This window comes from Ensifer sp. R1-3 (assembly GCF_056739175.1).
Window position 1 is genome coordinate 1,524,849 of record NZ_CP096515.1, and the last position, 55,884, is coordinate 1,580,732.

Consider the following 55,884-nt stretch of genomic DNA (forward strand, 5'->3'; position numbering starts at 1 on the left):
AATGAGAGCCGGGATGTCGCGGTGTACATTCCGACCGCTTCTGGCCAGAACAACGTTTCGGAATAGTCCGGCGCCGCAGGGCGCGGCCGATTACCGCGAGCAGCACGCGCCTGTCGGTCGAAGATGCCGTCGGCGAGACAAGCGACAGAGCCAGACGCAGGATCTCGTATAAAGAAAGCTATATCTCATAACATTAGCAATCGCTGTATTATACAACTGGCCAAGGGAGGAAGCGCAGATGGACAAACCTCGGGACGAACTGTCTCTCAGCGAAGGAGACAGACGCGAGTTTCTAAAGACTTGCGGCCGCTTCGCTGCCGTCACACCGCCTGCCGTGACAATGTTGCTTTCAACGAGCCTCACCTCCGACGCCATCGCAGCCTCGGGCAGCGGCTCGAGCGGCGGCAAGGGCGGTGGGGGCGGGAATAGCACAAAGGGCGGCAAAGGCGGAAATAGTACCAAGGGTGGAAAGGGCGGAAACAGCTTAAAAGGGAAAGCCAAACCGGGTACGTGAAATGCGCGCGCCGTGGCACACGAGCCTCTCTTCTTCGGCTCGTCTGTCATCATATGCACAGTGCCAGCAATCAAGTGCTCCCTCGAGGAGGATCGGACTCCTAGCGCAGGATACTGGGTCCAGAAAGGGAGGATGGAACGCAGTCGGCTCGAAGTGAGGCACCCCTGATCCGACAGACGTCGATTTGCTCCAGCGCGTCTTCGATATTGCTCGCGAGCGCCTCGATTAAAACGACGATGCGCTATGCTCACGTCCTCGATGAGGAGGTGGCGGAAACCCTCGAATCGCTCTCCAACTCGAAACGGGCACAAAGGAAGAACAAATGACGTGGAACGTTTTTCGGGACTATTCGCTTCCGAACAGTGAATCCGAGGGCGTTTCGTTCCCATATTTCCGGTAGGGCTAACGAAAGCGCCTATCGTATTGCGTTGAAACCAAAGCGGAAATGGTCGGAGCGGCGGATTCGAACCCGCGACACCTTGACCCCAGGAGAGAGGCCCGGTTTTCTGGGCGCCCTGGTTTACAGGGCTTTGCGGCATGCCCGGAAGGTCAGTTCGGGAACTGTTTCGGGATCCAGTGACTCGGATTTGCATTGCCGCTTTCGGGCTAGGTCATCTCGAAATCGCCGCCTCGCCCTCTCGCTGTCCGATCCCCCTGAATGATCCATCCCGGAGCAGCGGCACAGTGACAAACGACATCCTTTCTTTTGTCGCCATTCCCTCAATAGCTTTACGCGAATGCACTAAAACGTCCACTTCAGGATCTCTGCAATCTTGCCTCAAAAGGACAAAAATGGTAGTTTCATCGTTTACCTTATTTAATAGCGATTTCTGACTAGATTTATTCAAGTTAACACTAACCCGACGGGAGTATACCCGATGGCAGTCGGTGGGGTCCCCCCCTTATCCCGGAATAAACAACATCATCATTGGTACAAAATTCATCGACTATATCTTTGGTGATCCTTACACAACCGGATCTCCATACGGCCAGCAAACCGGCGGAGCTCTGTCATCCGGACGTGGCGGCAACGACCGCCTTGAAGGACTTGGCGGCGACGATAAGATTTATGGCGATGCCTACTTTATGGATACGGTCGGCATCGGCGGCAACGATCGGCTTGGCGGCGGTTCGGGTGATGATCTTCTCGTCGGTGATGCCGACCAACTGTCAGGCGCGGCGCGTGGCGGTGACGATTTGATCGAGGGCGGAGAAGGCAACGACGAGATATACGGTGATGGCCGTTTCATGCTTGGGCAGTCCCGGGGTGGCAACGACGTCATTTATGGCGGCGGCGGCGCCGATTACGTTGCCGGTGACGCTTTCGTCCTCGTCGATAGCGGTATCGGAGGGAATGACATTATTTACGGCGGCGCTGGAGATGACTTCTCGCTTGTTGGCGACGCACGCGGTCTGTTTAACGATGCACAGGGTGGTCATGATCGCGTCTATGGCGGTGTCGGCAATGACATGGTAGCCGGAGACGCTGACACAATGCGGGACAATGCGCGAGGCGGAGATGATTTCATTGTTGGCGGCGCTGGCGATGATGAGCTCTTCGGGGACGCCGAGACCTACACTAACTATACCGGAGTTGGCGGTCAGGACCGGTTTTTCTTTGCTCTGGGAAGCGGCCGAGACCGGATTGGCGATTTCGAGCTCGGAAAAGACCTGATCCAGATCGCTTATGCTTACGGATTTAAGACATTCAGTCAGCTTCAGTCGCGCATTAGCGACGACGAATTTGGCAATGCCGTTATTCACCTAAACGGCTCGACGGACCATATTACCGTGCTTGGCGTGGCCAGCCATCAATTGAGCTCGGCCGACTTTTTGTTCTCGGACGAAGCCGTCAGGGGTTCGTCCGGAAATAATGTCATGAATCCGACGACATCTGTCGCGGCGTACCGAACGACAGCCTCTAACGACGTGGTTTTCGGACTGGACGGCAATGACACCATTGACGGTGGCAGCGGCGCCGACAAAATGGATGGCGGCAACGGCAACGACACTTTCTTCGTGGATAGCTATACCGATGACGGCCTGGCATCGAACGACGATCAGGTCATCGAAGTTGCAGGCGGCGGAAAGGACTTGGTAAACGCCTCCGTCAGTTACCGGCTGGCGGACAATGTCGAAAACCTCACCCTGATCGGGAGCGCCGCGATTAACGGCACCGGCAACGACCTGGGCAATGCTATCGTCGGGAATGCCGCGGCGAATACCCTTATCGGCGGATTGGGGAATGACGAGCTCTACGCCAAGGAAGGTGATGATACTCTTTTTGGGGGCAACGGCGGCGATACGCTCGACGCCGGTGCTGGTGACGACATCCTGGATGGAGGTGCCGGATCCGATCTGCTTAAGGGCAGAGAGGGCGCCGATACGCTCATTGGCGGCTCCGGCGGGGACACACTGTTCGGCGGCACTGGTGCCGACCGCTTCGTCTTCAACACGCGCGATGCATCGACGAGTGTTTCAAGCCTAGACATGATCGGTGACTTCCGCTCCGGCGAGGACGCGGTCGACCTTCACTTCACCGCTCCGCTCCCCCCAGCCGCTTACGCGGAGGTGGCAACCCCAAATGCCGACTATGCTTCAGCGCTATCGGTCGCCGAGTCACTGATTGGAGGTGGCCGCGTAGCTGTGTACGTGGCCGGCGCGGCCGACGGTTGGTTGTTCTGGGATTCGGTTGGCGACGGCGTGATCGATCAAGCGGTGGTCCTGAAGGGAGCCAACTCGCTGGCCGCCTTCGGGGCCTATGATATCATTTAGGGCGCCGCCATATTCGACGGGGCTACCGAAAGCGCCAATCGTATCGCGTTGAAACCAAAGCGGAAATGGTCGGAGCGGCGGGATTCGAACCCACGACCCCTTGACCCCCAGTCATGCAAAAATGGCTTTCAGTCAAGTGCGCTAGCTTTCAAAGCCCTTGTTTTTCAGATATTTACAGGCTAGTACGGTTTCAATGGATTTCATTGGGTCTGACCCAAATTCGAAATTCCTGACCCAAAACTGACCCAAACTCAATCTGACCCAACGGGGAACGAAATGCCGACCGCGCACCTGGACGATAAATTCGCCCGCTCCATCGAACGCCCGCCAAGGGGTTTCATCGAATATTTTGACGACAAGATTCCCGGCTTCATGGCGAAGGTTTATGCCGACCGGATCGTTGGCAATCTGCGGTATCAGCCGATAGGCAGCACCAGCCGGAAGCGTTTTGCACTCGGTGAACATCCCATCATCACTATGAGCGCGATGCGCCTAGAAGCGGAGAAGGCGCGCGGCATCGCGCTTTCCGGCGGCGATCCGGCTGGCGACCGTGAGGCAATCCGGGAGACGCGCAAAGAGGCCGAAGCGGCAGCACCCAAACTCACCTTCAAGGAATTGATCGAACTTTATGAGAAGGCGGCACCGGCACTTAAGGACTCGTGGGAACAGGACATCGGGCACATCCGTCGCAATGGACTAGAGCGATGGGGCAGTCGCGCCGCCGAGTCGGTGACTCTGACCGACACCGCCAAGCTGATGATCGAGAAATCGGCCATTGCCAAGGTCTCGGCGAACCGTATGCGAGCGGCCTTCACCCGGATGCACAAATGGGCGATTGAACAGGGTCTATTGCAAACAAATCCTTGGGAAGGCACCAAGAAGGTCAAAGAACGGTCGAAGGCGGAAGAGAACGACAAGCGAGCCCTAAGCGATCATGAACTTGTCGTTTTGCTCAAGGCAATCGAGAAGGCGCGACTCGCTCCCGGCATCAAAGCGGCGCTCAAGGTGCTCGCCTATACTGGCCAGCGACCTGACGAAATCGGCGGTCTCGCAATTTCCGAACTTCGACATCTCGACAATGATGCGCTCGCGCACGCGGATATTCCGGCGTCAAGGATGAAGGCGCGCCGCCGCCACGTCTGGCCGATCAGTCGACCGGTAGCGGTGATCATCCGCGAACAGCTCGAACTCAGGGCCAGCGAACCCTTGCCGGTAGGTGAGGAGCCGTCCGGTTTCATCTTCGCCAGCCGCTTCAAGGAACGGAAAAGGATCGCCCGACACTCTCTCAGCCAAGCGATGCGGCGCGTCATCGACGGCCTCAAGGTCGAAGGGCCGGACGCCGAGGCGATCCGCAGCTTGAAGGACAATCCGCCGACGCCGCACGCGTTTCGCCGAACATGGGCGACAGGGTGCGCACGGCTGCGCGTGCCAAAGGAATACCGCAAGGCGGTCATGGCCCACGTCGATGACGACGTGATGTCGCAGCACTATGACGCTCACGATTACTTCTCGGAAAAGAAACTGGCGCTCGACAAGTGGGCGAAGCACGTTGAAGCGCTCTTGAGCGGCAAAGAGGAAACAGGGGCCGTGGTGCCGTTCAAGGTGCGGCCATGAGACCGGCGACTGATTTGCTCTTAGACCTACAAAACTTAGGCGGTGACCCGGAAGTCGTGAGGTTTCCGGGCACGATGGAACTAGCAAATGCCATTCCGGTAACGATACCTCTATCGCTCCTGCATGAACTCACGGCGCTGGTAGCATCAACACTGCAACAGCCAATACGCGGGCGACCGAAGGGAAAGCTCAGCGAAGCGGCAGAACGCGCCGCCGACTTAATCAAAGCTGGCAACAAGCCGGAAATGGTTATCCCCGTGGCGGTCGAAACTATGAAGCTGGACAAGCAGGCAGCGCGAAATCTGCAAATCATGGTTCGCACCATTCTCCGCAATGATCGACAAGAAAGAAATTAGGGCGTTTTTGTTTCGCTTGCTCTGAATTGCACTGACATTCATGCTGTTCCTCAAATCATAGCAAATCCAACGATTTGAGGAACGAACGGCCATGGACTCTGTCCCGTCCGAACGATGCCGCACTGTGTCTCCTGACGACGTTACGCGGAGTCACAAGCTCTCCAAGACGACGCAATGGCGCGAACGCAAGGCGGGGAGAATGCCGCCGCTTGTCGAGATTTCACCCGGCAAAAAGGTCTATCTCCTTTCGCAAATCGAAGAATGGGAAAGGCGGCGACTCGCCGAAGCGGAGGAACGAGCATCTGCGCTGCACGAGCCGCGAAGGCGTGGCCGTCCGTGCAAAAATTCTGAGTGAAGTCCGCCGCGCAAGTTTTGAACAGAGGCGCGGCGGCAAATATCAGCTTGAGACGGCCTGATATATAGCGCGCAGCGCCTCGCTTCGCAAAGGCTACAGCCATGAGCGACAGAGGCATTCGCATTCTCAAATTCAAACCGTTTCCCGGCAACGGCGTCCTAAAAGGTTTTGCCGACGTCTACATTGCCGCCACCCGATTGAAGATTTTCGACTGTCCAGCCTGCGCCAGCGACGGAAAAAGGTGGGTCAATTTAGCTGGCAAACCGATGATCGACCGCGACGGGATCGCCCTTCGCGATGATCGCGGCAAAATCCGCTACGCCATTTCCGCCGCCTTCGACGACCCTTCTATCCAACGCCGGTTTTCCGAAGCCGCAGTGCAGGCGCTCGATGAGTTTGCGCCGGGATGGGACAAATGACGGCGCTCGGCACCGCGCTCGCCTTCGCTGGCAAAGGGCTTTCGGTCTTGCCACTTTAGTGGCCCGCAGAGAAGAACGGCAAGTTCGTTTGCGCCTGTGGCAAGGCTGATTGCCGCTCACCCGGCAAACATCCCATTGCGCAGATAGACCCGCCTAACGGGCCGAAGATCGCCCCAAATGGTGTGCGGTCGGAAACGGATGAAACCGGTACAATCAAAACATGGTGGCGACTTATCCCGCGCGCCAATCTCGGCGTCTCGGCTCACGGTCTCCTCGTCCTCGACATTGATGTTCGCCACGACGGTCTCGAGTCTTTGAACCGTCTCGAATCCGAATACGGCGCGATGCCACCGACATGGACTGTACAGACCGGCTCGGGCGGATTGCATATCTATTTCCGACGTCCAGCCGACCTCGAACTCAATCTGCCGATCATCGCAGAAAACATCCTGCGGAACGGTGGTGAACCACCTTTCGGTCCCGGCATCGACGTTCCGGCCTATGTGCTCGCCCCACCGAGCCTTCATCCATGCGGTCGCCCTTACGAGTGGGACTCGCATCCAGCCGACGTGCCTCTCGCCGGTCCACCGCAGTGGGTGATCGATCGCCTTGCCAAGCAGACGCGGAGCGAGCGCGAGAAGAGGGTGCAAAGTCGCGACTGGGGCAATGTCGTCGGCGGTCTTATCACGGAATACCGCGACGCCGAGGCGGCATCCGTGGCGGGAAAGCTACTCCGGGCGAGATCGCTGCCGCCGGAAATGGCGCGCACGCTCCTGCATGCTTGGAACGTCACGTTTTGCCGACCGCCTCTGTCCGACTTCGAACTCAGGCAGATTTTCAACCGCATCGCCGACAGGGAAGCAAGGCGGCTCGATCAGCAAGGAACTGTGCGATGAAAAGCGACACGGACGCCGATGCCGCCGAACGCCTGCGGCAAGCGCGGGAACGTCAGCGCGAACGCGAACAGACAGGCAGGGGCAACGGCAAAGCCGAGATATCGGACCTGTCCGATATCGGTCTCGCCTTCGACTTCGCAGACGAGGTTTGCGGGCAATTCCGCTATATCGCGCCGTGGAACAAGTGGTTCCAATGGGACGGCAGGCGGTGGGACGAGGAACGCACGCTTGCTGTCTATGATCGCGCCATCCGGTTTGTCGCGGCGAAGAACAACTCGGCGATTGCCAAGCGTGAGAAGGCCAGCGCGATCCATGATCTTTGCCGCGCCGACCGTCGCATTGCAGCTACCGTCGAACAATGGGATGCCGAACCGTTCATTCTCAACACGCCCGGCGGCATCGTCGACCTGAAAACCGGACTTGTCCTTAAGTCTGACCCGCAGCGCTATTGCACGAAGATGACGGCGGTCGCGCCGAAGGCGATGGCAACGCCTCTATGGGATGCGTTCGTGCATCGAATCTTCGACGGCAACGGCCTCGATTCCTACTTTTACCGCATGCTCGGCTATGCGCTGACCGGCGACACTCGCGAGCATGCGCTTTTTTTCGGATACGGGACCGGAGGCAACGGCAAGAGTGTCACCGTCAAAACGGTCTCGGGCATCCTGGGCGACTATGCAAAGACCGCCTCAATAGAGACGTTCACAGCTTCGGCAAACGACCGGCACCCGACCGAGCTTGCTTTCCTGCGCGGCGCGCGCCTCGTCGTTGCGACCGAGACCGAGGAAGGCAGGCGCTGGGACGAGTCGAAGATCAAGCAGTTGACCGGCGGCGACAGGATCGCCGCGCGGTTCATGCGCCAGGATTTCTTCGAATTCGATCCAGCCTTCAAGCTCCTGATCGTCGGCAATCACAAGCCATCGCTGCGGACGGTCGATGAGGCGATCAGGCGGCGGCTGCAACTGATCCCCTTCACCGTCACGATCCCGGACGAAGAAAAGGACAAGGAACTCTGCGACAAGCTGAAGCCGGAGTGGCCGGGCATCCTTTACCGCATGGTGCAAGGCTGTATCGAGTGGCAGACATCCGGCCTCGAACCGCCGCCCGCAGTCATCGATGCGACCGCCGAATATCTCGCCAGCGAGGATGTGATCGCCGACTGGATCGACGAGTGCTGCGAGATCAATCCGCAGTTCGATGCGGCATCTACCGAGCTTTTCAATTCATGGCGCGCGTGGGCCGAAAAGGCTGGCGAGTTCGTCGGCTCGCAGAAGAAGTTTGCTGAGAAGCTGGAAAGCCGCGGCTACATCAAGGTCAAAACGAATTCCATCCGCAAATTCATAGGCTTACGTGTGAAGCAAAGCCAACAATGGAGTGCTTATGCCGACTAGCGTGGCGCATGTGGCGCTTTCTTCCTTTTCTACTGTCCACGCGCGCGCGCACGCATTGACAGTCGAAAACCGGGAACCCGCCACATGCGCCACCTTCCGAAGGATTCAAAGGCTCAACGCCCGCACGCCAGCGGCACAACACGGAGGAAAGGGAAATGCACGTTCGTAACAATAAGGCCATTGACGACGACGAGGGGAACGACCGGAAAAACGACCCGAAGCATGGCGCTATGCCAACGAAGCCGAACCATGCCAACGAAGCCGAGGCCGAGCTTGTCGCCGCCATGGCGGAAATGGACGCGAAAGAGGAGGCCTCCTATCGCGCCAGCAGGTTTGCAACCGAGCAACACCCGTTGGACGGTCCCGGTCTGACGCCGTCCAGATGCCGCCAGCGCCAACTTTATCACCGGCTAATGTCGGACTGGTACGGGCACAAGCTCGGGGAGATTCAGCGATGAATTATAGGCGCCTGACCCAAACGCTCATTGGCAAGGTTCGCGACCTAGAGGAAGAAGTGAGCAGACTTGAAGTCCGCCTTTATTACGACGACGACGACGATGACGAGAATGTTGTCGCGCTGGAGAAGACTCTCAGCCTCGTGCGCGAGGAGATCAACCGAGGCGATACCGAATACGCGGTTGAACTGATTGGTCGGCAGATCGGCTACTGAGAACCAGAGGAGGATGAAACATGGAGAACGAACGTGCTCGGCAGTGGGAAGCTGACCTAGATGCAACCTTCGCCGCTTCACCATCTGACGAACGGCATTACGTCATCAGCGCGTGGCTGCGAGAAATATACCTGACCGGTATGGACTTCGATTTATATGAAGCAATCGACTCCGTGGTCGAGCGCTTTCCGACAGCGGAAGCAGAGGAGATTGTCAGCGGATTCGAACCAATTGTTCGGTCCTGTGTCAGCGAAGCATTGATGCGTCTGCGACCGAACACGGCGGCAGAATAGACTGCCGGGGCCATTGCCGAGGGGGGCGGTCTCGAATCTTCGGACCGACCCTTCGGGACCGGCGGCGCACTCAAACGCTAAAAATCGGGAAATAAAAAACGGGGGGCTTGCCTATACAAAATCCCGGTTTCGGGCCTCTCACAACAGGTGCTGAACCAGTGCGAAGTGTGTCTTACCCCCAGTCACCCTGTGAGTTGCGGTTGTAACTATCTCCTATCTCCACCTTGCTGTTGCGAATCGGCGGCATTCGTCGTCCCTTGCTCGCTGCGCAGTAGAAGTGGGGCCGAGAATGGAAGATTGGACGAAGAAAACCGATGAGGAAGTGTTCGCTAAGCCGCATGAGCAGCCGGGATCACAGGCATCATATTGGAGAGACATTGAAATCCGCAGGCGGCAATTTCTCCTAGAAAAACGGACGTCTGAGAGCCAGATCGCGGCGGCCGACGCTCAGATAAGGGCCGCAGACGCAACAGTGGTGACGGCTTATTGGACGAAGTGGTCGGCGATTGCTGTTGCGATCACCGTCTTGATTACCGGAATCAGCGTCGTATTGCAGGCCGTCGCCGCCGCCGCGCCTTGAGGCTGCCCCTCGCCTTATCCGTCGATTTCCGCTAGGACTCGTCCATGGCACTCGAAACCATCCGCTTCGACATCCAAGACTTCATCAAGACGCCCGAGCAACAGGCGGGCGTTCTCGAAGCTGCGCTTGAGGATGGCGATCCCGATCTAATCGCAACGATCATCGCCGACATTCGCGAGGCGCAGCGCAGGAACGGCATCGGTCCCGACGAGCCGAAGGAAACCGGCAACCGGCGTTGATGTCGCGCTGATCCTTGCGGGCGCGGGAAGGCTGGCCTCTGTCGAATCTATCTTTTGCAAAACCGTTCTCGTGAGCATCGCACGCGCCACGGCGAAATAAATCCGCCGTCGTTTCACCGATGAAACAGCCAGCCGCTACACTGGTCCTTGCCGTGGATGGAAGCGCTGGATATCGGCATCAGCAACGTGGGTTCCCGAACCTCCCGCCTTCCCCGGCCGGAGGATTTTTTATGACTTACACACTCGAACGAGTAGCGCGGCAGGCGAGCGAAGCGAAAGAGCTTGCTGTCCATACCTCACGCGCCTTGCGCGATCTTCGGCGCGGCACGAAGGCGGGCCTATCCGGTCGCGACCGCTTCGTCCGCCACGCGGTTCTCCGGGCATTGGCGACAGGGCGTCACGGCGTCACTGTCGAGGACATCTGGCGCGAACGCTATCGGGAGCGCGCCGCAGCCGGTCCGGCCATGATGACGGTGCCGACCTGGGCGGCCGAACTGGTGCCGTCCGATGTCGGCGCATTCCTCGCCGATGGCGCGCAGCCTCTGGCTCTGTCGCGGCTTGCCGCACTCGGCAGGACGGTTTCGCTCGACGGCGTCGGCTCGCTCAAGGTCCCGTATCGTCCGCCGCTCGCCGACGTTGGCGGGTGGGTCGCCGAGGGTTCGCCGATTCCCGTCGACGATCTTTCCTTCGGCTCCTTCACGCTTTCGCCGAGGAAGGCGGCGGCGGTTTCGATCTTCACCGCCGAGTTGAACAAGCGCGCGACCCCGGACATCGAGACGCTGATTGACGGGGCGCTTCGAAGCGACATCGCGAACATTGTCGACGCCGCGCTCGTCGACGACCAGCCCGGAAGCGCATTGCGTCCGCCCGGTCTGCGCTTCAACGTCGCAGCTGTCACCGCCTCGACGGCGACCGACCCGCTCGTCGCCATGCGCGCCGACCTTGCCAAGTTGGCGGGCGAGATCGTCGCGGGCGGCGGCACGAGTCCGGCCTTCGTCATGAACCCGCAGCAGGCAGTTTCGCTCGGATTCGTGCCTTCATTCACCTATCCAGTCATCGACACACCGACTGTACCGGCGGGCACGGTGATTGCCGTCGATGCACCGAGCTTCATTTCGGGCAACGGTGCCGCCGTCGTCGACGCCTCGAAAGATGCGACCATCCATGAGGAAGACACGACTCCGCAGCCGATTGTCGCGGGCGGCACGGCGGCGAGCCCGACGCGCAGCCTCTGGCAGACCGACAGCCTCGCCTGCCGTGTCATCCTCGAAGTCGCATGGGGCCTTCCCGCCGGTCGTAGCGCTTGGATGGGTGGCGTGAAATGGTAGCCGATCAGGACGACGCACTGGCCGAACGGATCGCCGAACGGCAGCGCCGCATCGACGAGATCGAAACGCGGCGGCACAACGTCGAGGCGGCGGCGCAAAAGCGGGAAGCCGGATTCGAGGCGCGGCTTGCAGCGCTCGAAACGCGCGTCGAACAGAGATTTGCGGCGCTCGAACGGCGGATGAAGGCGCGTTACGCGGAACTCATCGAAGCCGTGGGGCTCGCCTTCGGCGATTTGCGCGGCGAGATCAGCGAGCAATTCGCCGAGGCACGCGAGCGGACGCTCGCCGTCGATGAACGGGCCGAAATGGTCCGGCTCGCACGACAGGTCAAAGCATGCAGCCGCGAGGTCGAGGAACTGCGGCAGGACATCGCCGAACTGAAAAGTCGCGGCAAAGGCAAAGGCAGGACTGTGACATGACGGCTGAGGCGCATCTGAAACGGCTTCGGGTTGCGGCGGACGAATACACGGTCGCCGAAGTGATCGAGGCTACCAAACGCACATTCGACAACCTGCGGAAAGAAATTTCGGCTCTTGAGCGACGGGTAAAGGAACTCGAAGCGCGGAAATAACCGGCAAGATCGCCATCCGAAACCCCGCAACAAACGGGGCGAAAAATGAAACTCTCCAAATCCCCGCTAGACAGCGAGCCACTTAGCGACGCCATCGCGCGCCGCCGGCAGGGCTTTTCCGGCGGCGGCATCTTCGCGCTTGTCGTCGCGCCCGATGGCTCAGGTCTCATTTGCTGTCCGGTTGCCGGTAAAACGACCGGCTGCGAGCGCTTGAGCCGCGACGATATGGTGCAGGCGCTGACTGAGGTTTACGGCCTGGCAGCATTCAAAGGCAATTGAACGACTCCCCGACTAGCTACCGCCATGGGGAGCGGGCCTTCGAGAATGGCATCTTGCTAGTATCCGATCCAATCGAAGTCGGCTTCTGGTTCGACCCCATCGATGTCGACATCTGGGCCGAGTCCGCGCAGTGAGCTTAGGAGCGCATAGACCTCGGAGTTCTGTTCCTTTCTCACCGCGGCCTGTTCCCTCTTAATGGATTTGGAGTTTCTGACGTTTCTTTTGGGATCGTAAAAAACGACATCTCTATCGTGCATTGCCTTAAAAAAGGGCTTTGCAAGAATGCCTTTTGGATCAGCCATCCAGCCTTTCCGGATAGCTTCGTAGGCGTACAACCAGCTCCAATCTGAGAGTACACGATCTTCGGACACTTCGCTTTCCCACTTTTCGACAGGGGGCCTGCTCAGGCAGATTCCCTTGTCGCACATATCGAGGAGCAATAGCCTTACAGCACTTGAGTGGGAATTTTCCGCACACTCCATCACGCGCGAGGCTTTGAAAGGCTTCTTGAGGCCGCGAATTGTATAGAGTAGCCAAATGACTTCATACAGCGCACCGTTGCTGAAGTGCCGTTCTGCGAGCGCGGAAAAACGGGTGACCAGCCGATCCCGCGACAGGCCCCCTGTCTTATGCTCAATGTTAAGAATGATTCGGCAGATGCGATCCATGGATGCCGGCGAAACGGCAGCAGCCTTCAACAGGAAGGACTCTAGAACTTGCACATCATCTTTAAGGTATTCACGGCCCTCCACAATCCCCAGCGCGTAGTTCATGACTGGCTCGCTGGGTGAGGCAAGTTGAAGCCGAAGGCAAAGAGATAAAAATTCCTCCATACGCGACCCATGCAGGCCACCTCTGCGGTGCGACAGAAACGCCGAGATTTCCGACTTCCAGTTCTCAGCCTTCGACCCCAGAATGTGCGTAACGGACGTCTTGCTTCCGTTTATCTCGAGCCCGTAGTCACGATAGCAACTGCTGATGACGGACAGAATGTTCTCGGCTTCTTCCAGCGTGCTTGCACCTACAAGCCAGTCGTCTTGCAAGCGGTCGACGGATTTTGCGGATAATTTGGGAAGTGCGGTGGAATACTGGTAATCAATCCGCGAAGATACGATCTCTGCGAGGATGCGTGAGGTCTCCGGTCCAATAGGCACGCCTATCGTTTGATTTCTATTGCACGCCCGAACAAGAACATCCAGCCGATCGGCGAAGCTTCCTTCGTATACCTTCAAGGACGTTTTTACATTTTCCTTTCCATAGGCTGCCCAAGGGAGCGAGTGCGTGTATATGCTCGGGTAAAAGCGAGAAATGTCCGTCTTAACAAGCCAATCAGCCGTCGCTTCAATGTACCGCTTTTTTGCCCTGTGGAGCGGGAAATTGATTCCTTTTATTGAGCGCTCATACCGATCCGAAATGACGATTTCATCTTCAGAGTATTTGCGAAGTGATAGGATGCGCTGCAGTTGACGCCAGTTTTCCGCAATTTCTCTCGCAAGAAGTGCTTGAGGGATTGGGTGAGTGATATGGATGTTGCGGCGCTCGTACAGCTTCTTTGGCTTTGAGATTATCTCGGGCTCAGCATATGTGAGCCTCTTATACCCGTACTTCCCCCGAAAAGGTTTTCCATTAATTTTCTGGAAATCCTTTGTTTTCTTAATCATAAAACACTCGGCGGCCTCCCAATCAGCCAAGACGGCCTCGGCGTGATCTCCAAAGTCTGCCGTCGTAAACACTGGGGGAAGCTCTTTAGGGAAATAACCTTTGCCGAGAAGGGATCGCAGAATGCTTCGGGCTAGCGGCTTCAACTTGCTTCTCTTTTTAGGTGCATAAGAAACGCTCGCACCATAGTCACGGCTTTAAACAAGGACAATGGCGCCTGAACCCTAATTCACTGATTAGTTGATTATGTGCCGCGTGGATCGCTTAAATTGCGTATCTTAAACGGGCCGACGGGGGACTGGTTCACCGTCCGGCGCGCGGCTGGCATCCGTTGGCGAAGCGTTGTTGAGGAGACGGCTCGTCGACCTCGTCGACCGGGAGGGTTTCCCTGTAGAATCGCTTTAGCGAGTTGATCACTCTGAGGGTCGGATTGCGGGCCTCACCGGCCATGATGCGCGTAATCTGGCTGGCACCGATCCCCGCACCCTCGGCAATCGCTCGGCGCGACAGCCCGGATTGCTCTAAGCGGGCGATCATATTGGCGACTTCGGCGAGGTCATCGGGCATAGGGCGCTCCTTTTTACGCAAAGGGCGCTGGGAAATCGGCAACCCTTACGAAACCGATTTCCAGCGCCCCGGCCTTCGAGGAAGGCGAGACGATGATAGCACACTGACCCAAAACTGACCCAATTTTTGGGTCAAAGCGCAAAAGCCGATAGCCGGCTTAACACCGGCATCATGGAAATCGTTGAGATCATTGGGGAAAAATGGTCGGAGCGGCGGGATTCGAACCCACGACCCCTTGACCCCCAGTCAAGTGCGCTACCGGGCTGCGCTACGCTCCGACCCGCTTGGTTACAAGCCCGCTCTCATTAGTCGGAACACACGCCCGGCGCAAGGGGGAAAATGGAACTCACCTTTCACTGAAGGCCGCCAGCTGTAGCGCAAGCGGCAAGGCAACAGATTTGTGATTTGGATCGATGCCCTGCGCTGGATAAACTGCGCCCTGCAAACCACAGGAGAAGCCCGATGAAGAGCATCCTCGTACTTGCAGCCGCCTTCGCCTTATCGGCGACGGCAGCGTCAGCCGATTGCCTGGGCCATTCCAAGACCACGGCATCGATCGACAAAGTGGACAAGGAGATCACGACGGCGAGCGTGGCAAAGGCCGAGCAGTCGACCGCTGACGATCTCCTCCTGAAACAGAAGAAAGAACAGCAGTCGACGGAAGAAGCGGCCGAATAAGTTGGTCACAACCGAGTTGGGCCTCGGCAGCGCTTTCGAGGCCCCGTTCCCGTGCCTTCCCTGCTACCGAACCTGGTCGAGAAGACGCTTGCATTCGAGGAGGTCGTAGAGCGCTTCCTGCAGCAGCGCCCTGTCTTCCTTGCCGACCGATGTCTTGCCGATGGTAATTTCGGTATCGTCGCCTCCGTTGCCGAAAGAGAAGAAGCGCCGGCTCGCCGGCGCCTTCGGGCGGCCGACGATCTGGTCCTCCTCCGCGACGCCCGCCTTGGGCGGCGCCGGCTCTTCGTTGCTGGAAGCGGCAAGCGCCTCGACGGTCGCAAGGTCACCGCTCGCGATGGCGGCGACGAACTTGTTGCCGTTGGCTTTCAAGAGCTTCTGCACACCCTTGATCGTATAGCCGTGATCGTAGAGGAGGTGGCGGATGCCCTTGAGCAGGTCGACATCCTCGGGGCGATAGTAGCGGCGCCCGCCGCCGCGCTTCATCGGCTTGATCTGCTGGAACCGGGTCTCCCAGAAACGAAGCACGTGCTGGGGGAGATCGAGTTCGTCCGCAACCTCGCTGATGGTGCGGAAAGCATCCGGGCTTTTTTCCATGTGGTCCCATCTCCATAAGGCGCTCGCCGGTCAAAATCGGCGGCGCGACGCACGGATCGTCGTGCGATGATTACACGAATCACGCCTACTTCAATGGCTTATGGATGGGTTTTCAACCACATTTGTGGTCGCCGACGGCAGTTCAGCCAGCCGGGTTGGACGGCTTCAGTTTGGACTTGCGGCTCAGATGCGCCTTCAGGACCCGCTGCTTCAGGACATTCGAAGCCTTGAAGGTCATCACCCGGCGCGGAGAAATCGGCACTTCCTCGCCGGTTTTCGGGTTCCGGCCGATGCGCTCGTTCTTGTCGCGCACCTGGAACGTTGCGAAAGAAGACAGCTTCACGCTCTCGCCACGCACGATTGCGTTGCAGATCTCGTCGATGACGGTCTCTACGAGTTCGGCGGACTCCGTGCGAGACAGACCCACCTTGCGAAAAACCGATTCAGCCAAGTCTGCCCGCGTTACTGTTTTTCCGCTCATCTTCCCCCACCGATGTCTGGCATGCCGATCAGCGATTGAAGACTATTGCCCTTGTCTTTTCCGGTCAAGCGCCTGCCGTAATTCATTATTTTCTTACCAGCGAAGAAGAACGGAGCCCCAGGTGAAGCCCCCGCCCATCGCTTCGAGCATTACGAGATCACCCTTCTTGATGCGGCCGTCAGAGGCGGCGGCATCGAGGGCAAGCGGAATCGATGCCGCGGAGGTGTTGCCATGCAGGTCGACGGTAACCACAACCTTTTCGAGAGGGATGCCCAGCTTCTTGGCCGAGCCGTCAATAATGCGGCGATTGGCCTGGTGCGGAACCAGCCAATCGATGTCGTCCGCGGTCGTTCCGGTTGCCTCGAAAGCCGCCTCGATCACGTCGGTGATCATGCCGACCGCGTGCTTGAAGACTTCGCGCCCTTCCATCCGGAGATGGCCGACGGTGCCGGTCGTCGACGGCCCGCCGTCGACATAGAGCTTGTCGCGGTGGGCGCCGTCGGAGCGCAATTGCGCCGTCAGAACGCCCCGATCAGCTTTGGTCCCGGCCGCCTCCTGCGCCTCCAGAACGATTGCGCCGGCGCCGTCGCCGAACAGCACACACGTCGTCCGGTCGGTCCAGTCGAGAAGCCGCGAGAAGGTCTCTGCGCCGATGACAAGAGCGCGTTTGGAGAGGCCGCCGCGAATATAGGCGTCGGCCGTCGCCACCGCGTAGACGAAGCCGGAACAGACCGCCTGCATGTCGAATGCCGCACCGTGCCGCATGCCGAGGCGGTTCTGGATGTTGACTGCGGTTGCAGGGAAGGTGTTGTCCGGAGTGGAGGTCGCGACGATGATCAGGTCGACGTCGTCCGGCGTCAGCCCGGCTCTCTCGAGCGCCGCCCGCGCCGCCGCCTCGCCGAGAGAGGCGCTCGTCTCGCCCTCGCCTGCGATATAGCGCTGGCGGATGCCGGTCCGCTGCACGATCCATTCGTCGGACGTGTCGACCCTGGATTCGATTTCCTTATTGGTCATCACTCGCTTCGGCAGTGCTGCCCCGAAGCCGCGCACGACAGAACGGATCATCTACTCAAACCTCATCATTCATGCCCGCGGAACGGCTTCGGACGGCTGGGCGCCATGATACCGTGCCAGGTCGGCCTCGATCTTCGCCTTGAGGCCGTTCTTCACCATATCGTATCCGACGTCGATGGCCGCGGCGAAGCCCTCGGCGTCCGCGCCGCCATGGCTCTTGATAACGATGCCGTTGAGGCCGAGGAACACCCCGCCATTGACCTTTCGCGGATCCATCTTCTCGCGGAGCCGGTCGAAGGCTCCCTTGGCGAAGACGTAGCCGACCCTTGCAAGAAGCGTGCGCGACATCGCGGCGCGCAGATATTCGGCGATCTGACGCGCCGTTCCCTCTGCTGCCTTCAGCGCGATATTGCCGGAAAAGCCCTCGGTGACGACGACATCGACGGTGCCGCGGCCGATATCATCGCCTTCGACGAAGCCGTAATATTCGATTCCCTCGACGTCGGCCTCACGGATGAGGCGCCCGGCCTCCTTAACCTCTTCCTGACCCTTGATCTCCTCCACGCCGACGTTCAGAAGGCCGACGGAAGGACGCTCGACCTCGAAGAGTGCCCGGGCCATTGCGCCGCCCATCAGGGCGAAATCCATGAGTTGCTGCGCGTCCGCGCCGATCGTCGCGCCGACGTCGAGGACGATGCTTTCGCCCTTCAGCGTCGGCCAGATGGCGGCGATCGCCGGCCGCTGAATGCCCTGCATCGTCCTCAGACAGAACACCGACATCGCCATCAGCGCGCCGGTGTTCCCCGCCGAGACGACCACATCCGCTTCGTCGGCGTTGATCGCGTCGATCGCCTTCCACATGCTCGATTTGCCGCGTCCGCGCCGAAGCGCCTGGCTCGGCTTTTCGTCCATGCCGACGGCGATCTCGCAATCATGAAACGTGCTGCTCGCCTTGAGCTTCGGGTGCTTGGCGAGCAGTTCTATGCATCGCGCTTCCTGGCCAAAAAGAACGAACTTTATGTCCGGGTGACGTTCGAGCGCTCTCGCTGCGCCCGGGATGACGACTTCAGGACCATAGTCGCCTCCCATCACGTCAAGTGAAATTCTGACCACGCGTGTCTTATCCTTTTTTCCCGCCACGCAACATATTTCGCCCCTCAAGCATCAAGCGGCGGCGATCCATGTTCCTTCTGATAGTGGGGCCGGCATGCAATGTCTCGGCGCAACGGCCCCTTGGCTGGAGTCGGGCCAAAATACTGCTTTTCGTCGGCGTGACAACCGAATTGTAAGCCGGGGCCTAGCCGTTTCAATCCTTTTTCCAGTCCTTCAGCACCGCGAACGGGTTCGGTCGTTCGTCGTCCGCTGCGGAGCTTTCGATGCGCTCGCCGAAAGCGGCGCCCGGCTTGCGCGGATAGGGATCGATGGCGAGCGCGACGTGCTCGCTGACGACCACGCCGGCATCGATCGTATCGCCTGTGAAGGTATCGGGCAGGTCGGGCCCGTCCGGATCGACGATCATCTCGCCGCCATCGGTGTCGGCCTGCCGCGCGAGACGTGATCCCTCCGGCACGAGGATCGCCTCCACCGGCTCCCGGATATCCGACTCGACCGGCTCGAGCGTCACGACGCAGGTCTGCACGATGTGCGCACGAACCTCGCCCTTGATCTTCACACCGTCCTTTTTCCAGCGCGCAATCTGCAGGTCGGCGGCAAGGGAAGAGACGCCGTCCACGCGCCAAAGTTTGGCAAGAGCCCGCAGTTCTGCATCGTTCGCCGACACATGCACGGTGACAGGATTTGCCGAAATATGCCCGACCTTCACCGGGTAGGAGAATGCCGATTTGCTCTCTTGCTTCATGTTCAGGTCCTTCCTCGCGCCGGCGCCGCGGCAGGGCGCGGTCGGCACGCTGCCATTCGATCGACGAACGATCGCGGCGCTTTTACGTTCCGGCCGGGGGGATGCGCAACTGACCCGTCTCGACGGCCTCTTCGGCAGTATCCGAGAGCACGGACTCGACCGCAAGGAGGTAGGAGGCGAGGCCCCGCATGGACGGCGCGTCCTCCACGTCGGCGTGAAAATTGCGCCTCAATGCGGTCGCCAATGCGCCGGCATCCCGTCCTTCGAGGGCCGCCGCGTAGGATTCGAGGCGGCCATAGAACATGCCGGCAAGTTTCTTCATCTTCTTCGGCACGCTCGCATCGCCCACGCCGAGCTCGCGGATGGAATGATCCACATCCTCGAAGAAGGCGTCGACAATCTCCTGCGCGATTTCCTGGCCGGCTCGCGCCGAGCTGCGCGTGCGGCGGAAATAAAGGATCAGAATCGCCGACAACATCTCGAAGCGCCCCATGACGGTGTCGGGCACATCGAGGTCGGTATAGAGAAACGGCTGGCGCGCCGCCGCGGTCAGTGCCGCATATTGGCGCTTCACAATCGCAATATTGCCGCTTTTTTTCTTGAACAGTCCAAAAATCATCACAGAGGCCGGCTGGCTTTCTCGAAATCAGGGGCAAGCGCCCATGATCATGTTGCATGATAGCCGAAGCTGGTTTACCGAAGCGGGCACGAATTGCAATGGCCGATCTGCCAATCGTTACTCCAGGGGAGCAGTCCTTGACGAAGCGGTATTTGACGACAAACCTAAAAGTCCTGGGCCGTGCCGTGCTCGTGGCTTCCCTTTGCACTACCGCCCTTTCCGCCTGCATGTCCGCAAATGTGGGTGAAGTCCTGCATCAGGGCTATGTCGTCGACCAGGAAACGCTGGCACTCGTGCCGGTCGGATCGAGCCGCGAGCAGGTACTGCTCTCGCTCGGCACGCCTTCCACGACCGCGACATTCGACAATGAGGTGTTCTACTACATCTCCCAGACCCGCAAGCGGCCGGTCGCCTTCATGAAGCCGAAGATCATCGATCAGTCCATCCTCGCCGTCTATTTCGACAAGGAAGGCACCGTCAGCCAGCTCGCGCACTACACGATGAAGGACGGGAAGGTATTCGACATGCTGACGCGCACGACGCCGACCGGCGGCAAGGAATCGAGCTTCCTCGGCCAGCTCCTGTCCGGCCCCGGTGCCGGACAGGCCGCCGCGCGCAACCTGTTCAAGGACTTCGGCAAGTAACCGAGCCGCAACGGCGCGAAAAAGGCCCGCGAGACCAGGTCCCGCGGGCCTTCTGCTTTCAAGACGCCTGCGTCAGGCCAGAACGGCGAGCAGGAGAAGGGCCACGATGTTGGTGATCTTGATCGCGGGGTTAACCGCCGGACCGGCCGTATCCTTGTAGGGATCGCCGACGGTGTCACCCGTCACCGAGGCCTTGTGCGCTTCGGATCCCTTCATGTGGCGCGTGCCGTTGCGGTCGACGAAGCCGTCCTCGAAGCTCTTCTTCGCATTGTCCCAGGCACCGCCGCCGGACGTCATCGAGATGGCCACGAAAAGGCCGTTGACGATCACGCCGAGGAGCGAGGCACCGAGCGCCGCGAAGGCGGACGCCTTCGAGCCGGAGATCAGCAGCACGCCGAAATAGACGACGATCGGCGCCAGCACCGGCAGCAGCGACGGGATGATCATTTCGCGGATCGCCGCCTTCGTCAGCATGTCGACGGCCCGGCCATAGTCCGGCCGATCCTTGCCTTCCATGATGCCCGGCTTTTCCTTGAACTGGCGACGAACCTCCTCCACGACGGCGCTCCCGGCACGGCCGACGGCGGTCATCGCGATGCCGCCGAAGAGATAGGGAATGAGACCGCCGAAGATCAGCCCGGCGACGACGTAAGGATTGGACAGGTCGAAGGAGATCGTCCCGACGTCGGCGAAATAGGGATGCTTGTCGCCATTGGCGGCGAAATAGGCGAGGTCGTTGGAATAGGCGGCGAAGAGCACCAGGGCACCAAGCCCCGCTGAACCGATCGCGTAACCCTTCGTCACGGCCTTGGTGGTGTTGCCGACGGCGTCCAATGCATCGGTCGACTTGCGCACCTCGGGCGGCAGATGCGACATCTCGGCGATGCCGCCGGCATTGTCGGTCACGGGACCGAAGGCGTCGAGCGCTACGATCATGCCGGCAAGACCGAGCATGGCGGTCACGGCGATGGCCGTCCCGAAGAGGCCGGCGAACTGATAGGTCGCGATGATGCCGCCGACGATGACGATGGCCGGCAAGGCGGTCGATTCGAGGGACACGGCGAGGCCCTGGATCACGTTGGTGCCGTGGCCGGTAACCGATGCCTGCGCGATCGAGTTCACCGGCCGCTTGTTCGTCCCCGTATAATATTCGGTGATCACGACGATCAGCGCGGTGACGATAAGGCCGATAATACCGCAGAGAAACAGGTTCCAGCCGGTGATGTCCATGCCCGCGACGGTTCCGATCGAACCCCATCCGATCGTCAGCGATGTCGCAGCGCCAAGGCCGAGGATCGAAAGAGCGCCCGTAACGATCAGCCCGCGATAGAGCGCGCCCATGATCGAGGCGTTGGCGCCGAGCTTGACGAAGAAAGTGCCGATGATCGAGGTGATGATGCAGGCCGCGCAGATCGCCAGCGGATAGGTCATGACGGTTGCGAGCACCGGGGCTCCGGCGAAGAAGATCGATGCAAGCACCATCGTCGCCACGACGGAGACCGCATAGGTCTCGAAGAGGTCGGCGGCCATGCCGGCGCAGTCGCCGACATTGTCGCCGACGTTGTCGGCGATTGTCGCCGGGTTGCGCGGGTCGTCCTCGGGGATGCCTGCTTCGACCTTGCCGACGAGGTCGCCGCCGACATCGGCGCCTTTCGTGAAGATGCCGCCGCCGAGACGGGCGAAGATCGAAATCAGCGACGCCCCGAAGCCGAGCGCGACAAGCGCATCGATGACCTCGCGCGCGGCAGGCTCATGCCCGAGGCCTGCGGTGAGTATGAGGTAGTAGACCGAGACGCCCAGGAGGGCGAGGCCGGCCACCAGCATGCCGGTGATTGCACCGGATTTGAATGCGATGTCGAGACCGGAGGCGAGACTGACCGAGGCGGCCTGGGCCGTACGGACGTTGGCCCTGACCGAAACATGCATGCCGATGAAGCCCGCGGCACCCGAGAGCACCGCACCGATAAGGAAGCCGATGGCAGCTGCACCCGACAACAGGAGCCATGCGGCGATGAAGACGACGACACCGACGATGGCGATGGTTGTGTACTGACGCGTGAGGTAGGCCTGCGCCCCCTCTCTGATAAAACCTGCGATTTCTTGCATGCGGGCATTCCCCTGGTCGGCGGCAAGCACCGACTTTGTCGCCCAGATGGCATAGACCACCGAAAGCAACCCGCATGCGATAACGCCCAACAATATGGTCATTTCGCACTTTCCTCCGTTACAACCTGCGGGCTCATCCCTGCCGCAGGCCCCTCTCTCCGCGAATCACGCGCCGCCTCCTCAAGCGACGCGTTTTCGCGGCGCGGCCAGAGTGCTGTTGCCGATGTGGATCGTCAAGCCCCTGAAATTGCCCGCATGCCGGCCTTTTCAGGGTCCGGGAAGCGTTCGGGTAAAACAGGCTTTCAGGCGGTGGCCTGCTTGCCTGCGCGCATGAGCGGGAGAAGGAGAAGAAGGCAAAAACCGGCCACCGGCCAGACAGCCGCGCTCAGCATGTCCCAACCATAGGCGGAAAGCACCTTGCCGGACGCGAAGGAAGAACAAGCGACGGCTGAGAAGAGAACGATATCGTGAAAGCCCTGGACCTTGTCTGCCTCATGCGGCCGGTAACTCTGCGCGACGATCGCCGTGGAGCCGATGAAACCGAAATTCCAGCCGAGGCCGAGCAGTGACAGCGCGCCCCAGAAATTCCAGAGTGCGACACCGAGGTGAGCCACGGCAGCGCAGGCCATCAGCAGGAGGAGACCACAGGCGACGATGCGTTCGGCGCCGAAGCGGCTGATCAGCCAACCCGTGACGAAACTCGGAGCGAACATCGCAAGCACATGCCATTGGATTCCGAGCGTCGCGAGATCGCTCGAAAAACCGCAGCCGACAACCATGGCGACGGGCGCGCCCGTCATCATGAAGGTCATCAGGACATAGCTGGAAATCCCGCAGATCATTCCCGTCATGAAACACTGGCTGCCCGCAATCTCGCGCAGCGGACGCGCGGGTGGCTGCTCGTGATGGGCCGATGCCGTTGTGTGGTCCGGCAGCCGCAGCGGCACGAAGAAGAAGAGCGCGACGATGCAGACCGGTACGAGAGCGACGAAAGCACCCGCAAACCACACGGGCGCGAAGTAATCGTCCGCGAAAATGACGATCTGCGGTCCGAGGATCGCCGAGACGATGCCGCCTCCCAGAATCCAGGAAATCGCCTTGGCCTTGTAGAAGGACGGCGAAGCGTCGGCTGCGGCAAAGCGGAGCTTCTGCGTAAAGCCGTTGGAAGCGCCGAGAACTGCGAGGCCGCAGGCGAAGAACCAGAAACTCTCCCGGAAAAGTGCAGCCGTGGCGAGCACGCCGCCGAGCGCAGCGATCGACGCACCGGCGATGAAGGCGAAGCGTCGGCCAACGAGTCGCGACAACACCGCAACGAGCACGACGCCGAGCGCCATGCCGAGATTGTAGGCGGTGAGCGGCGCCGTCGCGAGCGACTTGTCTTCGCCGAGCAACTGGTGGCCGGCAACGCCGCCGACTGCAAAACTGATCGGTCCGACAACGCCGAGCAGTGCCTGGGCGACGGTAAGCAACTGCACGTTTCGGCGTGCCTCGCGGAGGACCGTTCCCATTTCTGCCGGCTCGGCGGCCATCCGCGCTTACTTTCTCTGGTCGCCGCGAACCTGTTTGGCGATCCGGTCGAGGACGGCGTTGACGAGCTTCGGCTCTTCGTCCTGGAAGAAGGCCTTGGCGATCTCGACATATTCGGTCACGATCACCGGAACCGGCACATCCTTTCGCTCAAGGATCTCGAAGGTGCCGGCGCGCAGGATTGCGCGGACGGTGGAATCGAGCCGGGAAAGCGCCCAATCGTCCTGAAGCGCCGAGCCGATCAACGGATCGAGCTTGCGCTGGTCGCGCACGACGCCCGCAACGATCGAGCGGAACCAGGACGCGTCTGCCCGGAGATAGGTGTCACCGTCCAGTTCCTTGCCGAGGCGATGTTCCTCGTATTCGGCGACAATCTCCAGGACGCCGGTCCCGCCGACATCCATCTGATAAAGCGCCTGAACGGCTGCAAGGCGCGCGGCGCCACGCTGGTTGACCTGTTTCAGCGGCTGATCCGAAGGGGTGTTCGTCACTTCTCTGCGCCCAATCTTTGCTTCAGTTCGATCATGGTCAGGGCGGCGCGCGCGGCGAATCCGCCCTTGTCGCCTTCCGTACGGCGGGCCCGTGCCCAGGCCTGCTCGTCGTTCTCGACCGTCAGAATGCCGTTGCCGAGCGCCAGGCTCTCGCTGACGGCGAGATCCATCAGCGCGCGCGCGGACTCGTTGGCGACGATGTCGAAATGGTAGGTCTCGCCGCGGATCACCATGCCGAGCGCAACGAAGCCGTCATATTCCGCCCCGCCTTCGTCGGCACCATCGAGCGCCATGGCGATCGCCGCGGGAATTTCCAGTGCCCCCGGGACCGTCACAATATCATAAGTGGCGCCGGCCGCATCCAGCGCATGTTTCGCTCCATCGAGCATCGCGTCGGCCATATCGTCATAGAAACGCGCTTCCACAATCAGGATGTGGACGGGCTTGATCTTCGCCATGGATCACCTGTCTTGAAAAATTCGGACCGGACTTGGCCGGTGCAGGCGGCGGTCAAACCATGCCCGGCACGGAATGGCAAGTAAATTCCGTTAACCGAAGGGCATTTGCCGTACCGCAATCTTCGATATTGGTGGAGCCGAACAGCAAACCCGCTTGTAACGGCGTCAACTGTCTCTAATCCTTAAGCGCGCCCAGGCCGATTCCGCGAGGTCGAGCCGGGCATGAGACGCGACCAGGAGGACGACTGCGATGACGGACGCGCAAAGGCCCATCGTCAATCCGAAGAACCTGAAGCTCGACCACTGGCGCCGTGGTTCGTTCTTCGAATCCAGCGACGTCTCTTTCGGGGCGCTTCTCGGTCTCAAGGATATCGGCATCGGCTACGGCGAGGTTCCGCCCGGCAAATCCGGGTGTCCGTTCCATAACCACCATGTCGAAGAAGAGCTGTTCATCATCCTCGAGGGGGAAGGAACGTACCGTTTCGGCAGCGAACGCCATGCGGTCGGACCAGGCGACATACTCGGAGCGCCCGCTGGCGGCCAGGAGACCGCGCATCACCTCATCAATACCGGCACGCTGCCGCTCAAATACCTGTCCATTTCCACCATCGCGGCCACCGAAATCTGCGAATATCCGGACTCCGGCAAGTTCCTGGCAAGGACCCGGCGTCCGGGCGAAGGCCAGGCGTCGTTCGACTTCATCGGCCGCGCGCCCTCGGCGGCCGACTATTGGGACGGTGAACCGGGCTTCTGAACTCTACTCTTCCCTGTCAGAATAAGCGGAGCGACAATGCACAGCGTCCCCACGATCGAAACCGAGCGGCTATTCCTGCGCCCCTACCGGCGCGACGACTTTTCTTCCTATTGCGCACTCTTCGGCGACGAGGAAGTGACCCGCTATACCGGCGGCGTGCCTTACACACGCGAACAATCCTGGACGCGATTCCTGCGCCAGGTCGGCATGTGGCACTACTTCGGCTTCGGCTTTTTCGCGATCCAGGACAAGCAAACCGGCGCCTTTATCGGAGAGGCCGGCTTCCACGAAGCGCATCGCCAGATCACGCCCTCGCTGGAGGGAACGATGGAGACAGGCTGGGCGATTTCTCCAAAAAACCACGGCCGCGGCCTGGCGACGGAAGCCGTGACCGCCGCCCTCGCCTGGGCCGACCGTCAGTTTCCCGCGCTGAGAAAGACCTGCATCATCGAACCGGGCAACCAGGCTTCGATCAATGTCGCCCTCAAACACGGTTTCAAGGAATTCTGGCGCACAACCTATAACGGCCGGCCGATGGTCATGTTCGAAAGGCGGTCGAGGGCATCCGAGGCTTAGAGCTGTATGAGGAAAAGTGTGTGCGGTTTTCCGCTCGCATCCCGCGTCTGAACTTCCTGGAACCGATCACCTTCATGTCTTAAGTCGATCCGACCCAAAACATGGTGATCCAGGCGCCGCGCGGAAAAGCGGAAAGATGAACAATTCTTAATTATTTTCAGCCTTTTACGCCACCGAAACGGCCACATTCCGGTCCACTTTCGTGACCGTTGGCACGGCGCGAGATCCTGGTCGGACGCAACAAGGCGCAGTACCAACCAGTCGAAACGGTCCAGCTTTCTTCGCTGCGGGTGACATCACCCGTAAACGACCCGTGCTGGCCTGCAGGCTGCGCCTCAGAGAAGCAAACGGCCGTGGCAGGTCACGTGACCGATCGTCGCTGGGGCAGCCGCAAAACCAAAGGAGCATGACAATGAACAGCATTGCGAAAATCTCCGTCATCGCCACCCTCTCCGCCGTTACCTTCGCCGGAATCTCCCAAGCGGCGAGCGTCGAAATGAACTGGCCGGACCGGATCGACCAGACCGTGCGCACCTTCAAGGGCGACAATTTCCGCGTTGTCGATGTCGATACGTTGAGCCGCCAGAACCAGACCCGTATGCGGGTAGACAAGGCAACACCGGGGCAGCGTGCCGCATTGCAAGCCGCTGTCGAAGCCAACAGACCGCTGCTCGCTTCGCTTAGGGCACGCAATGTCGAACTGGACAACGTCGCCGCGGCGAAGCAGGCGGCCGATGGCGGACTGACGATCTACCTCCGCTGACCTTTCGGCCGGCTACCCGACAATCTCGTCCGCCCCCACTTTCGGGGGCGGACTTGTTTTGACGGGCGATTTCTTTCAGCCAGACGTTATTCCTGCTTGGGAGCCGGGAATTCCGCCAACCGCGCGGCGTAGCGCGCCATCGTGTCCACCTCGAAATTGACGAGATCGCCGGACTTGCGTTCGCCCCAGGTCGTCACTTCGAGCGAATGTCGGATCAACAATACGTCGAATTCGACGCCATCCACCTTGTTCACGGTGAGCGACGTCCCGTCGAGCGCCACCGAGCCCTTGGGCGCGACGAATTTCGCGAGATGTTCGGGTGCCCTGAGGCGGAAGCGCACGGCTTCCCCCTCCGCTTCGACGGCAAGGATCTCCGCTTTGCCGTCGACATGGCCGGAGACGATGTGACCGCCCAGTTCGTCGCCGATCTTCAGCGAGCGCTCAAGATTGATGCGCGTGCCCTCACGCCAGTCGGCGATCGTCGTCAGCCTCAGCGCTTCCTCCCATGCCTCGACCTCGAACCAGCGTTCGTTGCTGCCGGCTTCCGGAAGTGACGTGACGGTCAGGCAGATGCCGGCATGCGCGACCGAGGCACCCAGATCGATCGTCTGCGGGTCGTAATTCGTGGCGACGCGAAGCCTGATGCCTTCCTCGAGAGGTGTGACCTTCTCGACCGTACCGATGTCGGTGATGATGCCTGTAAACATTCAGCTATCTCTCTCGTAATCCTCGAAAATATCGTCGCCATAGCGCGCCGTGCGGCGAAGCGTGAAGCCCTCCGGCACCGACGTCCTTTGAAATGGGGATGAAATACCACCTTCGCCAATGGCTGCCGGACCGGTGAAAAGCAGGATTCGATCCACCAGATCCGCATCGAGAAAGGAACGCGCCGCTCTGGCCCCACCCTCCACGAGCAGGGAGGAGATGCCCCGGGATGCAAGTGCGGCCAGGAGGTCTGGGATGGTATCGGCGCTCAGCAGCTCGGCCCCCGCAGCTTCGAGGGCTCCTCGACGGGCGTCGTAATCGGTCCCTGCCTCCGCGAGCGGAGAGAGGACTGGTTCTCGGGTCGAACCCGAGGAGAGGGGCAAACTGCTCTGCCCCTCATCCGCCCTTCGGGCACCTGCTCCCTGCTCGTGGGAAGAAGGATAGCCCGCGTCTCCCGTTACGACGATCAGCGGAACGTCGCGCGCAGTGCGGACCAATTTCGACTCGAGCGGCAGATCGAGGCGGCGGTCGAGCACGATCCGGACCGGAGAGCGCTCCTCCAGCCCTGGCATCCGCACCGTAAGTTCCGGATCGTCGGCAATGGCCGTACCGATACCGACGAGGATCGCGTCCGTCTCGGCACGCAACACCTGCACCTGGGCGCGAGAGACGGCACCGGAAATCCTCACCTGCCCCTCGCCTCTCCGTCCGATCATGCCGTCCGCGGAAACCGCAAGTTTCAGAGTCACATGCGGGCGTTTCTTGCGCTGACGCATGAGGTAGGCCTCGAGCACACGCCCGCCCTCTTCATGGAGCGTGCCTATGTCGACGTCAATGCCGGCGCCGCGAAGCATCACCACGCCGCGGCCGGCAACGCGTTCATCGGGATCGAGGATGGAAACGACGACACGGCCGACCCCCGAGGCGATCAGCGCATCTGCGCAGGGCGGGGTCTTGCCATGATGCGAGCAGGGTTCGAGGGCGACATAGGCGGTCGCTCCCCTCGCCTTTTCGCCCGCCTCCGCAAGCGCCTGCGTTTCCGCGTGCGGTCGCCCGCCCGGAGCGGTCACGGCTCGGCCGACGACCGTGCCCTTGTTGACGATGATGCAGCCGACCGAAGGATTGGTGGAAGTCAGGCCGAGATTGCGCCTTGCAAGCCGCAGCGCCGCCGCCATGAAACGTTCGTCTTCACGTGCCGGCTCGCCCATACCGCTTGTTCTCCGGGTTATTCGCCCGGATCGCGGGCAATCTTGGCGCTTATCTCGGCGATCACCTTTTCGAAATCCTCCGCATGGGAGAAATCGCGATAGACCGACGCGTAGCGCACGAAGGCAACGTCGTCGAGGCTCTTCAACGCCTCGAGCACCTGAAGGCCGATTTCCTCCGAGGGAATTTCGGTTTCGCCCGAGCTTTCGAGCCGGCGGACGATGCCCGACACCGCCCGTTCGATCCGGTCGCGATCCACCGGGCGCTTGCGAAGCGCGATCTCGAAGGAGCGCAGCAGCTTATCCCGGTCGAAAGGAACCTTCCGACCGGTCTTCTTGATGATCATCAGCTCACGCAGCTGCACCCGCTCGAAGGTCGTGAAGCGGCCGCCGCAATCCGGGCAGATGCGGCGGCGGCGAATGGCGTTCCCGTCCTCCGCCGGACGGGAATCCTTCACCTGACTGTCTTCGGAACCGCAATAGGGGCAGCGCATGCAGCCGTCCGATCACATATAGCCGTACATCGGGAAGCGGTCGGTGAGCTTGATCACCTTCTCGCGCACGCCAGCCTCGACAGCGGCATTGCCCTCGTCGGAATTGGCGGCCTTGAGACCGTCGAGCACCTCGACGATCAGTTCGCCGACCTCCTTGAACTCCGCCTCCTTGAAGCCGCGCGTCGTACCGGCCGGTGCACCGAGGCGCACGCCGGAGGTGACGAAGGGCTTTTCGGGGTCGAAGGGAATGCCGTTCTTGTTGCAGGTGACGTAGGCACGGCCGAGAGCAGCTTCGGCACGCTTGCCGGTCGCATTCTTCTTGCGCAGGTCGACCAGCATCAGGTGGTTGTCGGTACCGCCCGAGACGATGTCCAGGCCGTTGGCCTTCAAGGTTTCGGCAAGGGTGCGGGCGTTCTTGACGACCTGGGCCGCATAATCCTTGAAGGAGGGCTGCAGCGCCTCGCCAAGCGCGACGGCCTTGGCGGCAATCACGTGCATCAGCGGCCCACCCTGGAGACCGGGGAATACGGCGGAGTTGATCTTCTTGGCGATTTCCTCGTCATTGGTGAGGATCATGCCGCCGCGGGGGCCGCGCAGGGACTTGTGCGTGGTCGTCGTCGCAACGTGGCAGTGCGGGAACGGCGACGGATGCTGGCCACCGGCCACGAGACCGGCGATGTGGGCCATGTCGACCATCAGCCACGCGCCCACCTCGTCGGCGATCTCGCGGAAGCGCTTCCAGTCCCAGATGCGGGAATAGGCCGTTCCGCCGGCGATGATCAGTTTCGGCTTCTGCTCGCGCGCCTTCCTGGCGACTTCGTCCATGTCGAGAAGGTGATCGTCTTCGCGCACGCCGTAGGAAACGACGTTGAACCATTTGCCCGACATGTTCACCGGGGACCCATGGGTCAGGTGGCCGCCGGAATTGAGGTCGAGGCCCATGAAGGTGTCGCCCGGCTGCAGCAGCGCCAGGAAGACCGCCTGGTTCATCTGGGAGCCCGAATTCGGTTGCACGTTCGCGAAGTTGACGCCGAAGAGCTTCTTCGCGCGCTCGATCGCGAGTTCCTCGGCGATATCGACATACTGGCAGCCGCCGTAATAGCGCTTGCCCGGGTAACCCTCGGCGTATTTGTTGGTCATGATCGAGCCCTGCGCCTCGAGCACGGCCCGTGAAACGATGTTCTCGGAGGCGATCAGCTCGATCTCATGGCGCTGGCGGCCCAGCTCCTTCTCGATCGCACCGAAGATTTCCGGATCGCTGTCGGCGAGAGAGCGGGTGAAGAAAGCGTCGTTGGTCTGTGAAAGCATCGGCTCGAGGCTCCTCTGAAGGGTGGCTGTTCTTTAGCTTCCTCGCACGCGGAGAGCAATATCCGCTATGCGGATTGCGTCATTTCCGCCATCCGCCGCGCCGGGTTCGCAGAGCCGCCTCCAATTGAAAAAGCCGCGCGTTCGATGAACGCGCGGCCCCTGATGAGGAATGCGGCATTTTTGCCTATTGCGGCAGGGCGTCTGCGTCGATGGGACCGGCTGACTGCTCGATCCCCGTCGTCGTTTGCAGCGCGAGTTCGGCCGCACCGTCGCGCTGGTAGATGTCGTCGCGGAACTGGACGACCCGGTCTTTTGCCGACCAGGCGGTGATATAGGTGAAGTAGACCGGGACCTCTTCGGCAAGCTTGATCGGCGTGTTGACGCCGGACTTGATCGTCGCCTCGATCTGCTGACGCGCCCAGCCTGGCGTTTCCTTGAGCAGCCAGGTGGAGAGGTCGCGCACGTTCTGAACGCGCACGCAGCCGGACGATTCGAAGCGCATCAGCTTGTTGAACAGGCCCTGCTGCGGTGTGTCGTGCATGTAGACGGCATGCTCGTTGTGGAAGTTGATCTTCGTCGAGGACATCGCGTTGATCTTGCCGGGATCCTGGCGGAACATCAGATTTGGCGCCTTCTCGGCCTGCCAGTCGATCGTTTCCGGCGACACTTCGTTGCCGTTGCCGTCGAGAAGGCGGATCGCGTTGCGCGCGAGATAGGTCGGATCCTTGCGCATCAGCGGCATGATGTCCTTCTGGATGATCGAGCGCGGCGCCGTCCAGTAGGGGTTGAGGATGACCTCGTAAATCTTTGAATTGAGGATCGGCGACTGGCGGTCGATCTTGCCGACGATGGCCGTATGGCGCAGCGCGACGCGGCCGTTCTCCACTGCTTCGATATAGGCCGCAGGAATGTTGACCATGACGTAGCGCCGGCCGAGGTCACCCGACATCGACTGAAGCCGCACCAGGTTTGTCTCGAGCTGGGCGAGCCGGGTCGAGGCGTCGACGTTCATGGCCTTCAGGGAATACTCGCCGATCACGCCGTCCGCCGGAAGGCCATGGCGCGCCTGGAAGCGCTTGACGGCGCCGTCGACATAGGAGTCGAAGGAAGAGGAAATGCCAGCGGACTGCGGCAGATCGCCGGAGATCATCAGCCGCTGACGCAACTGCTGGACGGAAGGATCGGTAACGCCGATTTCGAGCCTTTGGGTGCTCGCAGGCGTGACCATCGGCCAGCCTCCGGCGGATGCGATCTGCTGATAATCGAAGATCGCCTGCTGCAGATGTGCGATCGTTTCGGGGCCGAAAACCGGCGTGTTGGAGAGGACCGCCGTAGCCGTACGCGAAGCCTTTGCGTCGAACTGGTCGTCCCAGGAGCCGCGACGCGGCGAATTGATGATTTCGTTCAGCGCATCCTGAGCGCCGGCAGCACCCGCCCATGCGGCGGCACCGAAGGTTGCGGCCGAGCGCAGAAATGCGCGGCGCGAGAAAGCATCAATTCCGTTCTTTTTCGACATAGTCCCACCGTCTCAATGCGCCAGAAGCGCGCTGCCCGAGCCCTAAAGCGCATAACGCGATGCGCTTTACGTCTTTGCATTCATGCAAGTCGCGTCCCAAAACCGATGTGCGCTTTTGGGCGACATGCATTAGCACGGTCATGGTTAACAAAGGTAAACCCCCGTGCCACCCGGCCCTCAAATCGCTTCACGTTCCCGCGAACAAGAGCCGCCCCGGCAGGCGAGCCGCGCAACCGACCTCCGCCACATGGACGTAACGCGCACCTGCCGCACCCAAGCGTCGCTGTCACAGCAATATGGCCAATTCGTGTCTGCGCGCCGCCGGCGGGGCGCAGCGCTGCAACTACATGGCGCGAAAAGCAGCAAAGGTCGGACACGCAGGGATTGCGCCCGACCCTTGAGACTGAAGGTAAAACCCGCCCGATTAGAGGCGATAGAGGATTTGATCGTTCCAGAAGCGGTCGAGACGCTGCAGGAGCTTGTTCATCTGGGTGAACTCGTCGCTGCCGATCCCGCCGACCTTCTGGATCGAACCGATGTGGCGCTCATAGAGCTTGGCGACGGTTTCGGCGATCTCCTGCCCCTCTTCCGTAAGGCTGATGCGGACCGAACGGCGGTCGACACGGGAGCGCTGGTGGTTGATCAGGCCGAGATCGACGAGTTTCTTGACGTTGTAGGAAACGTTCGAACCCAGATAGTAACCGCGGGAGCGAAGTTCGCCGGCAGTCAGTTCGGAGTTTCCGATATTGAAGAGCAGGAGCGCCTGGACGGCATTGACGTCGCTGCGGCCCTGACGATCGAACTCGTCCTTGATGACGTCGAGCAGGCGGCGATGCAGGCGCTCGACGAGGTGGAGGGATTCCATGTAGAGACCACGGATGGTTTCTTCCTGCGGGTCTCTGGGCGCAACAACCTGCGGCTTCATCTTGGTGTTCATTTTCGTGCCTCACTGTTTCGTTTGGCGGTGTCTCTTTGTCTTCCCGCCTTGAGTGAGACCCTATCGAATACGTATAAAATTCTACTTAAACCGCAGCCTTAACATGAACTTACCGCGGACCGAGCCTGTCTCAGGGTGAATCAACCCTTACCTTCCGCACCTGGCGCAGTCGCTGATAGAGCAGCGCGGCCCGGAAGAGCACGAAGGTGACGGCGACGGATCCGTGGAGCACGATCAGCAACGGACGGTGGCCGAGGATGCCGGGATAGAACTTGTCCATCGCGATCTCCGTCGCGGCGGCAACCACCCAGACGACCGGCCCCCAGGAGACCAGAAGCCAGAGCCCGATGGCAGCGACCGGATAGACGACCGCTAGGGCCGTGGCGGCCGCGCGCCACTCCGGCGACAGAAGATCGAAACGGCCGGCGCCGTTATGGGAAAAGCCGATCAGCATGGCCCAATAGCTCAATGCGAACCAGAAGCAGGACGCGCCGACCAGGCGCAGGAACCAGGCGAAGAGCACCTCGGTCAGCGACGGTTTCGGCACATGAACAGAATCATGAAGCATGGCCGGCAAGATAGGCCGAGCGCCGGCGAACCACCAGCGCGAAGGACGGGAATGCGCCGCGATGCACTCGACGGGCGGAAGAAATGCCGCAGGCGGGTGGCGGGCAATGCGGGTTTTCAACCCCTGAAGGCGCATGATAAACCGCCTTCACGCACGATCAGGAAAGAGGGACGCGGCGCGATGAACGACAGGACAAATCTTGTGGACAGGATCACCGGACACCGCCGCATGCGCCGCAATCGCAAGGCGGATTGGACGCGCCGGCTGGTCCGGGAGAACCGCCTGACGGTGGACGACCTGATCTGGCCGATCTTCGTCGTGCCCGGCAGCGGCATCGTCGAGCCGATCGCTGCGATGCCGGGCGTCAACCGCATGAGCGTTGACAAGGCGGTCGAGGCGGCGAAGGAGGCGGCCGGCCTCGGCATCCCGGCCATCGCCACCTTCCCCAATATCGACATGGCGCTTCGCGACGAGACCGGATCCGACAGCCTCAACGCCGACAATCTGATCAATCAGGCGACGCGGGCGATCAAGAAGGCCGTACCCGACATCGGAATCATCACCGATGTCGCGCTCGACCCGTTCACCAGCCACGGGCACGACGGCATCCTGCGGGGCGGCGAGATCGTCAACGACGAGACGGTGGAGGCGATCGCCAGGGCGGCGGTCATTCAGGCCGACGCCGGCTCCGACATCATCGCGCCCTCCGACATGATGGACGGGCGGATCGGCGCGATCCGCGAGGCGCTCGACGCGGCCGGCCACCAGAATGTCGGTATCATGTCCTATGCGACGAAATTCGCCTCCGCCTTCTATGGCCCTTATCGAGAGGCGATCGGCACCGGCGGCCTGCTCAAGGGCGACAAGAAGACCTATTACATCGATCCGTCGAACGGTACGGAGGCGATCCGCGATGCGGCACTCGATGTGGAGGAAGGCGCGGACATGCTGATGGTGAAGCCCGGCCTGCCCTATCTCGATATCTGCTGGCGGATGAAGGAAGCCTTCGGCCTGCCGGTCTTCGCGTATCAGGTTTCCGGCGAATACGCGCAGATCAAGGCAGCCGCCGCCAATGGCTGGATCGATGGCGAGCGGGTGATGCTGGAGACGCTGCTCGCCTTCAAGCGGGCGGGTTGCGACGGGATCCTCAGCTACTTTGCCGTCGACGTGGCTCGAATTCTCGCGAAACGCTGACGCCGGTGGCAGAACGGCCAGTGCATTGTTTTACCGCATTCGCTCCCCATATCTTGGGTGGATAGCAATTTGAGGCACGCGCATGAGCATGCATAATGAAGAACTGAGGCTTCCGAGCGAGGACTGGCGCGCCTATCAGGGCGTACTGTCACGCAGGATATTCGCCTTCATCATCGATTACCTGATCGTCGCGCTCTTGTGGATACCGGCGGCCGTCGTGGTCTTCTTCCTCGGCATCCTGACGCTCGGCCTCGGCTTTCTCCTCTACCCGGTCCTCTTCGCTTTGGTGGCGATGCTCTATTTCGGACTGACGGTCGGCGGCCGCGAGCAGGCGTCACCCGGTATGAGGATCATGGGCGTTGCGATCGCCCGGACGGATGGTCGGCCAATGGATTTCCTGACGGCAATCGTCCATCTGGCGATATTCTGGATCGCCAATGCGCTGTTGACGCCGCTCATCCTGCTGATCGGCCTCTTCACCGACCGCGGCCGTCTGCTGCACGACCTGCTGATCGGCACCGTGGCCGTTCGGCGCGACATGTACTGACGGGACCGTTACGCCGAACGAGTGTGTTGACGTTTTCCATTCTTCGGCCATGCTATTACGATGAGCAACCGCACGAAGAGTGATCCCCCCGCTCGATGAACACGCAGACCGCACCGTCTCCTCAGTTCTACCTGACCGCACCGGCAGCCTGTCCCTATCTGCCGAACCAGATGGAACGGAAGGTATTCACCCATATGGTGGGAGAGCGGGCGCCGGAGCTCAACGACCTGCTGACGCAGGGCGGCTTCCGCCGCTCGCAGAACATCGCCTACCGCCCCGCCTGCGAGACCTGCCGGGCTTGCATTTCCGTGCGCATACTCACCAACGAATTCGCACCCACGCGATCCATGCGCCGCGTGCTTGCGGCCAATGGCGACATCGTCTCCGCGGAATATCCGGCCGAGCCATCGAGCGAGCAGTACAATCTCTTCCGGCGCTATCTCGACTGTCGCCATCAGAAAGGCGGCATGTCCGACATGTCGGTGCTCGACTATGCGATGATGGTCGAGGATACCCATGTACACACGAAGATCATCGAGTACCGGTTGCGGGTAGAAGGCGACGGCATCAACGACAAGGCGCGAGGCCCCCTGATCGCCACGGCCCTGACGGACCGGATGAGCGACGGCCTCTCCATGGTCTATTCCTTCTTCGATCCGGCTCTCTCCGAGCGATCCCTCGGCACCTACATGATTCTGGATCATATCCGCCGGGCAACGGAACGCGGTCTGCCGCATGTCTATCTCGGCTATTGGGTCAAGGGATCGCGCAAAATGGGGTATAAGACAAAGTTTTTGCCGCAAGAGCACCTTATGGCCCGCGGCTGGGAGCGCTATTCTGGCGAGCACGATTCCACCAAACCCGCCACGGATTGAAAATTGACCCCATCCACTGACGCCGCCCGGCACCGGCGCGGCCTTGCCATCACCGGCCTCGGCGGCCTTGCGCTCTCCTTCGACATTCCGCTGATCCGGTCGGCAGATGGCGAGGTCTGGTCGATCCTTGCCGTGCGCAGCCTCTCGACCTTCCTTGCCGCACTCGCCACATGGGTGGTGATCAACCGCCTGCTCGGCCGCCGCGTCGCCCTGATCCCGGGAAGGGCCGGCCTGATCGCCGGGATCTTTTACGGCATCAACTCCTTCACTTTCCTGCTCGCCGTCTTCAATACGTCGACCGCGAACGTGGTCTTCATCCTGGCGTTCACTTCGATGTTCGCAGCGATCCTCTCCTGGATATTCCTTAGGGAGCGCCCCTCCAACGCCACCTTCCTGACGATGGCGGTCATGCTCGTCGGCGTCGGTGTGATCGTCAGCGACGGGCTCGAAAGCGGGCATATCTTCGGCGACGCGATGGCGGCATCCTCGGCCTTCCTGCTCGCAAGCGCGATCACGATCAGCCGCGCCAGCGGCCGCGACATGTCGCTCGTGCCGCTGACGACAGCGATCTTCCCGGCGATCGCCGCCTTCATGCTTTTGCCGTCCGGCGGCCTCACGATCGCCGAACCCGCCTACATCCTCTTCAACGGACTGGTGATGATCCCGCTTGCCTTCTTCTGTCTGGCGACGGGGCCGCGCTACCTTTCCGCTCCGGAAGTCGGCATGTTCTACCTGCTGGAGACCATTCTGGCGCCGATCTGGGTATGGATCGTCTTTGCCGAAACGCCGACGAGCCGAACGCTCCTCGGCGGCACGATCCTCATTCTCGCTTTGCTCGGCCATTCGTTTTGGCAGATGCGGGTGAAGGCGGCGCGGGCGCGCATCGCCTGCGTGGAAGTTGCGGGATAAGATTGCCCCTCATCCGCCTGCCGGCACCTTCTCCCCGCAAGCGGGGAGAAGGGGACTCGCGGCAATGCTCCGCATTCCTTCACTTACGAGAGAAGTGTTCGAGAGTGCCGCTTGTCCCTTCGCCCCGCGTGCGGGGAGAAGGTGCCGGCAGGCGGATGAGGGGCACTTTGCACCGATGACGCGAAGGCAGCGGCGCGATCCCACTATCGCTGTTCGGGCGACCCGTCATCCCTGGAGGATTCCTGCATCTGCGACTGCATCGCCCAGAGCTCGCGATTGGTGTCGATCCACTCCGCGGCAATCTCGAGCGGCGCGGGATCGGCCTTGACGAGTTCCTTCCCGGCCTTCCACCGCCGGGCAACCAGCCCCGCTGTCTCCAGGACGACCAGATGCCCCGCAAGGACGTCCTGCCCGATGCCGATGGCCGCAGCGATACCCGCCGCGGGCGTTTCGCCGGCAAACAGGACTTCGAATATGCGGCGGCGCATCGGATCGGCCAGCGCCAGCAACGTATCGTCAAGAGCCGAGGTCATCGCGTTCATCTCGCCGCCGCATGGTCGCTCGAATCGGAGCCGATCTAAGGAACATCCAGGAGATCAAGGAATTACAGCGACTTTCAGGATAGCGAGGACACCGGCCCGCGCTATCCACCAACATTGATCCACGAACGCTCCGCGCTTGCAAGCCCGGTGTTACCGATCTAGCCGCTGAACTTGCCGCTCCGTGGGAAGCCCTTCGGGACGACCCTCCCGGCGCCGGCGCGATCACCCATCCACTCGATCAGTTCGTCCCTGGTCTTGGTGAAGACACGGCCGGCGCTGTCTTCCCAGGTAAGCCCTTCGGCGATTGCGAAAGAGCGGATATCGGAAACGCCGCCATCCTTGTAGCGCTGGAGACGCACGCCCTTGCCGCGCGCCATTTCGGGAACCTGGACCAGCGGGAAGACGAGCATCTTGCGGTTCTCGCCGACGACGGCGAGATGATCGCCCTTGACCGGAACGACGAGCTTGGCCTCGTCGGGCATGGTGACGTTCATCACCTGCTTGCCCTTGCGCGTGTTGGCGACGATATCGCTCTCGGTGACGACGAAGCCATTGCCGGCCGTGGACGAGACGATGAGCTTGCGTGCCGGATCGTGCACGAAGGCCGTCAGCACGTCCTGGTCGTTCTCCATATCGACCATGATGCGCAAGGGTTCTCCGTGACCGCGGCCGCCGGGCAGCTTGTCGCCGCCAAGCGTGTAGGCCTTCCCGCCCGTCGTGAAGATGAGGATCTTGTCCGTGGTCTGAGCGGGAAACGAAACCTTCAGGCCATCGCCGTCCTTGAACTGGAGTGAAGACGTATCGGCGATGTGCCCCTTCAACGCCCGGATCCAGCCTTTCTCCGAGATGACGACCGTGATTGGCTCTTTTTCGATCATCGCCTGCTGAATGGCTTCGACATCCGCGTCGGGCGCGTCGGAGAAGGTGCTGCGGCGCTTGCCGAGCTCGGTCGCCTTGGCGAATTTCTTCTTGACCTCGCCGATTTCCCAGGCGACCGCCTGCCACTGCTTGTCATCCGAGGCGAGCAACGCCTCGATTTCCGCCTTCTCCTTCGACAGCGCGTCGAATTCGGTGCGGATCTCGAATTCTTCGAGCTTGCGCAGCGAGCGCAGCCGCATGTTGAGGATCGCTTCGGCCTGGACATCGGTGAGCCCGAAACGCTCGATCATCACCGCCTTCGGCTCATCCTCCTCGCGGATGATGCGGATGACCTCGTCGATGTTGAGATAGGCGATGAGATAGCCGCCGAGAATCTCGAGCCGCCGATCGATTGCGGCGAGCCGGTGGCGCGAGCGCCGCTGCAGGACCTCCCGGCGGTGCGCCAGCCATTCGCTGAGCACCTCGTTGAGCGCCATGACCCGCGGTACGCGGCCCATCGACAGCACGTTCATGTTCAGCGGAATGCGGCTCTCGAGTTCGGTAAGCTTGAAGAGCGATTCCATCAGGATATTGGCGTCGACCGAGCGGCTCTTCGGCACCAGCACGACGCGGACGTCCTCGGCCGATTCGTCTCTGATATCCTCGAGAAGCGGCAGTTTGCGCGCGATGAGCAGTTCGGCGATCTTTTCGATCAGGCGCGACTTCTGGACCTGATAGGGAATTTCGGTGACGACGATCTGGAAGCCGCCGCGTCCCAGATCCTCTACCGCCCAGCGTGCCCGGACGCGAAAACCGCCTCGGCCGGTCCGATAGGACTCGGCCATGCTGGCGCGGCTCTCGACGATCACGCCCCCGGTCGGGAAATCCGGCCCTTCGATGCCGCCGCGCTGCGGATTGGCCGGATCGAACAGCAGATCCTCCACCGTCGCATCCGGATGCTTGATGAGATGGAGCGCCGCGTCGCAGAGTTCATGCGCATTGTGCGGCGGGATGGAGGTCGCCATGCCGACGGCGATACCGGACGCGCCATTGGCGAGCAGATTCGGGAAGGCACCGGGAAGCACGGTCGGCTCCTGGTCCTCCTCGTTGTAGGTCGGTCGGAAATCGACCGCGTCCTGGTCGATCCCCTCCAGGAGGAGGGCTGCGACCTCGGTCATCTTCGCTTCGGTGTAACGGTAGGCGGCAGCGTTATCGCCGTCGATATTGCCGAAGTTGCCCTGGCCGTCGACGACCGGATAGCGCTGGGAGAAGTCCTGCGCGAGGCGCACCAGCGCGTCATAGACCGACTGGTCGCCATGCGGGTGGAACTTACCGATGACGTCGCCGACGATACGGGCGCATTTCTTGAACGAGGAATTGGGCCTGAGGCCCATCTCGCTCATGGCATGAATGATCCGGCGATGGACCGGCTTCAGGCCGTCGCGGACATCCGGCAACGCGCGATGCATGATGGTCGACAGCGCATAGGCGAGATAGCGCTCTTCCAGCGCCGCCTTCAGGTCAACCGGCTGAATGTTGTCATCCCCGCCAGACGGCGGCAAAAGGCTTTGTCCCATATGTCCTTGCTACCTCAACAGGCGCGGAACGGCAAGAATTCCGGGCTATGCCACTGTGGAGAACGTCACCGGCGGGTGATCCCTGCCCCGCCCCCGCGCGAGTTTGCACTTGGCGGCAGAACTGCGCTTGCGTATCGTCCGGGCATGATCGACGCAATCAGAACGATTTCACAAGGAACTCCAATGATACATACGCGCAAAGTCCGCCTGATGCTGGCCAGCGCCGCCCTCCTTACCCTCGCCGGACCGGCCATGGCCCTGGACGGCGCGGACATGATGCAAAAGCTCAATGCAGCGACGTCGCCCAACGGCACTTCGGTGACCTACGACAAGGCGGAGGCCGACGGCGACGTGGTGACGGTCACCGGCATGAAGCTGCAGGTGGTGGCGAAGCCCGGCACGTCCATCGACATAGGCGAAGTGACGTTCGAAGGCGTCGAGGAAAAAGGCGGCGGCTACTATGCCGAGACCGTCTCCTTCCCGGATATCGCTGTCAGCGACAAGGATGCAAGCTTCTCGGTCAAGGACATCTCGATCGGCGGCCTGTCCATTCCGGGCAATGCGAGCGGTACCACGATCGATGACATCCTGCTTTACGAAACGGCCGGCACCGGCCCCATGACCGTAAACGTCAAAGGCAAGGACGTCTTCACCGCCGAGAGCACGGAAACCAATCTGACGCGACAGGAAAACGATGCGGGCTTCGACTTCGACGCGACGCTTGCCGGAATCAAGGCGGATCTGTCGCAGATCGAGGATGCCAAGGCAAAGGAGGCGGTCGAGAAGCTTGGGCTGACGACGCTCGATGGCGGAGTCACGATGAAGGGCAGCTGGGAATTGCAAACCGGCAACCTTGCTCTCGACGAATACGCGCTGGACTTCAAGAATGTCGGCCGGCTGAATATCGCGATGGACCTATCCGGCTATACGCTGCAATTCATGAAGTCGTTGCAGGAGGCAGCCAAAGCGGCTGAGGCAAACCCGAACAGGAAGGAAGCCGACCAGGCGATGGCGCTGGCGATGCTCGGCCTCATGCAGCAGCTTACCTTCAACAGCGCCTCGATCCGCTTCGACGATGCATCGATCACGAAAAAGGCGCTCGACTACGCCGGCAGCCAGCAGGGCGTCACCGGCGAACAGCTGGCGCAATCGCTGAAGGGGCTCGTGCCGATCATGATGGCGCAGCTCAATCTCCCGGAACTGCAGAACCAGGTCTCCAGCGCCGTCAACGCCTTTCTCGACAATCCGAAGAGCCTGACGATCAGCGCTGAGCCGGAAAAACCCGTGCCGTTCCCGATGATCATGGGTGCTGCGATGGGGGCTCCCAACACCGTCCCGTCCGTGCTGGGCGTCAAGGTGACGGCGAACGACTGATTGCGCTTATGGCGCGGCCACATGCTGAACCCCCGGCGGCGTTGTCGCCGGGGGTTTTTTTCATCCGCCCGATCGATGATATGATGCGATGCTTGATGCTCGCACGCGATCGCCTATCTATTTTTGCGTGCCGACAGTTTGCGCATTCCCGACCGACCAAGCGGAAGGAGGACGCCATGGGACTGAAGCATTCGGATATCACCGCCATCCTCGGCCCTGTCGACGAAACGCTGATGGCTGAACTTCTCGCGACGGGCGCGACCGCGAGTGAACTTGCCGAAGCAATAGCATGGGTCAACAACGACGAGGCGCTGATCGGCGAAGGCCGCCATCTTCCGGCCGGCCGCGTTGCGGCGCTGATCGATATCCTGACGCCCGAGGACGACGAGGAGTGAATGCAATCGGCAGCGACGGGGGGAGCACGGCATGGCCGGCTCCCCCGTCAACCCGCGGCGCTGCAGGAGGAGCGTGCCGGCGACGCGAAAGAAGCACGAATACATTCGGGAATTCCGTGTGGAGGGAGGCATAAATGGCTGCCAAGGAAGTCAAATTCACCAGTGATGCCCGCGATCGGATGCTGCGCGGCGTGGACATCATGGCCAACGCGGTCCGCGTGACTTTGGGACCGAAGGGGCGGAACGTCGTCATCGACAAGTCCTTCGGTGCGCCGCGGATCACCAAGGACGGGGTTTCGGTCGCCAAGGAAATCGAGCTCGAGGACAAGTTCGAGAATATGGGCGCGCAGATGCTGCGCGAAGTGGCGTCGCGCACCAGCGACATTGCCGGTGACGGCACCACCACTGCCACCGTACTCGCGCAGGCTATCGTCAGGGAGGGCGCCAAGGCCGTCGCATCGGGAATGAACCCGATGGATCTGAAGCGCGGCATCGATCTTGCCGTCGAGGCGATCGTCAAGGAACTCAGGAACAATGCCCGCAAGGTCTCCAAAAATGCCGAAATCGCCCAGGTGGCGACGATTTCGGCCAATGGCGATGCCGAAATCGGCCGTTACCTGGCCGAAGCGATGGAAAAGGTCGGCAATGAGGGCGTGATCACCGTCGAGGAGGCCAAGACCGCCGAGATCGAACTCGAAGTCGTCGAGGGAATGGAGTTCGATCGGGGATATCTGTCCCCCTATTTCATCACCAATCAGGAAAAGATGAGGGTGGAGCTGGAAGACGCCTACATCCTGCTTCACGAGAAGAAGCTCTCCAACCTGCAGGCGATGATCCCGATTCTTGAATCGGTCATCCAGTCCGGCAAGCCGCTCCTGATCATTGCCGAAGATGTCGAGGGAGAGGCGCTCGCCACCCTCGTCGTCAACAAGCTTCGCGGCGGCCTGAAGATCGCTGCGGTCAAGGCCCCGGGCTTCGGCGACCGTCGCAAGTCCATGCTGGAAGATATCGCGATCCTGACCGGCGGCACCGTCATTTCCGAGGAACTCGGGATCAAACTCGAAAACACCACGATGGATACCCTTGGCCGTGCGAAACGCATCATGGTGGACAAGGAGACGACGACGATCGTCGACGGCGCCGGGTCGAAGGAGGATATCGGCGGCCGCGTCGCACAGATCAAGGCACAGATCGAGGACACGACCTCGGACTATGATCGAGAGAAGTTGCAGGAGCGGCTCGCCAAGCTCGCGGGCGGCGTCGCGGTTATCCGCGTCGGCGGCTCGACCGAGGTCGAAGTCAAGGAGAAGAAGGACCGTGTCGACGATGCGCTGCATGCAACGCGCGCGGCGGTCGAGGAAGGCATTCTGCCCGGCGGCGGCGTGGCGCTGCTGCGGGTCGTGAGCGCGCTCAACGGTCTTGCCACCGCCAATGACGACCAGCGCGTGGGCATCGAGATCGTCCGCCGCGCAATCGAGGCACCCGTGCGTCAGATCGCCGAGAATGCCGGCGCCGAGGGATCGATCATCGTCGGGAAGCTGCGCGAGAAACAGGATTTCGCCTTTGGCTGGAACGCACAGACCGGAGAATTCGGCGATCTCTTCCAAATGGGCGTCATCGATCCCGCGAAGGTCGTGCGCGCCGCGCTTCAGGACGCTGCCTCCATCGCCGGTCTTCTCGTGACGACGGAAGCGATGATCGCCGAGAAACCGAAGAAGGACGGGCAGCCGCAGATGCCGCCTGGCGGCGGAATGGACTTCTGAGAAGCGCGCTCGAGCGACGCACGACCGCGAAGGCCGCCCCTCATCCCGCTGCCGCGACCTTCTCCCCGTACGACGGGGAGAAGGGACAAGTGGCGAGCCCCCCGCGAGTCTCATTCGCCCCGCATAGCGACGCGCGGTTCGCCGCACGCGGCCCTTCATCCCGCTGCGCGACCTTCTCTCCGTTCACGGGAGAAGGGACAAGCGGCGCGCGCCGCGAGTCTCCTTCGCCCCGCTTGCGGGGAGAAGGTGCCGGCAGGCGGATGAGGGGCGGAGTTCCGTTCGACGTGCGGACTTATGCCGGTTCCGTTTCGATACCGCCTTCCGCCAGATCCTTGAAGCCGCCGATGTTGTAGACGGCCGAGTATCCCATATCCTGCAGGGTCTTGCCGGCAAGAGCGGAACGGCCGCCGGAGGCACAATGCAGAAGGATGGTCTTGTCCTTCTGAAAGACTGGATTGTGATATTGGCTTTCCGGGTCTGCCCGAAACTCCAGCATGCCCCGCGAGACGTTTACCGCCCCCTTGATCCTGCCGGTTTGCTGGACTTCTGTCGGATCACGGACGTCCACGATCAACACATCACCGGAGCGCATCTTCTCGGCGGCCTCGGCGGGAGACAATTTCGGGACTGAGCCGTTTGCTTCCGCCAGCAGATCCTTGACGCTCTTGACCATTGTTCCCTCCAACCGATGAGTTGCACGGAAAGGAAACGCCTCGAAACACCCGCTGTCAAGGCGAGCGTCACGTACCGCATTCGGGGACACTCTCCTCCTGCACTTCGAAAACAAGGAACCGGACCAAAGAAAAACCCGGCGAGATCGTCGCCGGGTTCGTTCGGTCTCGAAGAAGATCAATCCTTCTTCTGCGGGATCGGTCGGATCGAGAGCTCCCTGAGTTGCGCAGGCGTCGCCTGAGAAGGCGCGCCCATCAGCAGATCCTGGGCCTGCTGGTTCATGGGGAACAGCGAAATCTCGCGCAGGTTCTTGGCGCCGACCAGCAGCATGACGATGCGATCGATGCCGAAGGCCATGCCGCCATGCGGCGGGGCACCGTACTGGAACGCACGGTAGAGACCGCCGAACCGCTCTTCGACGTCGGCCTGGCTCAGGCCGACATTCTCGAAAGCCTTGACCATCAGTTCCGGCGACTGGTTACGGATCGAGCCCGAGGCGATCTCGAAGCCGTTGCAGACCATGTCGTACTGAAACGCCTTGATCGACAGGAGATCGTCGCTCGAAAGTGCCGTCAGACCGCCCTGCGGCATCGAGAAGGGGTTGTGGGCGAAGTCGACACGCTTTTCCTCCTCGTTCCATTCATAGAACGGGAAGTCCACGATCCAGCAAAGCTCATAGCGGTCCCGGTCGACGAGGTTCAGTTCCTCGCCGGCCCTGGTGCGGGCCTCGCCGGCGAACTTGTAGAACTTCGCCGGCTCGCCAGCCACGAAGAAGCAGGCGTCGCCATCTTCGAGGCCGAGCTGCGTGCGGATCGCATCGGTCCGTTCCTCGCCGATATTCTTGGCCAGCGGACCGGCGCCTTCGAGCTTCTCGCCCTCCTTGCGCCAGAAGATGTAGCCGAGGCCCGGCTGCCCCTGGCTCTGGGCCCAGGCATTCATGCGATCGCAGAATGCGCGGGAGCCGCCGGTCTTGGCGGGAATGGCCCAGATCTCCACCTTCGGGTTGGAGGCGATCATGTTGGCGAAGACCTTGAAGCCGGATCCGGCGAAATGCTCCGTGACTTCCTGCATCTCGATGGGGTTGCGCAGATCCGGCTTGTCGGAACCGTATTTGCGGATCGCCGTGTCGTAGGGGATACGCGGGAACTTGTCGGTCACCGGCTTGCCGCCGGCGAAATCCGAGAAGATTGCCCGGATCATCGGCTCCATGGCGTCCCAGACGTCTTCCTGCTCGACGAAGCTCATCTCGAGGTCGAGCTGGTAGAACTCGCCGGGCAGCCGGTCGGCGCGCGGATCCTCGTCGCGGAAACAGGGCGCGATCTGAAAGTAGCGGTCGAAGCCGGCGACCATCAGAAGCTGCTTGTATTGCTGCGGCGCCTGCGGCAGCGCATAGAAGTTGCCCGGGTGGATGCGGCTCGGCACCAGGAAGTCACGCGCACCTTCCGGCGAGGAGGCCGTCAGGATCGGCGTCGTGTATTCGGTAAAGCCGATGTCGCCCATCCGCCGGCGCATTGCGGCGATGATCTCGGTGCGCCTGACGATGTTCTTGTGCAGCGTCTCGCGGCGGAGATCCAGGAAGCGGTATTTCAGGCGCACGTCTTCCGGATAGTCCGGCTCGCCGAAGACCGGCAGCGGCAGCTCCTTGGCGGCCGAGAGAACCTCGATCTCGCGGGCATAGAGTTCGACCTCGCCGGTGGGCATGTTCTTGTTGACCGTATCGTCGGTGCGCGCCTTGACGGCGCCATCGACGCGAATGACCCATTCGCCGCGCACGGTCTCGGCGGTCTTGAAGGCCGGCGAATCCGGATCGGCGACGACCTGGGTCATGCCGTAATGGTCGCGCAGGTCGATGAAGAGCACGCCGCCGTGATCGCGGACGCGGTGAACCCAGCCGGAAAGGCGAACGGTGGAGCCGACATCCGACTTGCGGAGGGCGGCACAGGTGTGGCTGCGGTAACGGTGCATCGTATAGTCCCGGAATTGCTTAAAGGCCGCGCAGCTCGCAGAACGGCGCAGGGCGGCATGGTCAAAGTCGGGCGGAAAAGCGCATGATGCGCCGGTTTTGTCAAGGCCGCGGCGGCGCCGGCAAGAGCGCTGCCCCGGTCGCACAAGTTGCCCGCTTCGACCACAGCCGCAAGCGGTACGGCGCAAATTTGGACACGAGTGGTCACAAATTGCTACTGTTCCCGCGCGTCAGCCACGGTTAAACAGGGGCAAGGGTCGCGTATCGCGCGAGTCGCGGCCGCAATCGGATGCCTTCTGTTCCATGTCCCAGATTCGCCCGCTCATCCCGCTGCTCGTCACCGCAGGCATTCTGATCGGCGGCAACGGGTTGCAGGGCACGTTCATTTCCTTGAGAGCACTCGAAGAAGGATTCTCGACCTCGCTGATCGGCGTGATCGGCGCCGGCTACAATGTCGGCTTTGCAATCGGCTGCGTCTACGTCACCCGCATTCTGAGGGCGATCGGCCATATCCGCACCTTTTCGGCGATGGCAGCCATCGCTTCCGCCGCTGCGATCGCCATGGTGCTCGTCATCGATCCGTGGTTCTGGTTCCTGATGCGGCTCGTCGCCGGCATCTGCTTCGCGAGCCTCTTCGCCACGGTCGAGAGCTGGTTGAATGCCAGCGTCACCAACGGCAACCGCGCGCGTACCCTTTCGATCTATCGCCTCGTCGATCTCGGCTCGGTGACGGCTGCACAATATGCAATTCCCGGCATCGGGATCGGCGGCTTCGAGCTTTTCGCCATCATCTCGATGGCGCTGACGCTTTCGCTCGTGCCGATCTCCTTTGCCGACCGGTCGAGCCCGGTCGCACCGGAAGCGATACGCTTCGACGTGAAGGCGCTCTGGAACATCTCGCCGCTGGCCACCATCGGCTGCATCGTCGTCGGCCTCACCAATGCCGCGTTCCGCTCGCTCGGCCCTATCTATGCGCAGGAGATCGGCCTTTCGGTGACGGCGATCGCGACCTTCATGAGCGCCGGCATCATCGGCGGCGTCGTGCTTCAATATCCGCTGGGATACTACTCCGACCGGATCGACCGCAGGCTGATCATCCTGATCGCCACCTTCGGCTCCCTTCTCGCGGGGCTCTTCCTCGCCTTCGTCGCCGGGAGCGACGAGTGGTTGAACTTCGCCGGCATCTTCGCCTTCGGCGCATTCGCGATGCCGCTCTTCTCGCTCTGCTCCGCGCATGCCAACGACCATGCGGCCGAAGGCCAGCATGCGCTCGTCTCCGCCGGCATGCTCTTTTTCTGGTCGCTCGGAGCCATCATCGGGCCGCTCCTCGCATCCTTCCTGCTCGAGATCTTCGAACCGCCGGTGCTCTTCATCTACACGGCAGCAATCCTGGCGCTCTTCATGGCCTACACGATCCGGCGCATGACGGCGCGCAAACCCGTTCCAACCGAGGAAAGGTCGATGCGGTTTCGCAGCCTTCTGCGCACGTCGTCCTTCTTCAACAAGCTTGCGGGCGGCCAGACGCGGAAAGAGCCTTGATCCGATAAGGCTGCAGCTAGAGCGGGATGAGGAAAAGTGAGTGCGGTTTTCCGCCCGCATCCCGCGTCTCAACTTCTCGGAATCGATCACGATTTTTTAGGTCGACCCGGCCTAAAACATCGTGATCTACGCGCCGCTGCCGAATTGCTGAAAGTGAAAATCAGGTTTAATAACGGACCGGACCGTCTTTCGGGGGCGAAGCGTGCTTTGCCGCGCCGCTCCCCTCCCTCCGGAAATAGACACGCAAAGATACCGATGCTCAATCGCCGAATGTTTCTCCAGGGTTCAGCCGCGCTTGGCGGCGCCTTCACGCTCGGCGCCGGTCTCGCCGCGAGGGCGGGCGCAGCCCCCGATCCGCAGATCCTGACGGCGCGGTTCGCCGAGGCGCAGATCGCGGCCGGCGGCGTCACCCCCCGGGTCATGACCTATGATCCGGGCGATCCGGCAAGCGCCGCCATGCCGCCCGTTTTGAGGATGCGCAAGGGCGAGCCCTTCGCGGCGAGGCTGGTCAACCGTCTGGACGAGCCGACGACCGTCCACTGGCATGGACTGAGGATCGCCAATGCGATGGACGGCGTGCCGGAAATGACGCAGCCCTATGTCTATCCCGGCGACGGCTTCGACTATCTCTTCACACCGCCGGACGCCGGCACCTTCTGGTACCACCCGCACTGCAATACGCTGATGCAGATGGGGAGCGGCCTGACTGGCGTGATCGTCGTCGAGAACCCGGAGGATCCGAGCTTCGATTCCGAGATCGTTCTCAACCTCAGGGACTGGCGGCTCGGCGCGAGCGGCGAGTTCATCGCCCCTTTCAAACCGCGGGATGCGGCGCGCGGCGGGACCTATGGAACGGTGAGAACCGCGAACTGGCAGCGCGAGCCGGTCTACGACGCTCCCGCCGGCGGGCTCGTCCGCGTGAGAATCGCCGCAACCGACGTTACGCGCATCTACACGATCGGGCTCGAAGGCGCAGAGGCCAGGGTGATCGCCCTCGACGGCAACCCGGTCGAAATCCCCTTCGCGCTCGACCGGCTCGACCTCGGCCCCGGCCAGCGCGTCGATCTTGCCCTCCGCATGCCGCAGAGCGAGGGCCAGCACGCACGGCTTGGCAATTTCCGCGGCTCCAGCCCCTGGACGATCGCAGCCTTCCGGGCAGTCGGCACTTCGCTGAAGCGGGAGCTCGGGGATATCGCACCTCTGCCCCCGAACCCCGTTGCCGAAGCCGACATTTCCACGGCCAAGCGTATTCCGATCGACCTGACCGCTACTGCCGAGCACGAGCCGGCCGCTTCGATCTGCGGCTCGCTCGGTTATACGTTCTGGGCGATCAACAAGGTTCCGTGGCCAGGTGACACGCCCGATCCGGTCGCCCCCATCGAGGAACTCAAATTCGGGAAAAGCTATGTGCTGGAGATCGCCAACCGCACGCCGCATGCCCATCCGATCCATCTGCATGGGCTGAGCTTCCGCATCCTCGCCTCTAACAGGCGGAGCGTGCTGCCGCCGCCGACCGACACGATCCTGCTCTTGCCGGACGAACAGGCGCAGCTCGCACTGGTCGCGGACAATCCCGGCGACTGGGTCTTCCATTGCCATATCATCGAACATCAAAAGACCGGGATGTCGGCTTATTTCCGGGTCGCCTGACAATTTCGATTGTGACAGGTGCCGTGAAACGGTACACGGGAAAACTCAAAGCCGCATTTTTGCCACAGTGATTAAAGCCCGATGATTCAAACGACAGCAGATCTTGAGGCCGCCTGCCGAGAGCTGGCCCGTTCAAGCTATATTACGATCGATACGGAGTTCCTGCGCGAAACCACGTTCTGGCCGGTGCTGTGCCTCATTCAGATGGCAAGCCCGGAAATGGCAGTGATCGTCGATCCGATGGCACCCGGAATCGACCTCGCCCCGTTCTTCGCGCTGATGAGCAACCCGGATGTCGTGAAGGTGTTCCACGCCGCCAGGCAGGACATCGAGATCATCCACCATCTCGGAAATCTCATTCCTCATCCGATCTTCGATACGCAGGTGGCCGCGATGGTTTGCGGCTTCGGTGACAGCGTGTCCTATGACCAGCTCGTCAACCGCATCAAGAACGAGCAGATCGACAAGTCGTCCCGCTTCACCGATTGGAGCCGCAGACCGCTCACCGACAAGCAGCTCGACTATGCGCTGGCGGACGTGACGCATCTGAGGGATATCTACCAGTACCTCACCAAGGAACTGGATCGCGAGGGACGCTCCTCATGGCTTGCGGAGGAAATGGCGATCCTCGAAAGCCGGGAGACCTACGATCTCCACCCGGACAATGCCTGGCAGCGGCTGAAGATGCGGGTGAAGAAACCCATCGAGCTCGCCGTCCTGCAGAAGGTGGCGGCGTGGCGCGAACGCGAGGCGCGCGCCCGCAACGTGCCGCGCGGGCGAATTATCAAGGATGATGCGATCTATGAGATCGCGCAGCAGCAGCCGAAGGATGCCGAGGCGCTCGGACGCCTCAGGACCATTCCCAAGGGCTGGGAGCGCTCCAGCGCGGGGACGGCCCTCATCGAGGCCGTCGGCGAAGCCCTTGCGATCCCGAGGGGCGAGCTGCCGCGCCTGCCGCGCCAGAACCACGCACCCGAGGGCGCTGCGGCGGCGAGCGAGCTGCTCAAGGTGCTGCTGAAACTCATCTCCGAAAAGGAGGGAGTCGCGGCCAAGATCATCGCCAACAGCGACGATCTCGACAGGATCGCAGCCGAGGGCGAAGGTGCGGACGTCGCCGCGCTCAAGGGCTGGCGGCGTGAGCTCTTCGGCATGACGGCGCTGAAACTCATCAACGGCGAGGTGGCATTGCGCTTCGTCGACAAAAAAGTCGAGGCGATGGAAATCGGCGGTTGAAAACCGCCGCTCGACGACAACTTTCCGCCCGAATCTGAGCTTAGCCGAGACATTTCGAGGGCTGATCGCCGCCGCCCGGCCCCGCGGGCTTCAACTGCATGTGTCCTTTCAGGACAAACATGTAGCAATTCAAATTGCTCCGGCGACCTTTGCGTGCCTGATAAGACGCGCGGCGCTGTAAATTCTCGATTTCGAGGCTGTCACATGCGCTGGAGATTTTCCACGCTCGAGATCATCCTGTTGCTGCTCGTCGTCGCCGGCAGCGGCATGGCCTATGCGTGGGTCGTCTACGGCGGCGGCGGCCTGATCGGCGCAACCTATGCGCTCTTCATGTGCATGCCGATTCTCGCCTTTGAACGGCACATCATCTTTCGGCGCCTTTACCGGAGAATCCACGGATCGCCGACGCCGGCGTTTCTTCTCTCGTCCCTCGCCGTCTACTTCTTATTCGTCAACGTCGGATATGCAGCCGCCGGGCTGCTTTTGCACGTCGCCGGCGTCATGCGTGAAAGCAGGACGGACGCGATGCTGCCATCGCTCAACGTGCTGGTGTACGCACTTGCGACCTCCGGTCCGATCATCTTCGTGCTCAGGGTGCGCGAATTGCTCGGCCGCGACGTTTTCCTGAGTCTCCTGACCGGACGATACCGCAAGCCGGTGCAGGAGGAACGCGTGTTTCTTTTCATCGATCTCGCCGGATCGACATCGCTTGCCGAGCGCTTCGGCGACCTGCGCATGCAGGAATATTTGGGAAAGCTGTTTGCAGCCATGGCTGATCCCGTGCTGCGCTATGGCGGGTCCATCGACGACTATGTCGGCGACGCTGCCGTGATCACCTGGCCTTACGATCGCGCTGTCGCGGATGCAGCCTGCATCCGCTGCGTGTTCGACATTCTGGAGCAGATCGAAGCGGACGCCCATCGCTGGCGAAAAGACTACGGCGAGGTGCCGCGCCTGCGTGCCGCTCTGCATGGCGGCACGATCGTTGCCGCGGAGATCGGCGTCGACAAGCACAAGATCACCTATTTCGGCGACACGGTGAACACGACGGCACGCCTCGAGGGCCTGTGCCGAACGCTCGACCGCCAGGTCTTGATCTCAGCCGATCTGCTGCGGCGCTTGCGCCCGCCCGTCTTCGTGCGCGCCGAGGATCTCGGCGAGCATGAGGTCAAAGGTCGTGGCCAGAAGCTCGCGGTTCTGTCGCTCACAGCCGGTTCGCTCAGCGGCGACGGCGCCACGGAACCAGCCGGGGAGACCGTTCGCAGTCCGGCCGCCGAGGCTTTCACCTCGCTGTAAGACAAACATCAAACAGTTGTCATCGAAGCCGCCTATCGGGTTCACCTGCACTCCAACCCGAGGTGAAGTTATGACGAAATCCATCCTTGCCGCCATGGCGCTGACCCTGCTGGCGTCGAGCGCCGCGCTTGCCGAGGAAAAGGCCTTCCCTGCAAGGCTCGAGGCGCATGCGATCCTTCCCGCAAACACCATCGTCGCCGCGCCGGCGGATGCCGCGGACTACCTCAAGACCTCGGGCAAGTTCTCGACCGCCGACCGCAAGCGCGCCGCCGAACTGGGCAGCGTCGCCGGCAAGGATGGCGTTCGCCCGACCGGTTTGTCGCTTCCCTTCAACGGCCAGCCGATGCAGGGCTTCTCCGGCATCAAGGCGATGGAGGACGGCACTTTCTGGAGCCTTTCGGACAACGGCTTCGGCAACAAGCTCAACTCGACCGACGCCATGCTGATGCTCCACCATCTCAAGATCGACTGGGACGCCGGCAGGGTCGAGGCGTTGAAGACCCTGTTCCTGTCCGACCCCGAGCGCAAGGCCCCCTTCCCCATCGTCATGGAAGGCTCGGCCACCCGCTATCTCACGGGCGGCGACTTCGACGTCGAATCCATCCAGCCGGTCGCCGACGGCTTCTGGGTCGGTGAGGAATTCGGCCCCTACATCCTGAAGTTCGACCTTGACGGCAAGCTCACCGACGTCATTGCGACTGTTGTCGGCGGCAAGCCCGTGCTCTCGCCCGACAATCCGGCACTGACGCTGCAGGCAGACCCCTCCAAGAAGGCACCGGACTTCAACCTGAAGCGCTCCGGCGGTTACGAAGGTCTGGCACTTTCGAAGGACGGCTCGAAGCTCTACGGACTGCTCGAAGGGCCGATCTGGGCAGACAGCGAGTCGGTGGAAGAGGCGGAGGGCCGGCCGGCGCTGCGGATCGTCGAGCTCGACGCCGGCAGCAAGGCCTGGACCGGGCGCAGCTGGCTGTATCCGCTCGCCGAAGGCGGTGAAGCGATCGGCGATTTCAACATGCTCGACGAGAAGACTGCGCTGGTGATCGAGCGCGACAACGGCGCCGGCACCGTCGACAAGGCCTGTGCGGACCCCAAGAACCCGCAGCCGGATTGCTTTGCCGTCGGATCGAAGCTGAAGCGTGTCTACAAGATTGCCATGGACGATGAAAACGTCGGCAAGGCCGTGCGCAAGATCGGCTATGTCGACCTGCTGAAAATCGCCGATCCGGACAACCGCAAGCGCCAGGGCGGCGGCGAGGGCTATTACGACATGCCCTTCGTCACCATCGAGAATGTCGACCGCGTGGAGGAGACGCATATCATCGTCGGCAACGACAACAACCTGCCTTTCTCCGCCGGGCGTTCCCTCGACAAGGCGGACGACAATGAATTCGTGTTGCTCGAAGTGGGAGAATTCCTGAAGGCCGAATAGAGCGCGGTCCCCTCGGTACGTCCTGTAAGCCGGGCTTGCTTTCCGGCAGCAGACATCGGTGTAACACCCACTCCTCCTACCCTCATTCCTGTGCCTGTCACAGGAATCTAGTCGGCCCAAGTCCTTGGGCCGGAAAGGCTTTTCCGCACCGCAGACGCGGCGCTGCTGGATCTCTGTGACAAGCACAGAGATGAGGGCGGAGGGTGCGGTCCCACTCCGCCCTGACCCTCATTCCTGTGACAAGGCAAGCACAGGGATGTGGGATGTGGGCACAGGGTTGAGGGCGCACGGTTGTGCCGCACGTCCTTGGCGCGTCGAGCGCGAACGTTCGAAAGAGCAATCAGCGCTCGAAGGAGAAGGCGAGCTTCTTGCCGGTAAGCTTGCCGAGCTGCTGGAGCCGGCCGTCGAGGCGTTCGCCCTCGAAGTCGGCATAGGCTGCCGGGACGACGAATTCGAGATCGATGTCGGGCTTCGAAGATCGCCGGAGCGTGAGGTGGCGCGCCACACCCGGCATGGAGGCCGAAAAGAGATAGGCGACGCGCAACAGCCCGCCCAGGAGCTTGGCCAGTTCGTGCAGGCGCGGCGTCGTGATGCCGGCGAGCGGGCTCGTGGCGCCGTCGTCGTTGAGCCCTTCGAAGCGATAGTAATTCGCGAGCGCGATATAGGCCCGCCCCGCATGGGTGATACCCGTGAAGGCCGAGTGCGCAATGATGTTCAGCGCCTGCAGACCGCGATAGTCGGGATGCGCCCGCCAGCTGATATCCGCCAACAAACAGGCGGCCTGACGGTAGCGCCTCTCCTCTTCCGTCTCCTCGACGCCGAAGAACGGCACCAGGCGGCCGGTCCATTCGGCGAGCTCGCGCGCATGCTCGGGCGAGCGGGCGCGAAGGATGGCGAGTTCGTTGGCAGCGGTCAGCAGCGGGTCCTGCCGGCGCTCCTCCTCGGAAAGCAGCGAAAAGAGATAGCCCTCGCGGACGCCCAGCGCGGAAAAGGAGATTCGCTCGGGTTGCATGATGGAGATTGCCTCCTGCATCGTCACCGCCCCGTAGGGCAGCAGGCTCCGGCGGCTCTTGGAAATCGTCGCATAGGCGGAGGGCTTGATATTCTTCGGCTCGATCACTTCGGCGAGGATCGCCAGCGCTTCGTCATAGGAGATTTCGTAACCCTGCATCATGTGCAGCGGGTAATTGTGCATCTCCATGTGCAGCTTGGCGATCGCTCGCCAGGTTCCGCCCACGGCGTAGAACGTGCGTCCGGTCCCCTTCTTCAGGACCTCGGCATTTTTCATGAACTTGCGTACCCAGGTCCGCGCCTTGCTGAGCGAGCCGCTCGAATGTTCGAAGAGGCGAATGCCGCCCAGCGGCAGCGTTATGCCTTTGCCGATCCGCTTGCCGTTTACATCGACAAGCTCGAGCGAGCCGCCGCCGAGATCGCCGACGACGCCATCCGGCTCGTGGTAGCTGCTGACGATGCCCATCGCCGAATAATAGGCTTCCTCCTCACCGCTCAGGATCTTCACCCTTTGCCCGAGGATGGCTTCCGCCCTTTCGATGAAGGCCGCTCCGTTGGTGGCCTCCCGCGCCGCAGCGGTCGCGAGCACATACATCTCGGTCGCGCGCGCCTGGTCGGAGAGCGCACGAAAGCGGTGCAGCGCCCTCAGCGCCCTCGCCACGCTTTCCTCCTCCATTCGGCCGGTCGCATCGATGCCCTTGCCGAGGCCGCACATCACCTTCTCGTTGAAAAGCATCGCCGGCGAACGGCTCAGCCCTTCATAGACGACGAGACGAATGGAGTTGGAGCCGATATCCACAACGGAGACCGGGCGGATACCGGGCAGACGTCCCTGCGCTTCAGATTCGACCATGCAATTCCAGTTTACTTGTGCCAGCCGCTCTTCCAGCCGGCGATCAGCTTCGGTGCACTGGATTTCAGAGCCTCACCCCGGCCCGAAAGGCTCGGATTGGTCATGAAATAATGCTGAGCGTTGAACGGCTCGGCGTCCTTGCCGACTTCCATGCGGCGCGAGGTGCCGTCCGGAAGAATCTCGTAGCTCTGCTGGTTGTCGATGAGATTGCCCAGCATGATCTGCGAAAGAACCTGTTCGTGCACAGTGCGGTTGATGAGAGGAACGAGCGTCTCCACCCGCCTATCCAGATTGCGCGGCATCATATCCGCCGAGCCGATATAGACAAGCGCATTCTCCGATGGAAGTCCATGTCCGTTGCCGAAGCAGAAAATTCTTGAATGCTCCAGGAAGCGGCCGACG

Annotated in this window: 59 protein-coding genes and 1 tRNA gene (1 of these 60 cut by a window edge); 33 read left to right on the plus strand and 27 right to left on the minus strand. The window is 61.4% G+C overall.

Annotated features, from left to right (window positions below; translation table 11 throughout):
- Positions 1–238: 238 nt before the first annotated feature.
- Positions 239–514 (plus strand): hypothetical protein, encoded by a 276-nt coding sequence (locus M1D43_RS07355; protein WP_153313607.1) that lies wholly within the window; start codon positions 239–241, stop codon positions 512–514.
- Between the two features lie 888 nt (positions 515–1,402).
- Positions 1,403–3,289 (plus strand): calcium-binding protein, encoded by a 1,887-nt coding sequence (locus M1D43_RS07360; protein ID WP_498814171.1) that lies wholly within the window; start codon positions 1,403–1,405, stop codon positions 3,287–3,289.
- 141 nt (positions 3,290–3,430) lie between these two features.
- Here the strand turns inward: M1D43_RS07360 and M1D43_RS07365 are convergent, their stop codons facing one another.
- The gene (locus M1D43_RS07365; protein ID WP_318853878.1) at positions 3,431–3,754 is read right to left on the minus strand and encodes a hypothetical protein; all 324 of its coding nucleotides are present in this window, start codon (positions 3,752–3,754) and stop codon (positions 3,431–3,433) included.
- Between the two features lie 150 nt (positions 3,755–3,904).
- Here M1D43_RS07365 and M1D43_RS07370 point away from each other — a divergent pair, with 150 nt between their 5' ends.
- The 14 genes from M1D43_RS07370 (at position 3,905) to M1D43_RS07435 (ending at position 12,280) form a co-directional block, all read left to right on the plus strand.
- Positions 3,905–4,903, plus strand: coding sequence for a tyrosine-type recombinase/integrase (locus M1D43_RS07370; protein WP_318853877.1), 999 nt, complete (start codon positions 3,905–3,907; stop codon positions 4,901–4,903).
- On the plus strand, positions 4,900–5,259 hold the full coding sequence (locus M1D43_RS07375; RefSeq protein WP_153320857.1) for a hypothetical protein: 360 nt from the start codon (positions 4,900–4,902) through the stop codon (positions 5,257–5,259). The genes M1D43_RS07370 and M1D43_RS07375 overlap by 4 nt, the downstream gene beginning before the upstream one ends.
- 456 nt (positions 5,260–5,715) lie before the next feature.
- On the plus strand, positions 5,716–6,033 hold the full coding sequence (locus M1D43_RS07380; RefSeq protein WP_153320856.1) for a hypothetical protein: 318 nt from the start codon (positions 5,716–5,718) through the stop codon (positions 6,031–6,033).
- Positions 6,034–6,200: 167 nt separating this feature from the next.
- The gene (locus M1D43_RS07385) at positions 6,201–6,929 is read left to right on the plus strand and encodes a bifunctional DNA primase/polymerase (protein ID WP_498814197.1); all 729 of its coding nucleotides are present in this window, start codon (positions 6,201–6,203) and stop codon (positions 6,927–6,929) included.
- The gene (locus M1D43_RS07390) at positions 6,926–8,320 is read left to right on the plus strand and encodes a phage/plasmid primase, P4 family (RefSeq protein ID WP_192933714.1); all 1,395 of its coding nucleotides are present in this window, start codon (positions 6,926–6,928) and stop codon (positions 8,318–8,320) included. Before M1D43_RS07385 ends, M1D43_RS07390 begins: the two co-directional genes overlap by 4 nt.
- A gap of 155 nt (positions 8,321–8,475) precedes the next feature.
- Positions 8,476–8,778, plus strand: a complete 303-nt coding sequence (locus M1D43_RS07395) for a hypothetical protein (protein WP_153320853.1) — start codon at positions 8,476–8,478, stop codon at positions 8,776–8,778.
- Complete coding sequence (locus M1D43_RS07400; RefSeq protein ID WP_153320852.1) at positions 8,775–8,990, plus strand: hypothetical protein; 216 nt, start codon at positions 8,775–8,777, stop codon at positions 8,988–8,990. The genes M1D43_RS07395 and M1D43_RS07400 overlap by 4 nt, the downstream gene beginning before the upstream one ends.
- A 20-nt stretch (positions 8,991–9,010) precedes the next feature.
- A complete protein-coding gene (locus tag M1D43_RS07405) occupies positions 9,011–9,283 on the plus strand; it encodes a hypothetical protein (protein ID WP_153320851.1) in 273 nt (90 codons plus the stop codon).
- A gap of 289 nt (positions 9,284–9,572) precedes the next feature.
- A complete protein-coding gene (locus M1D43_RS07410; RefSeq protein WP_153320850.1) occupies positions 9,573–9,863 on the plus strand; it encodes a hypothetical protein in 291 nt (96 codons plus the stop codon).
- 44 nt (positions 9,864–9,907) lie between these two features.
- On the plus strand, positions 9,908–10,102 hold the full coding sequence (locus M1D43_RS07415; RefSeq protein WP_153320849.1) for a helix-turn-helix domain-containing transcriptional regulator: 195 nt from the start codon (positions 9,908–9,910) through the stop codon (positions 10,100–10,102).
- Between the two features lie 230 nt (positions 10,103–10,332).
- Positions 10,333–11,430 carry a phage major capsid protein gene (locus tag M1D43_RS07420; protein WP_192933713.1) on the plus strand — a complete coding sequence of 366 codons (1,098 nt, stop codon included), beginning with the start codon at positions 10,333–10,335 and terminating at the stop codon, positions 11,428–11,430.
- On the plus strand, positions 11,424–11,849 hold the full coding sequence (locus tag M1D43_RS07425; RefSeq protein WP_153320847.1) for a hypothetical protein: 426 nt from the start codon (positions 11,424–11,426) through the stop codon (positions 11,847–11,849). The genes M1D43_RS07420 and M1D43_RS07425 overlap by 7 nt, the downstream gene beginning before the upstream one ends.
- Complete coding sequence (locus tag M1D43_RS07430) at positions 11,846–12,001, plus strand: hypothetical protein (RefSeq protein WP_153320846.1); 156 nt, start codon at positions 11,846–11,848, stop codon at positions 11,999–12,001. The genes M1D43_RS07425 and M1D43_RS07430 overlap by 4 nt, the downstream gene beginning before the upstream one ends.
- 45 nt (positions 12,002–12,046) lie before the next feature.
- Entirely contained in the window at positions 12,047–12,280 is a 234-nt protein-coding gene (locus M1D43_RS07435) for a hypothetical protein (RefSeq protein WP_153320845.1), read from the plus strand.
- Positions 12,281–12,336: 56 nt separating this feature from the next.
- On the opposite strand, the gene M1D43_RS07440 is transcribed toward M1D43_RS07435, so the two are convergent.
- From M1D43_RS07440 to M1D43_RS07450, 3 genes are all read right to left on the minus strand, one after another.
- Positions 12,337–14,085 (minus strand): RNA-directed DNA polymerase, encoded by a 1,749-nt coding sequence (locus M1D43_RS07440; protein WP_153320844.1) that lies wholly within the window; start codon positions 14,083–14,085, stop codon positions 12,337–12,339.
- A gap of 157 nt (positions 14,086–14,242) precedes the next feature.
- Positions 14,243–14,506: a helix-turn-helix domain-containing protein gene (locus tag M1D43_RS07445; RefSeq protein ID WP_340085588.1), complete on the minus strand. Its 264-nt coding sequence runs from the start codon at positions 14,504–14,506 to the stop codon at positions 14,243–14,245.
- A gap of 201 nt (positions 14,507–14,707) precedes the next feature.
- Positions 14,708–14,784: transfer RNA gene (locus M1D43_RS07450), tRNA-Pro, on the minus strand.
- Positions 14,785–14,968: 184 nt separating this feature from the next.
- Here M1D43_RS07450 and M1D43_RS07455 point away from each other — a divergent pair.
- Positions 14,969–15,184 (plus strand): hypothetical protein, encoded by a 216-nt coding sequence (locus tag M1D43_RS07455; protein ID WP_003529263.1) that lies wholly within the window; start codon positions 14,969–14,971, stop codon positions 15,182–15,184.
- Positions 15,185–15,247: 63 nt separating this feature from the next.
- On the opposite strand, the gene M1D43_RS07460 is transcribed toward M1D43_RS07455, so the two are convergent.
- The 6 genes from M1D43_RS07460 to M1D43_RS07485 all read right to left on the minus strand — a co-directional run bounded on the left by M1D43_RS07460 (position 15,248) and on the right by M1D43_RS07485 (position 19,750).
- A complete protein-coding gene (locus tag M1D43_RS07460; protein WP_003529274.1) occupies positions 15,248–15,778 on the minus strand; it encodes a MerR family transcriptional regulator in 531 nt (176 codons plus the stop codon).
- Between the two features lie 142 nt (positions 15,779–15,920).
- A complete protein-coding gene (locus M1D43_RS07465; protein ID WP_003529278.1) occupies positions 15,921–16,259 on the minus strand; it encodes an integration host factor subunit alpha in 339 nt (112 codons plus the stop codon).
- Positions 16,260–16,352: 93 nt separating this feature from the next.
- Entirely contained in the window at positions 16,353–17,324 is a 972-nt protein-coding gene (locus M1D43_RS07470; protein ID WP_003529280.1) for a beta-ketoacyl-ACP synthase III, read from the minus strand.
- An 18-nt stretch (positions 17,325–17,342) separates the two neighbouring features.
- Entirely contained in the window at positions 17,343–18,386 is a 1,044-nt protein-coding gene (gene plsX / locus M1D43_RS07475) for a phosphate acyltransferase PlsX (protein WP_003529283.1), read from the minus strand.
- Between the two features lie 193 nt (positions 18,387–18,579).
- Complete coding sequence (locus M1D43_RS07480; RefSeq protein ID WP_003529291.1) at positions 18,580–19,131, minus strand: YceD family protein; 552 nt, start codon at positions 19,129–19,131, stop codon at positions 18,580–18,582.
- An 82-nt stretch (positions 19,132–19,213) separates the two neighbouring features.
- A complete protein-coding gene (locus tag M1D43_RS07485; RefSeq protein WP_027989581.1) occupies positions 19,214–19,750 on the minus strand; it encodes a ubiquinol-cytochrome C chaperone family protein in 537 nt (178 codons plus the stop codon).
- Positions 19,751–19,887: 137 nt separating this feature from the next.
- On the opposite strand from M1D43_RS07485, the gene M1D43_RS07490 reads away from it, so the two are divergent.
- Complete coding sequence (locus tag M1D43_RS07490) at positions 19,888–20,394, plus strand: outer membrane protein assembly factor BamE (RefSeq protein WP_003529293.1); 507 nt, start codon at positions 19,888–19,890, stop codon at positions 20,392–20,394.
- 72 nt (positions 20,395–20,466) lie between these two features.
- Here M1D43_RS07490 and M1D43_RS07495 read toward each other — a convergent pair whose 3' ends face one another.
- The 4 genes from M1D43_RS07495 to ribH form a co-directional block, all read right to left on the minus strand.
- Positions 20,467–22,602, minus strand: coding sequence for a sodium-translocating pyrophosphatase (locus M1D43_RS07495; protein ID WP_010969115.1), 2,136 nt, complete (start codon positions 22,600–22,602; stop codon positions 20,467–20,469).
- A gap of 200 nt (positions 22,603–22,802) precedes the next feature.
- On the minus strand, positions 22,803–24,029 hold the full coding sequence (locus M1D43_RS07500; RefSeq protein WP_153313604.1) for an MFS transporter: 1,227 nt from the start codon (positions 24,027–24,029) through the stop codon (positions 22,803–22,805).
- Positions 24,030–24,035: 6 nt separating this feature from the next.
- Positions 24,036–24,518: a transcription antitermination factor NusB gene (nusB, locus tag M1D43_RS07505; protein ID WP_003529296.1), complete on the minus strand. Its 483-nt coding sequence runs from the start codon at positions 24,516–24,518 to the stop codon at positions 24,036–24,038.
- The gene (gene ribH, locus M1D43_RS07510) at positions 24,515–24,976 is read right to left on the minus strand and encodes a 6,7-dimethyl-8-ribityllumazine synthase (protein ID WP_003529297.1); all 462 of its coding nucleotides are present in this window, start codon (positions 24,974–24,976) and stop codon (positions 24,515–24,517) included. Before ribH ends, nusB begins: the two co-directional genes overlap by 4 nt.
- Positions 24,977–25,226: 250 nt before the next feature.
- Here ribH and M1D43_RS07515 point away from each other — a divergent pair, with 250 nt between their 5' ends.
- The 3 genes from M1D43_RS07515 to M1D43_RS07525 all read left to right on the plus strand — a co-directional run bounded on the left by M1D43_RS07515 (position 25,227) and on the right by M1D43_RS07525 (position 27,069).
- Positions 25,227–25,730, plus strand: a complete 504-nt coding sequence (locus tag M1D43_RS07515) for a cupin domain-containing protein (protein WP_003529298.1) — start codon at positions 25,227–25,229, stop codon at positions 25,728–25,730.
- A 36-nt stretch (positions 25,731–25,766) separates the two neighbouring features.
- Positions 25,767–26,306 carry a GNAT family N-acetyltransferase gene (locus tag M1D43_RS07520; RefSeq protein WP_003529300.1) on the plus strand — a complete coding sequence of 180 codons (540 nt, stop codon included), beginning with the start codon at positions 25,767–25,769 and terminating at the stop codon, positions 26,304–26,306.
- Between the two features lie 412 nt (positions 26,307–26,718).
- Complete coding sequence (locus tag M1D43_RS07525; protein WP_127638547.1) at positions 26,719–27,069, plus strand: hypothetical protein; 351 nt, start codon at positions 26,719–26,721, stop codon at positions 27,067–27,069.
- Between the two features lie 86 nt (positions 27,070–27,155).
- Here the strand turns inward: M1D43_RS07525 and M1D43_RS07530 are convergent, their stop codons facing one another.
- The 7 genes from M1D43_RS07530 to M1D43_RS07560 form a co-directional block, all read right to left on the minus strand.
- On the minus strand, positions 27,156–27,776 hold the full coding sequence (locus M1D43_RS07530) for a riboflavin synthase (RefSeq protein WP_153313603.1): 621 nt from the start codon (positions 27,774–27,776) through the stop codon (positions 27,156–27,158).
- Positions 27,777–28,982, minus strand: a complete 1,206-nt coding sequence (gene ribD / locus M1D43_RS07535) for a bifunctional diaminohydroxyphosphoribosylaminopyrimidine deaminase/5-amino-6-(5-phosphoribosylamino)uracil reductase RibD (RefSeq protein ID WP_153313602.1) — start codon at positions 28,980–28,982, stop codon at positions 27,777–27,779. It abuts the gene before it with no gap.
- Positions 28,983–28,999: 17 nt separating this feature from the next.
- Entirely contained in the window at positions 29,000–29,473 is a 474-nt protein-coding gene (gene nrdR / locus M1D43_RS07540) for a transcriptional regulator NrdR (protein WP_003529310.1), read from the minus strand.
- 12 nt (positions 29,474–29,485) lie between these two features.
- Positions 29,486–30,781, minus strand: a complete 1,296-nt coding sequence (gene glyA / locus M1D43_RS07545; protein ID WP_013844275.1) for a serine hydroxymethyltransferase — start codon at positions 30,779–30,781, stop codon at positions 29,486–29,488.
- Positions 30,782–30,965: 184 nt separating this feature from the next.
- Positions 30,966–32,297, minus strand: a complete 1,332-nt coding sequence (locus M1D43_RS07550) for a L,D-transpeptidase family protein (RefSeq protein ID WP_003529314.1) — start codon at positions 32,295–32,297, stop codon at positions 30,966–30,968.
- Between the two features lie 424 nt (positions 32,298–32,721).
- Positions 32,722–33,234, minus strand: a complete 513-nt coding sequence (gene ldtR / locus M1D43_RS07555; RefSeq protein WP_003529316.1) for a transcriptional regulator LdtR — start codon at positions 33,232–33,234, stop codon at positions 32,722–32,724.
- A 130-nt stretch (positions 33,235–33,364) separates the two neighbouring features.
- Positions 33,365–33,802, minus strand: a complete 438-nt coding sequence (locus M1D43_RS07560; protein WP_010969110.1) for a DUF6163 family protein — start codon at positions 33,800–33,802, stop codon at positions 33,365–33,367.
- A 180-nt stretch (positions 33,803–33,982) separates the two neighbouring features.
- Between M1D43_RS07560 and hemB the strand changes: the two genes are divergently transcribed.
- From hemB to M1D43_RS07580, 4 genes are all read left to right on the plus strand, one after another.
- Entirely contained in the window at positions 33,983–34,996 is a 1,014-nt protein-coding gene (hemB, locus tag M1D43_RS07565; protein ID WP_027989577.1) for a porphobilinogen synthase, read from the plus strand.
- Between the two features lie 82 nt (positions 34,997–35,078).
- Complete coding sequence (locus tag M1D43_RS07570; protein WP_003529322.1) at positions 35,079–35,543, plus strand: RDD family protein; 465 nt, start codon at positions 35,079–35,081, stop codon at positions 35,541–35,543.
- A 95-nt stretch (positions 35,544–35,638) separates the two neighbouring features.
- A complete protein-coding gene (locus tag M1D43_RS07575) occupies positions 35,639–36,418 on the plus strand; it encodes an arginyltransferase (RefSeq protein ID WP_027989576.1) in 780 nt (259 codons plus the stop codon).
- A gap of 3 nt (positions 36,419–36,421) precedes the next feature.
- On the plus strand, positions 36,422–37,327 hold the full coding sequence (locus M1D43_RS07580; RefSeq protein WP_127514076.1) for a DMT family transporter: 906 nt from the start codon (positions 36,422–36,424) through the stop codon (positions 37,325–37,327).
- A 203-nt stretch (positions 37,328–37,530) separates the two neighbouring features.
- Here the strand turns inward: M1D43_RS07580 and M1D43_RS07585 are convergent, their stop codons facing one another.
- Positions 37,531–37,869 (minus strand): ArsR/SmtB family transcription factor, encoded by a 339-nt coding sequence (locus M1D43_RS07585; RefSeq protein ID WP_127541483.1) that lies wholly within the window; start codon positions 37,867–37,869, stop codon positions 37,531–37,533.
- A gap of 158 nt (positions 37,870–38,027) precedes the next feature.
- Positions 38,028–40,304, minus strand: coding sequence for a DNA topoisomerase IV subunit A (parC, locus tag M1D43_RS07590; RefSeq protein WP_153313601.1), 2,277 nt, complete (start codon positions 40,302–40,304; stop codon positions 38,028–38,030).
- 183 nt (positions 40,305–40,487) lie between these two features.
- Between parC and M1D43_RS07595 the strand changes: the two genes are divergently transcribed.
- The 3 genes from M1D43_RS07595 to groL all read left to right on the plus strand — a co-directional run bounded on the left by M1D43_RS07595 (position 40,488) and on the right by groL (position 43,836).
- Positions 40,488–41,678: an aq_1923 C-terminal domain gene (locus M1D43_RS07595; protein ID WP_010969105.1), complete on the plus strand. Its 1,191-nt coding sequence runs from the start codon at positions 40,488–40,490 to the stop codon at positions 41,676–41,678.
- 176 nt (positions 41,679–41,854) lie between these two features.
- Positions 41,855–42,073, plus strand: coding sequence for a hypothetical protein (locus M1D43_RS07600; protein WP_010969104.1), 219 nt, complete (start codon positions 41,855–41,857; stop codon positions 42,071–42,073).
- A 134-nt stretch (positions 42,074–42,207) separates the two neighbouring features.
- Positions 42,208–43,836, plus strand: a complete 1,629-nt coding sequence (gene groL, locus M1D43_RS07605; protein ID WP_003529335.1) for a chaperonin GroEL — start codon at positions 42,208–42,210, stop codon at positions 43,834–43,836.
- A 292-nt stretch (positions 43,837–44,128) separates the two neighbouring features.
- On the opposite strand, the gene M1D43_RS07610 is transcribed toward groL, so the two are convergent.
- Both M1D43_RS07610 and aspS read right to left on the minus strand, forming a co-directional pair.
- Positions 44,129–44,509 (minus strand): rhodanese-like domain-containing protein, encoded by a 381-nt coding sequence (locus tag M1D43_RS07610; protein WP_003529341.1) that lies wholly within the window; start codon positions 44,507–44,509, stop codon positions 44,129–44,131.
- A gap of 176 nt (positions 44,510–44,685) precedes the next feature.
- The gene (gene aspS / locus M1D43_RS07615; RefSeq protein ID WP_010969102.1) at positions 44,686–46,473 is read right to left on the minus strand and encodes an aspartate--tRNA ligase; all 1,788 of its coding nucleotides are present in this window, start codon (positions 46,471–46,473) and stop codon (positions 44,686–44,688) included.
- Between the two features lie 301 nt (positions 46,474–46,774).
- Between aspS and M1D43_RS07620 the strand changes: the two genes are divergently transcribed.
- The 5 genes from M1D43_RS07620 to M1D43_RS07640 all read left to right on the plus strand — a co-directional run bounded on the left by M1D43_RS07620 (position 46,775) and on the right by M1D43_RS07640 (position 53,618).
- On the plus strand, positions 46,775–48,010 hold the full coding sequence (locus M1D43_RS07620; RefSeq protein WP_010969101.1) for an MFS transporter: 1,236 nt from the start codon (positions 46,775–46,777) through the stop codon (positions 48,008–48,010).
- 255 nt (positions 48,011–48,265) lie between these two features.
- Positions 48,266–49,660 carry a multicopper oxidase family protein gene (locus M1D43_RS07625; RefSeq protein ID WP_153313822.1) on the plus strand — a complete coding sequence of 465 codons (1,395 nt, stop codon included), beginning with the start codon at positions 48,266–48,268 and terminating at the stop codon, positions 49,658–49,660.
- Positions 49,661–49,741: 81 nt separating this feature from the next.
- On the plus strand, positions 49,742–50,893 hold the full coding sequence (gene rnd / locus M1D43_RS07630) for a ribonuclease D (RefSeq protein ID WP_010969099.1): 1,152 nt from the start codon (positions 49,742–49,744) through the stop codon (positions 50,891–50,893).
- Between the two features lie 204 nt (positions 50,894–51,097).
- Complete coding sequence (gene cya2 / locus M1D43_RS07635) at positions 51,098–52,189, plus strand: adenylate cyclase Cya2 (protein ID WP_127541488.1); 1,092 nt, start codon at positions 51,098–51,100, stop codon at positions 52,187–52,189.
- Between the two features lie 70 nt (positions 52,190–52,259).
- Entirely contained in the window at positions 52,260–53,618 is a 1,359-nt protein-coding gene (locus tag M1D43_RS07640; RefSeq protein ID WP_153313823.1) for an esterase-like activity of phytase family protein, read from the plus strand.
- 340 nt (positions 53,619–53,958) lie between these two features.
- Here M1D43_RS07640 and ppx read toward each other — a convergent pair whose 3' ends face one another.
- On the minus strand, positions 53,959–55,482 hold the full coding sequence (gene ppx / locus M1D43_RS07645; RefSeq protein WP_003529361.1) for an exopolyphosphatase: 1,524 nt from the start codon (positions 55,480–55,482) through the stop codon (positions 53,959–53,961).
- An 11-nt stretch (positions 55,483–55,493) separates the two neighbouring features.
- A protein-coding gene (locus tag M1D43_RS07650; RefSeq protein WP_003529363.1) for an RNA degradosome polyphosphate kinase crosses the window boundary here: on the minus strand, positions 55,494–55,884 show its 3' portion. The gene runs 1,820 nt beyond the window's last position; the window shows 391 of its 2,211 coding nt (coding positions 1,821–2,211); the start codon falls outside the window, past its right edge; it ends in the stop codon at positions 55,494–55,496.

Coding starts and splice junctions, on each gene's coding strand:
- M1D43_RS07355 (WP_153313607.1), top strand. CDS start 239: ATGGACAAACCTCGGGACGAACTGTCTCTCAGCGAAGGAGACAGACGC.
- M1D43_RS07365 (WP_318853878.1), bottom strand. CDS start 3,754: ATGTTCACCGAGTGCAAAACGCTTCCGGCTGGTGCTGCCTATCGGCTG.
- M1D43_RS07375 (WP_153320857.1), top strand. CDS start 4,900: ATGAGACCGGCGACTGATTTGCTCTTAGACCTACAAAACTTAGGCGGT.
- M1D43_RS07380 (WP_153320856.1), top strand. CDS start 5,716: ATGAGCGACAGAGGCATTCGCATTCTCAAATTCAAACCGTTTCCCGGC.
- M1D43_RS07390 (WP_192933714.1), top strand. CDS start 6,926: ATGAAAAGCGACACGGACGCCGATGCCGCCGAACGCCTGCGGCAAGCG.
- M1D43_RS07395 (WP_153320853.1), top strand. CDS start 8,476: ATGCACGTTCGTAACAATAAGGCCATTGACGACGACGAGGGGAACGAC.
- M1D43_RS07400 (WP_153320852.1), top strand. CDS start 8,775: ATGAATTATAGGCGCCTGACCCAAACGCTCATTGGCAAGGTTCGCGAC.
- M1D43_RS07405 (WP_153320851.1), top strand. CDS start 9,011: ATGGAGAACGAACGTGCTCGGCAGTGGGAAGCTGACCTAGATGCAACC.
- M1D43_RS07410 (WP_153320850.1), top strand. CDS start 9,573: ATGGAAGATTGGACGAAGAAAACCGATGAGGAAGTGTTCGCTAAGCCG.
- M1D43_RS07415 (WP_153320849.1), top strand. CDS start 9,908: ATGGCACTCGAAACCATCCGCTTCGACATCCAAGACTTCATCAAGACG.
- M1D43_RS07420 (WP_192933713.1), top strand. CDS start 10,333: ATGACTTACACACTCGAACGAGTAGCGCGGCAGGCGAGCGAAGCGAAA.
- M1D43_RS07425 (WP_153320847.1), top strand. CDS start 11,424: ATGGTAGCCGATCAGGACGACGCACTGGCCGAACGGATCGCCGAACGG.
- M1D43_RS07430 (WP_153320846.1), top strand. CDS start 11,846: ATGACGGCTGAGGCGCATCTGAAACGGCTTCGGGTTGCGGCGGACGAA.
- M1D43_RS07435 (WP_153320845.1), top strand. CDS start 12,047: ATGAAACTCTCCAAATCCCCGCTAGACAGCGAGCCACTTAGCGACGCC.
- M1D43_RS07445 (WP_340085588.1), bottom strand. CDS start 14,506: ATGCCCGATGACCTCGCCGAAGTCGCCAATATGATCGCCCGCTTAGAG.
- M1D43_RS07455 (WP_003529263.1), top strand. CDS start 14,969: ATGAAGAGCATCCTCGTACTTGCAGCCGCCTTCGCCTTATCGGCGACG.
- M1D43_RS07460 (WP_003529274.1), bottom strand. CDS start 15,778: ATGGAAAAAAGCCCGGATGCTTTCCGCACCATCAGCGAGGTTGCGGAC.
- M1D43_RS07465 (WP_003529278.1), bottom strand. CDS start 16,259: ATGAGCGGAAAAACAGTAACGCGGGCAGACTTGGCTGAATCGGTTTTT.
- M1D43_RS07470 (WP_003529280.1), bottom strand. CDS start 17,324: ATGATCCGTTCTGTCGTGCGCGGCTTCGGGGCAGCACTGCCGAAGCGA.
- M1D43_RS07480 (WP_003529291.1), bottom strand. CDS start 19,131: ATGAAGCAAGAGAGCAAATCGGCATTCTCCTACCCGGTGAAGGTCGGG.
- M1D43_RS07485 (WP_027989581.1), bottom strand. CDS start 19,750: ATGATTTTTGGACTGTTCAAGAAAAAAAGCGGCAATATTGCGATTGTG.
- M1D43_RS07495 (WP_010969115.1), bottom strand. CDS start 22,602: ATGACCATATTGTTGGGCGTTATCGCATGCGGGTTGCTTTCGGTGGTC.
- M1D43_RS07500 (WP_153313604.1), bottom strand. CDS start 24,029: ATGGCCGCCGAGCCGGCAGAAATGGGAACGGTCCTCCGCGAGGCACGC.
- ribH (WP_003529297.1), bottom strand. CDS start 24,976: ATGGCGAAGATCAAGCCCGTCCACATCCTGATTGTGGAAGCGCGTTTC.
- M1D43_RS07515 (WP_003529298.1), top strand. CDS start 25,227: ATGACGGACGCGCAAAGGCCCATCGTCAATCCGAAGAACCTGAAGCTC.
- M1D43_RS07520 (WP_003529300.1), top strand. CDS start 25,767: ATGCACAGCGTCCCCACGATCGAAACCGAGCGGCTATTCCTGCGCCCC.
- M1D43_RS07525 (WP_127638547.1), top strand. CDS start 26,719: ATGAACAGCATTGCGAAAATCTCCGTCATCGCCACCCTCTCCGCCGTT.
- M1D43_RS07530 (WP_153313603.1), bottom strand. CDS start 27,776: ATGTTTACAGGCATCATCACCGACATCGGTACGGTCGAGAAGGTCACA.
- ribD (WP_153313602.1), bottom strand. CDS start 28,982: ATGGGCGAGCCGGCACGTGAAGACGAACGTTTCATGGCGGCGGCGCTG.
- nrdR (WP_003529310.1), bottom strand. CDS start 29,473: ATGCGCTGCCCCTATTGCGGTTCCGAAGACAGTCAGGTGAAGGATTCC.
- glyA (WP_013844275.1), bottom strand. CDS start 30,781: ATGCTTTCACAGACCAACGACGCTTTCTTCACCCGCTCTCTCGCCGAC.
- M1D43_RS07550 (WP_003529314.1), bottom strand. CDS start 32,297: ATGTCGAAAAAGAACGGAATTGATGCTTTCTCGCGCCGCGCATTTCTG.
- ldtR (WP_003529316.1), bottom strand. CDS start 33,234: ATGAACACCAAGATGAAGCCGCAGGTTGTTGCGCCCAGAGACCCGCAG.
- M1D43_RS07560 (WP_010969110.1), bottom strand. CDS start 33,802: ATGCTTCATGATTCTGTTCATGTGCCGAAACCGTCGCTGACCGAGGTG.
- hemB (WP_027989577.1), top strand. CDS start 33,983: ATGAACGACAGGACAAATCTTGTGGACAGGATCACCGGACACCGCCGC.
- M1D43_RS07570 (WP_003529322.1), top strand. CDS start 35,079: ATGAGCATGCATAATGAAGAACTGAGGCTTCCGAGCGAGGACTGGCGC.
- M1D43_RS07575 (WP_027989576.1), top strand. CDS start 35,639: ATGAACACGCAGACCGCACCGTCTCCTCAGTTCTACCTGACCGCACCG.
- M1D43_RS07585 (WP_127541483.1), bottom strand. CDS start 37,869: ATGAACGCGATGACCTCGGCTCTTGACGATACGTTGCTGGCGCTGGCC.
- parC (WP_153313601.1), bottom strand. CDS start 40,304: ATGGGACAAAGCCTTTTGCCGCCGTCTGGCGGGGATGACAACATTCAG.
- M1D43_RS07595 (WP_010969105.1), top strand. CDS start 40,488: ATGATACATACGCGCAAAGTCCGCCTGATGCTGGCCAGCGCCGCCCTC.
- M1D43_RS07600 (WP_010969104.1), top strand. CDS start 41,855: ATGGGACTGAAGCATTCGGATATCACCGCCATCCTCGGCCCTGTCGAC.
- groL (WP_003529335.1), top strand. CDS start 42,208: ATGGCTGCCAAGGAAGTCAAATTCACCAGTGATGCCCGCGATCGGATG.
- M1D43_RS07610 (WP_003529341.1), bottom strand. CDS start 44,509: ATGGTCAAGAGCGTCAAGGATCTGCTGGCGGAAGCAAACGGCTCAGTC.
- aspS (WP_010969102.1), bottom strand. CDS start 46,473: ATGCACCGTTACCGCAGCCACACCTGTGCCGCCCTCCGCAAGTCGGAT.
- M1D43_RS07620 (WP_010969101.1), top strand. CDS start 46,775: ATGTCCCAGATTCGCCCGCTCATCCCGCTGCTCGTCACCGCAGGCATT.
- M1D43_RS07625 (WP_153313822.1), top strand. CDS start 48,266: ATGCTCAATCGCCGAATGTTTCTCCAGGGTTCAGCCGCGCTTGGCGGC.
- rnd (WP_010969099.1), top strand. CDS start 49,742: ATGATTCAAACGACAGCAGATCTTGAGGCCGCCTGCCGAGAGCTGGCC.
- cya2 (WP_127541488.1), top strand. CDS start 51,098: ATGCGCTGGAGATTTTCCACGCTCGAGATCATCCTGTTGCTGCTCGTC.
- M1D43_RS07640 (WP_153313823.1), top strand. CDS start 52,260: ATGACGAAATCCATCCTTGCCGCCATGGCGCTGACCCTGCTGGCGTCG.
- ppx (WP_003529361.1), bottom strand. CDS start 55,482: ATGGTCGAATCTGAAGCGCAGGGACGTCTGCCCGGTATCCGCCCGGTC.